The sequence below is a fragment of the Staphylococcus sp. HMSC62A08 genome (genome assembly GCF_001839105.1).
GTDB classification, from domain to species: Bacteria; Bacillota; Bacilli; order Staphylococcales; family Staphylococcaceae; genus Staphylococcus; species Staphylococcus caprae.
On the sequence record NZ_KV840039.1, the window covers coordinates 557,041 to 614,711 of the forward strand.

45 protein-coding genes and 4 pseudogenes (1 of these 49 running past the window's edge) are annotated in these 57,671 nt (G+C 32.9%); 12 read left to right on the top strand and 37 right to left on the bottom strand.

Features of this window, described 5'->3' with window-relative positions; translation table 11 throughout:
* Nucleotides 1-572, bottom strand: a pseudogene (locus HMPREF3264_RS08560) (alpha/beta hydrolase-fold protein); the annotation flags it as partial.
* Between the two features lie 275 nt (nt 573-847).
* Here HMPREF3264_RS08560 and cozEa point away from each other — a divergent pair.
* Complete coding sequence (gene cozEa, locus HMPREF3264_RS08565; protein WP_044466316.1) at nt 848-1,933, top strand: lipoteichoic acid biosynthesis protein CozEa; 1,086 nt, start codon at nt 848-850, stop codon at nt 1,931-1,933.
* 125 nt (nt 1,934-2,058) lie between these two features.
* Here the strand turns inward: cozEa and fabI are convergent, their stop codons facing one another.
* The 7 genes from fabI to HMPREF3264_RS08600 all read right to left on the bottom strand — a co-directional run bounded on the left by fabI (nt 2,059) and on the right by HMPREF3264_RS08600 (nt 8,980).
* The gene (fabI, locus tag HMPREF3264_RS08570; protein WP_002441867.1) at nt 2,059-2,829 is read right to left on the bottom strand and encodes an enoyl-ACP reductase FabI; all 771 of its coding nucleotides are present in this window, start codon (nt 2,827-2,829) and stop codon (nt 2,059-2,061) included.
* 213 nt (nt 2,830-3,042) lie between these two features.
* A complete protein-coding gene (locus HMPREF3264_RS08575; protein ID WP_070872989.1) occupies nt 3,043-4,887 on the bottom strand; it encodes a monovalent cation:proton antiporter family protein in 1,845 nt (614 codons plus the stop codon).
* Nucleotides 4,888-4,895: 8 nt separating this feature from the next.
* A complete protein-coding gene (gene mgtE / locus HMPREF3264_RS08580) occupies nt 4,896-6,281 on the bottom strand; it encodes a magnesium transporter (RefSeq protein WP_002441862.1) in 1,386 nt (461 codons plus the stop codon).
* A 25-nt stretch (nt 6,282-6,306) separates the two neighbouring features.
* A complete protein-coding gene (locus tag HMPREF3264_RS08585; protein ID WP_070872991.1) occupies nt 6,307-7,161 on the bottom strand; it encodes an RluA family pseudouridine synthase in 855 nt (284 codons plus the stop codon).
* Nucleotides 7,158-7,967: an NAD kinase gene (locus tag HMPREF3264_RS08590; RefSeq protein WP_070832000.1), complete on the bottom strand. Its 810-nt coding sequence runs from the start codon at nt 7,965-7,967 to the stop codon at nt 7,158-7,160. The genes HMPREF3264_RS08585 and HMPREF3264_RS08590 overlap by 4 nt, the downstream gene beginning before the upstream one ends.
* A gap of 13 nt (nt 7,968-7,980) precedes the next feature.
* Complete coding sequence (locus HMPREF3264_RS08595; RefSeq protein WP_002441856.1) at nt 7,981-8,616, bottom strand: GTP diphosphokinase; 636 nt, start codon at nt 8,614-8,616, stop codon at nt 7,981-7,983.
* Nucleotides 8,617-8,632: 16 nt separating this feature from the next.
* The gene (locus HMPREF3264_RS08600; RefSeq protein WP_070872993.1) at nt 8,633-8,980 is read right to left on the bottom strand and encodes a UPF0738 family protein; all 348 of its coding nucleotides are present in this window, start codon (nt 8,978-8,980) and stop codon (nt 8,633-8,635) included.
* Nucleotides 8,981-9,260: 280 nt separating this feature from the next.
* On the opposite strand from HMPREF3264_RS08600, the gene HMPREF3264_RS08605 reads away from it, so the two are divergent.
* The 3 genes and pseudogenes from HMPREF3264_RS08605 (at nt 9,261) to yjbH (ending at nt 11,118) form a co-directional block, all read left to right on the top strand.
* Nucleotides 9,261-9,842, top strand: coding sequence for a CYTH domain-containing protein (locus tag HMPREF3264_RS08605; protein ID WP_070872995.1), 582 nt, complete (start codon nt 9,261-9,263; stop codon nt 9,840-9,842).
* A 90-nt stretch (nt 9,843-9,932) separates the two neighbouring features.
* Nucleotides 9,933-10,304 (top strand): truncated hemoglobin YjbI, encoded by a 372-nt coding sequence (locus HMPREF3264_RS08610; RefSeq protein ID WP_070872998.1) that lies wholly within the window; start codon nt 9,933-9,935, stop codon nt 10,302-10,304.
* Between the two features lie 16 nt (nt 10,305-10,320).
* Nucleotides 10,321-11,118: pseudogene (yjbH, locus tag HMPREF3264_RS08615) on the top strand (protease adaptor protein YjbH).
* Nucleotides 11,119-11,457: 339 nt separating this feature from the next.
* On the opposite strand, the gene pepF reads toward yjbH, so the two are convergent.
* The 4 genes from pepF to spxA form a co-directional block, all read right to left on the bottom strand.
* Nucleotides 11,458-13,266, bottom strand: coding sequence for an oligoendopeptidase F (gene pepF / locus HMPREF3264_RS08620; protein ID WP_070873000.1), 1,809 nt, complete (start codon nt 13,264-13,266; stop codon nt 11,458-11,460).
* Nucleotides 13,267-13,316: 50 nt separating this feature from the next.
* On the bottom strand, nt 13,317-14,300 hold the full coding sequence (locus tag HMPREF3264_RS08625; protein WP_070873002.1) for a competence protein CoiA: 984 nt from the start codon (nt 14,298-14,300) through the stop codon (nt 13,317-13,319).
* Nucleotides 14,301-14,396: 96 nt separating this feature from the next.
* Entirely contained in the window at nt 14,397-15,119 is a 723-nt protein-coding gene (gene mecA, locus HMPREF3264_RS08630; protein ID WP_070873005.1) for an adaptor protein MecA, read from the bottom strand.
* Between the two features lie 253 nt (nt 15,120-15,372).
* The gene (gene spxA, locus HMPREF3264_RS08635; RefSeq protein ID WP_001829294.1) at nt 15,373-15,768 is read right to left on the bottom strand and encodes a transcriptional regulator SpxA; all 396 of its coding nucleotides are present in this window, start codon (nt 15,766-15,768) and stop codon (nt 15,373-15,375) included.
* Between the two features lie 291 nt (nt 15,769-16,059).
* Here spxA and trpS point away from each other — a divergent pair, with 291 nt between their 5' ends.
* Nucleotides 16,060-17,049: a tryptophan--tRNA ligase gene (gene trpS, locus HMPREF3264_RS08640; RefSeq protein WP_070832021.1), complete on the top strand. Its 990-nt coding sequence runs from the start codon at nt 16,060-16,062 to the stop codon at nt 17,047-17,049.
* A gap of 64 nt (nt 17,050-17,113) precedes the next feature.
* On the opposite strand, the gene HMPREF3264_RS08645 is transcribed toward trpS, so the two are convergent.
* The 10 genes and pseudogenes from HMPREF3264_RS08645 to opp3b (HMPREF3264_RS08690) form a co-directional block, all read right to left on the bottom strand.
* Nucleotides 17,114-18,739: a peptide ABC transporter substrate-binding protein gene (locus tag HMPREF3264_RS08645; protein ID WP_256323985.1), complete on the bottom strand. Its 1,626-nt coding sequence runs from the start codon at nt 18,737-18,739 to the stop codon at nt 17,114-17,116.
* Nucleotides 18,740-18,786: 47 nt separating this feature from the next.
* Entirely contained in the window at nt 18,787-19,725 is a 939-nt protein-coding gene (locus HMPREF3264_RS08650; protein WP_070832027.1) for an ABC transporter ATP-binding protein, read from the bottom strand.
* Complete coding sequence (locus HMPREF3264_RS08655; protein WP_070873007.1) at nt 19,715-20,797, bottom strand: ABC transporter ATP-binding protein; 1,083 nt, start codon at nt 20,795-20,797, stop codon at nt 19,715-19,717. The genes HMPREF3264_RS08650 and HMPREF3264_RS08655 overlap by 11 nt, the downstream gene beginning before the upstream one ends.
* 13 nt (nt 20,798-20,810) lie before the next feature.
* Nucleotides 20,811-21,833, bottom strand: coding sequence for an oligopeptide ABC transporter permease (gene opp3C, locus HMPREF3264_RS08660; protein ID WP_070873009.1), 1,023 nt, complete (start codon nt 21,831-21,833; stop codon nt 20,811-20,813).
* The gene (gene opp3b, locus HMPREF3264_RS08665; RefSeq protein WP_141756872.1) at nt 21,834-22,757 is read right to left on the bottom strand and encodes an oligopeptide ABC transporter permease; all 924 of its coding nucleotides are present in this window, start codon (nt 22,755-22,757) and stop codon (nt 21,834-21,836) included. It abuts the gene before it with no gap.
* A gap of 190 nt (nt 22,758-22,947) precedes the next feature.
* A pseudogene (locus tag HMPREF3264_RS08670) lies at nt 22,948-24,596 on the bottom strand (peptide ABC transporter substrate-binding protein).
* Between the two features lie 25 nt (nt 24,597-24,621).
* Entirely contained in the window at nt 24,622-25,566 is a 945-nt protein-coding gene (locus HMPREF3264_RS08675) for an ABC transporter ATP-binding protein (protein WP_070873012.1), read from the bottom strand.
* Entirely contained in the window at nt 25,556-26,638 is a 1,083-nt protein-coding gene (locus HMPREF3264_RS08680; protein ID WP_070873014.1) for an ABC transporter ATP-binding protein, read from the bottom strand. Before HMPREF3264_RS08680 ends, HMPREF3264_RS08675 begins: the two co-directional genes overlap by 11 nt.
* Nucleotides 26,639-26,652: 14 nt before the next feature.
* On the bottom strand, nt 26,653-27,723 hold the full coding sequence (gene opp3C / locus HMPREF3264_RS08685; RefSeq protein WP_070873017.1) for an oligopeptide ABC transporter permease: 1,071 nt from the start codon (nt 27,721-27,723) through the stop codon (nt 26,653-26,655).
* Complete coding sequence (opp3b, locus tag HMPREF3264_RS08690) at nt 27,723-28,649, bottom strand: oligopeptide ABC transporter permease (RefSeq protein ID WP_070873019.1); 927 nt, start codon at nt 28,647-28,649, stop codon at nt 27,723-27,725. Before opp3b (HMPREF3264_RS08690) ends, opp3C (HMPREF3264_RS08685) begins: the two co-directional genes overlap by 1 nt.
* A gap of 244 nt (nt 28,650-28,893) precedes the next feature.
* On the opposite strand from opp3b (HMPREF3264_RS08690), the gene HMPREF3264_RS08695 reads away from it, so the two are divergent.
* Entirely contained in the window at nt 28,894-29,265 is a 372-nt protein-coding gene (locus HMPREF3264_RS08695; protein WP_070873021.1) for a DUF3899 domain-containing protein, read from the top strand.
* A gap of 56 nt (nt 29,266-29,321) precedes the next feature.
* On the opposite strand, the gene fabF is transcribed toward HMPREF3264_RS08695, so the two are convergent.
* Together fabF and HMPREF3264_RS08705 are read right to left on the bottom strand one after the other, a co-directional pair.
* Complete coding sequence (gene fabF, locus HMPREF3264_RS08700; RefSeq protein WP_002441827.1) at nt 29,322-30,566, bottom strand: beta-ketoacyl-ACP synthase II; 1,245 nt, start codon at nt 30,564-30,566, stop codon at nt 29,322-29,324.
* Between the two features lie 11 nt (nt 30,567-30,577).
* Nucleotides 30,578-31,519, bottom strand: a complete 942-nt coding sequence (locus tag HMPREF3264_RS08705) for a beta-ketoacyl-ACP synthase III (protein WP_070873024.1) — start codon at nt 31,517-31,519, stop codon at nt 30,578-30,580.
* A 309-nt stretch (nt 31,520-31,828) separates the two neighbouring features.
* Between HMPREF3264_RS08705 and HMPREF3264_RS08710 the strand changes: the two genes are divergently transcribed.
* Nucleotides 31,829-32,023: a YjzD family protein gene (locus tag HMPREF3264_RS08710; protein WP_070873026.1), complete on the top strand. Its 195-nt coding sequence runs from the start codon at nt 31,829-31,831 to the stop codon at nt 32,021-32,023.
* Between the two features lie 127 nt (nt 32,024-32,150).
* Here the strand turns inward: HMPREF3264_RS08710 and HMPREF3264_RS08715 are convergent, their stop codons facing one another.
* From HMPREF3264_RS08715 to HMPREF3264_RS08730, 4 genes are all read right to left on the bottom strand, one after another.
* Nucleotides 32,151-32,666 carry a YbhB/YbcL family Raf kinase inhibitor-like protein gene (locus HMPREF3264_RS08715; RefSeq protein ID WP_070873028.1) on the bottom strand — a complete coding sequence of 172 codons (516 nt, stop codon included), beginning with the start codon at nt 32,664-32,666 and terminating at the stop codon, nt 32,151-32,153.
* A gap of 187 nt (nt 32,667-32,853) precedes the next feature.
* Nucleotides 32,854-35,460: an ATP-dependent chaperone ClpB gene (gene clpB / locus HMPREF3264_RS08720; protein ID WP_070873030.1), complete on the bottom strand. Its 2,607-nt coding sequence runs from the start codon at nt 35,458-35,460 to the stop codon at nt 32,854-32,856.
* 255 nt (nt 35,461-35,715) lie between these two features.
* Nucleotides 35,716-37,539 (bottom strand): acyltransferase family protein, encoded by a 1,824-nt coding sequence (locus tag HMPREF3264_RS08725; protein ID WP_002441817.1) that lies wholly within the window; start codon nt 37,537-37,539, stop codon nt 35,716-35,718.
* A gap of 471 nt (nt 37,540-38,010) precedes the next feature.
* Nucleotides 38,011-38,319 (bottom strand): metal-sulfur cluster assembly factor, encoded by a 309-nt coding sequence (locus HMPREF3264_RS08730; protein WP_002433201.1) that lies wholly within the window; start codon nt 38,317-38,319, stop codon nt 38,011-38,013.
* A gap of 111 nt (nt 38,320-38,430) precedes the next feature.
* Between HMPREF3264_RS08730 and HMPREF3264_RS08735 the strand changes: the two genes are divergently transcribed.
* Both HMPREF3264_RS08735 and HMPREF3264_RS08740 read left to right on the top strand, forming a co-directional pair.
* A complete protein-coding gene (locus HMPREF3264_RS08735) occupies nt 38,431-39,252 on the top strand; it encodes a Cof-type HAD-IIB family hydrolase (RefSeq protein WP_070873032.1) in 822 nt (273 codons plus the stop codon).
* Nucleotides 39,253-39,324: 72 nt separating this feature from the next.
* Nucleotides 39,325-40,641, top strand: a complete 1,317-nt coding sequence (locus HMPREF3264_RS08740) for a CoA-disulfide reductase (RefSeq protein ID WP_070873034.1) — start codon at nt 39,325-39,327, stop codon at nt 40,639-40,641.
* Nucleotides 40,642-40,703: 62 nt separating this feature from the next.
* Here the strand turns inward: HMPREF3264_RS08740 and HMPREF3264_RS08745 are convergent, their stop codons facing one another.
* From HMPREF3264_RS08745 to HMPREF3264_RS08780, 8 genes are all read right to left on the bottom strand, one after another.
* Nucleotides 40,704-41,105 (bottom strand): YisL family protein, encoded by a 402-nt coding sequence (locus HMPREF3264_RS08745; protein ID WP_037541255.1) that lies wholly within the window; start codon nt 41,103-41,105, stop codon nt 40,704-40,706.
* 262 nt (nt 41,106-41,367) lie between these two features.
* Nucleotides 41,368-42,276, bottom strand: coding sequence for a fumarylacetoacetate hydrolase family protein (locus HMPREF3264_RS08750; protein WP_002441813.1), 909 nt, complete (start codon nt 42,274-42,276; stop codon nt 41,368-41,370).
* 200 nt (nt 42,277-42,476) lie between these two features.
* A complete protein-coding gene (gene addA / locus HMPREF3264_RS08755; protein WP_070873037.1) occupies nt 42,477-46,133 on the bottom strand; it encodes a helicase-exonuclease AddAB subunit AddA in 3,657 nt (1,218 codons plus the stop codon).
* Nucleotides 46,133-49,588 carry a helicase-exonuclease AddAB subunit AddB gene (addB, locus tag HMPREF3264_RS08760; RefSeq protein WP_070873040.1) on the bottom strand — a complete coding sequence of 1,152 codons (3,456 nt, stop codon included), beginning with the start codon at nt 49,586-49,588 and terminating at the stop codon, nt 46,133-46,135. Before addB ends, addA begins: the two co-directional genes overlap by 1 nt.
* Nucleotides 49,589-49,724: 136 nt before the next feature.
* Nucleotides 49,725-50,300 (bottom strand): signal peptidase I, encoded by a 576-nt coding sequence (gene lepB, locus HMPREF3264_RS08765; protein WP_070873042.1) that lies wholly within the window; start codon nt 50,298-50,300, stop codon nt 49,725-49,727.
* A 21-nt stretch (nt 50,301-50,321) separates the two neighbouring features.
* On the bottom strand, nt 50,322-50,840 hold the full coding sequence (lepB, locus tag HMPREF3264_RS08770) for a signal peptidase I (protein ID WP_070873044.1): 519 nt from the start codon (nt 50,838-50,840) through the stop codon (nt 50,322-50,324).
* Between the two features lie 4 nt (nt 50,841-50,844).
* Nucleotides 50,845-51,420: a TVP38/TMEM64 family protein gene (locus HMPREF3264_RS08775; protein WP_037541249.1), complete on the bottom strand. Its 576-nt coding sequence runs from the start codon at nt 51,418-51,420 to the stop codon at nt 50,845-50,847.
* 467 nt (nt 51,421-51,887) lie between these two features.
* Nucleotides 51,888-53,219, bottom strand: coding sequence for a glucose-6-phosphate isomerase (locus tag HMPREF3264_RS08780; protein WP_070873046.1), 1,332 nt, complete (start codon nt 53,217-53,219; stop codon nt 51,888-51,890).
* 347 nt (nt 53,220-53,566) lie between these two features.
* On the opposite strand from HMPREF3264_RS08780, the gene HMPREF3264_RS08785 reads away from it, so the two are divergent.
* From HMPREF3264_RS08785 to HMPREF3264_RS08795, 3 genes and pseudogenes are all read left to right on the top strand, one after another.
* A complete protein-coding gene (locus HMPREF3264_RS08785; RefSeq protein ID WP_070873048.1) occupies nt 53,567-54,772 on the top strand; it encodes an argininosuccinate synthase in 1,206 nt (401 codons plus the stop codon).
* Nucleotides 54,762-56,144: an argininosuccinate lyase gene (gene argH, locus HMPREF3264_RS08790; RefSeq protein ID WP_070873049.1), complete on the top strand. Its 1,383-nt coding sequence runs from the start codon at nt 54,762-54,764 to the stop codon at nt 56,142-56,144. The genes HMPREF3264_RS08785 and argH overlap by 11 nt, the downstream gene beginning before the upstream one ends.
* A 178-nt stretch (nt 56,145-56,322) precedes the next feature.
* A pseudogene (locus HMPREF3264_RS08795) lies at nt 56,323-57,413 on the top strand (glycerophosphodiester phosphodiesterase).
* A 67-nt stretch (nt 57,414-57,480) separates the two neighbouring features.
* Here the strand turns inward: HMPREF3264_RS08795 and HMPREF3264_RS08800 are convergent.
* On the bottom strand, nt 57,481-57,671 hold the end of the coding sequence (locus tag HMPREF3264_RS08800) for a Glu/Leu/Phe/Val family dehydrogenase (RefSeq protein WP_002441801.1). 1,054 nt of this gene lie beyond the right edge of the window; only the last 191 of its 1,245 coding nucleotides appear in the window; its start codon lies beyond the right edge, outside the window; it ends in the stop codon at nt 57,481-57,483.

Below are 57,671 nucleotides of genomic sequence, written 5' to 3' on the forward strand. Positions count from 1 at the left end.
GTAGGTAAAGTAAAATCTTCTTCCTCTAAACCAATTGCATGCCATAAAGTAAGTTGCTTTCTATCATCACAACTTTCTAATTTCTGTTTAATATTTTGGTTATACATCGGGCTTAACATTGCAACCTGACTGAAAATCGTCGGATACGTTAAAGCTGTCATCAAAGCAATACTACCAGCCAAACTGTCCCCGATAAGTAATCTAGCGTTACCTACTTTATAAGTTGGAAAAGTAGAGTCAATATACGGCAGAATTTCTTTACCTACAGCTTGTACTGTTAGATGAGAACGGCTTCCAGAAGGATGGAATTCTTCTCTACGTTTATCAACATCTTCATAATGAAATCCTACAATTATTGCTCTTTGTATGTTATTATCCTTTCTCAATTGTTCATAAGCGCGTTGTATTCTACCAAATCTTAAGAAATCTAATCCATCAAAACATAAAATAACTTGATACTTAAATAGTTCTGTATACTCCTCTGGCAAATAAATGGAGAGCGTTACATCTCTATCTAAAATATCACTATGTATTACCTTTTTATTTATCTTTCCAGCATTAAATTCTGTCATATATGAGCCCCCTCGTCGTAGTAATATTATTGTACCAATACTTAAACTACTTTTAAATTCTTGAAAATCAATTTAACGATTGAATATCATGTTTAATTCACATTCTTAAAAATCAAAGTTGTTCACTAAATCATGTTCATTGTTCAAATCATATTTTCTGATTCTCATCATTCTTAACGATGACTAGGAAAGCATTTTTCTCTTTTTAAAGATAGGTTTTTAAGATATACTTATTAGGAATAAATAAATGAAACGTAATAGGAGGAAAGAGGTTTATGTTCAATAAAGTTTGGTTCAGAACTGGCATATTTTTCATCATGCTGTTCATACTCATCAAACTATTTATGGAAGTACACAATGTATTTACACCAATTGCTACAATTATCGGCTCTGTATTCCTTCCATTCTTAATTAGTGGTTTCCTATTTTACATATGTTTACCATTCCAAAATTTGCTTGAAAAGTGGGGATTTCCACGATGGGCAAGTATTCTAACAATATTTATCGGTTTAATAGCAATCATTGCTATTGTAGTTTCATTTATCGCACCGATTATTATTTCCAATATAAATAACTTAATCAAACAAACACCAGCGTTGCAAAAAGAGGCTGAACATCTCATCAACTTCTCTTTAAAACAAATGGATAAACTACCTGATGACGTGACACACCGTATTAATAAAGCTGTTAGATCTATGGGTGATGGCGTAACGTCAATCCTATCTAATTCAGTCACATATATTACATCATTTATTTCAACAGTTTTCTTATTAATTATGGTGCCTTTCTTCTTAATCTATATGTTAAAAGATCATGAAAAATTCATTCCTGCTATTGGTAAATTTTTCAAAGGTGAACGTAAAGTATTCGTAGTAGATTTATTAAAAGACTTAAACTTCACTTTAAAATCTTATATCCAAGGTCAAGTAACGGTTAGTGTCATACTAGGTATCATTTTATATATTGGTTATACTATTATTGGATTGCCTTATACGCCGTTACTAGTATTATTCGCCGGTGTAGCTAACTTAATTCCTTTCCTAGGACCATGGCTATCATTTGCGCCTGCCGCTATTCTAGGTATTATCGATGGACCAACAACATTCATTTGGGTATGTATTGTAACTTTAGTTGCTCAACAACTTGAAGGTAATGTAATTACGCCTAATGTTATGGGTAAATCTTTAAGTATCCACCCTCTAACAATCATTGTTGTAATTTTGGCAGCAGGAGATTTAGGTGGCTTTACTTTAATTCTTATCGCGGTACCATTATATGCAGTACTTAAGACATTAGTTAGCAATATATTTAAATATCGCCAACGTATCATTGATAAAGCGAATAGCAATGTTAAAGATTAACAATAACTTGTTATATAAACATCACTTACCTCTTCGTAAGTGGTGTTTTTTTGAATACAGAAAAAACGGTTGAGCTTGCAACTCAACCGCTTCATACACTTCAATATTTTAAATGAAGTTATTTATTATTTAATTGCGTGGAAACCACTATCAACGTGGATGTTTTCACCAGTTACACCGCTTGATAAATCACTTAATAAGTAAGCTGCAGTTTTACCAACCTCTTCTTGATCCACATTACGTTTTAATGGTGCACGTTCTTCAATTTCTTTAAGAATTGTATTAAATCCGCCTACACCTTTTGCACTTAAAGTACGAATAGGACCAGCTGAAATAGCATTCACACGGATATTATCTTCTCCTAAATCTAAAGCTAAATATTTCACATTAGCTTCTAAGCTTGCTTTAGCAACACCCATCACATTATAGTTTTGAACCGCAAATTCTCCACCAAGATAAGTTGTTGCGACAATGCTACCGCCTTCAGGCATCAATTTCTTAGCTTCATGTGCAACAATTGTTAATGAGTAAGAACTAATGTCTTGTGCAAGTAAGAAACCGTCACGAGATGTTTCAGAGAAACGACCTCTTAAATCTTCCATATTAGCGAAAGCAATTGAATGATATACACCATCAATGTTACCTACTTCTTCACCAATTTTAGCAAAACCATTGATAACGTCTTCATCACTTTGCACATCAATTTGATATAAATGATGTTCAGATTGATTTAATTGTTCTAATAACTTTTCTAATTCTTTGCGACTACGATCTTTACGATATGTAAATACTAATTTCGCACCTAATTTGTCTAATACTTTAGCAACGCCAAAACCGATACTACGTTTATTCGCAATACCCATAATGACATATGTTTTATTCTCCAAATTTAACATTGCAGTATAACTCCTTAATAATAAAATAATTAATGTTTATTTATGGTTAAAAACCAACTTCATTTATAACCTATTTACCATATACAGTTTAACACTTTTAGTACCTGATAATAAAGTGATTTAGCATGCCACGAAAGACTTATACTCAACCCTACTTAAAAGAACTGGCGCATTTTATCATGCACCAGTTCATTAACTATGGGTTATTCTAATTTAATAATAAAATTCTAATTCTTGTTTAAGTTCATCAACATATTCTTTTGATCCTGTAACAATTAAACGGTCTTTATAACGCAATTGTGTATCACCATGAGGCACTATGGATTCGTTATTACGTAAAATTCGAACAAATATAATGTCTCCTCCGAATGGGAAATTACGTAATTGAATATTTTCATATTGATGATTTAACATTTGAATTTCATATAGAGATGTTTCCACATTACTTAAAAGATTTAACATATTCGGTGTTTCAATTAAACCTTTTAATAATATTTTATTACTAAGGTAGTTACTGAATACTTCAATACCTTGTGCTTTAATTTCAGCATCTTCGTTTGAATTTTCTAATCTACAAATCACACGATTCACTTCATGCCTCTTAGCCATTAAAGCAACTTTTCTATTAATTTCATCATCATTCGTGGCACATACCACAATATCTCGTTCAAAAAGTCCTAAACGTTCTAATAAGTCTTCTTCATAATCAGAAATCTCTACCATTGTAATTTCATCTGATAATTTTCTACTGTCACTTAAATCCTTTCGATAATAAAGTGATATATCATACAATTGAGAGGTCAAATTCTGTGCAATTGGAATTGTTAACTGGTTCTTACCAATTAAACTCACTTCTATGCGACGATTAACTTCATTCGGAATTGGAAACATTTTTTTGAAAATAATCGGTACAAAAACGCATGTAATGACAGCACTTAAAATTAAAATGCCTGACGTTTCCGCTGAAATTGTTTTGAGTTGCTCTGCAATTTTTGCTGCTGCAATAACTAATGAAAGTGTAGAAGTTAATAAAAATGCCGAAGCAATCGTCGTTTTTGTATCAAACCAACGCTTGATAAAGAATACTGGTATAAGTTTTGAAACGATAAAAGCTAAAATAAGTACAGGAATAATTAAAAGTATCGATGGTTCTTTAATTAAGGACGGAATATTTAAGTCCACACCTACCATAATAAAGAATATCGGTATAAAGAATCCGTAACCGAAAGAATCTAATTTTTCCACCATTTCTTCATCTGGATTAAGTAAAGACACGACTACACCTGCTAAGAATGCACCTAGTATATATTCAGCGCCTACGCCTTCAGCAAGGGCTACTAGTAAGATAATCAATGCAAAAACTGCACGAATCCCTATTTGTGTCGTCCCATCCATTAACTTTTGTAAAAACGACATTCTTTTGAATAGTCCGCCTAGTATGTAGAAAATGACAGTGAAAACAATTAATATACCAGTTAACCAAATCGTACTACCACCATGACCGTTGATAGCACCATAGATCGTTAATAAAATCATTGTAACTAAGTCAGCCAAAACTGCGACTAATAGTATGAATTGACCTATCGTTGTACGCATAATATTCATTTCTTTAAGTGTCGGAACCACAACGCCTAAAGATATGGTAGATATTATGATTACCATTAATAGTACGTCATCTACTAAACCTAACCACTTGAATATGTAGGCTAAAATAATTGAAATAAGCATGATAAAACCAAATACAGTTAATGCTAGGTTTAAATGACTCGGTATATTTGTTTCTTGTTTATTTTCACCTTGTCTTGAACGGGAATCCTTTTTAAAAGCCTTGAAATCAATTTCTAAACCGCTTAAAAACATTAAAAATATAAAACCTAATGTAGATAAAATATTAAGTACCGAATCTCTCTCTACTATGTTGAGAAGAGAATGGCCAATAATAATTCCCATCAAAATCTCTGCCACAACGACAGGCAAGAAATTAATATTAAGTCGGTTAACGATAATTGGAGTTAAAAATGCAGCAACAACTACAATAACTAATGATAAAAACTCCATGAGACCTCCTAAGTTAAATATGACATAAATGAAGTTGCTAAACCGAAATAAATTAACATACTGACAATATCATTAATTGTTGTAATAAATGGACCACTTGCAACTGCTGGGTCAATTTTAAATTTATTCATAAGAAGCGGAATCATTGAACCTACTAATGTACCCACTGTCATAGCACAAGTTAGACTTCCACCTACAATAAGTGCTAATAACGGTTGTCTGTATATAACTACAATAATTAAGAAAAGTACAATAGCACAAATGAGTCCAGATAAAAATCCACTACCGGCCTCTCTTAATGCAATTCTAAATTTACTTTGTTCATTTATTTCTCCAGTTGAAATATTACGTACTGAAACGGCTAACGATTGTGTACCTGAATTTCCAGACATCCCACTAATAATAGGTATAAACGCAGCTAATAAAGCAACCTTCGATAAAGTATCTTCGAAACTACCTAGAATTGTTGCCGTTATCATCCCTAAGAACGTTAAGACGATAAGCCACGGAAGACGTTTAGTCGCAGTTTTCACAACAGAATCACTTGTAGAGTCTATATCAGAGACACCGGCTAAACGTGAGTAGTCTTCACTAGCCTCTTCATCCATGACATCTAAGATATCGTCTATAGTAATGATACCTAATAAATGATTTTGGTAATCTACAACTGGTACTGCGATAAAGTCATAATCTCTCATAACTTGTGCAACGTTTTCTTGGTCATCAGCGACATTTACACTAATGACACGTTCACTCATAACATCTTCTATATATGAATCATTCTCCGCAACAATTAAGTCTCTTAAAGAAAGTACGCCCACAAGTTGGCCTGCTTCATTCACAGCGAAGATAACGTAAATTGTTTCAGCATCTGGAGCTTGTTCTTTAACATGCATCAGTGCTTCTTTAACAGGTGTCGTAGTTTTAAGAGAAATATACTCTGTAGTCATGATACCGCCAGCGGTATCTTCTTCATAATGTAATAAAGCTTTTATCTCATTTGCTTCATCTTTGTCCATTAGTGTAAGTAAGCTAGCGACTTTAGACTTAGATAACTCATTTAAAATATCTACTGAGTTATCATAAGACATTTCTTCTAAAACATGACTTGCATACGTAGCATTAATCTTATCAAAAAGGTCTTCGTAATCTTCATCGTCAATATCTAATTGATCGAAGAAATTTGCTACTTCTTTCGGGGATAAAAACTCAAATATTTTTTGTCTTTTATTATCGTCTGTGTCCTCAAAGTACTCACTTTGTTCGTAATTGTGCATAGATAAAAATTCATCTCTAAACTGATCTATATCATTTTCATCTAATAATTTATCTAATAATTCTTCATTATATACGTCTTCACGCACATTCTCTTTTGTCTCTGCGTCGTTAGACATTCATTACACCTCCAAAGCATATTTATTATAGCATGTTAAATAAATTAATTAATTGTTTGTAATCAATATTTATTGATATTTCATTTTTGTAAATTGGATGAAGAAATTTAACTGCACAACATTGTAAACTTTGTCCTTTTATCTGTCTATGGTGTCCTCCATATAAGTCATCGCCAACTATCGGGTGCTCTATATGCTGAAAGTGCACACGGATTTGATGCGTACGTCCGGTATGTAATTTGACTTTACACAAACTCGCATTGTCTTTTTGAGCTGGTGTGTAGTAACTTGTTTTAGCATATTTACCATCTTTTGAAATTTTACGAGTAATAATACTCTTATTATCCCTTGCTATAGGTGCTTCAATGACACCTTTTGATTTTGTCCGACCATATGCAAGACAGACATATTCCTTTTCAAACTTAACTTTTGAAAATAAATGATGGACATGTCCATACTTAGCAAATACAACTATTCCCATCGTATTACGATCTAACCTAGTAACTATGTGCGGGTTTGACTGTTCGCCTTTATTGATTAGATATGCTAACACCTGTTCTACTAAACTCTCATGAGGATGTTCTCTAGAAGGCGCACAGTTTTGATATTGAGGTTTGTTAACTATAACTAGAAAATCGTCCTCGAAAATAATTTCCAATGCTTTTTGATAAGGGATTAAATTTGAACTAGGTCGCTCTATTGGCATATGGACTTCTAAATGATCACCAAAAGACATTTCTTTCCTGACGGTTACAGGTTGCTTATTTACAATTAAAGCGCCATTACGTTTAATGGCGCTAATAGTCTTTTTAGAGTAATCATGTCTCTGCAAGAAAGATTTAACTGTTTCAAATCCCTTTATTACATAAGTGAAAATCATCTTTCATCATCACTTGAGATAAATGAATCGTGCACTCTTTTCCAAAAAGGAAATGGTCGAAATCTCGCAAACCTTACTTTTTCATTTGCTACTCTAAATTGAATGGCATTTACATTTTTATGTTTAATACTTACGTGGTCAATTGTTGTTCTAATTGTGTCATGATTGACAGGCATAATTAGACAAGTATGATGCTTTGGTAATACCAAAGGCGATCCCACAGTTCTAAACACACGATTATTAATTGAAGCTATTTCAGCTATTTGCATCGCTTCTAATGATGGATGAATGAGGGCACCTCCTAAAGCTTTATTGTAAGCTGTTGAACCAGAAGGTGTTGAAATACAAAGCCCATCTCCTCTAAATCGTTCAAAATGTTTGCCACGAATATTAACGTCCACAACTAAAGTTGAACCATTTTCAGTTTTCATGGTGGCTTCATTTAAAGCAAGATATCGCGTTTCATAACCGTTATCGTTATATCTTACGATTAGCTCTAATAAAGGATATTCAATAACTTGGAATTCAGAATTATTGATTTCAATAATTAACTTTTCGACTTCATGAGGTAACCAGTCTGCGTAGAAACCTAAATGACCGGTGTGTATACCTACAAACGCAACTTTTGAAAGCATATGACTATATTGATGGAATGCTTGAAGTAACGTGCCGTCCCCACCAACAGATATGACGATTTCTGGATTTTCACTATCCTCTACCATTTGAAAATCCTTCATATGATTAATCATTTTATGTTTTAATGCATTCGATTTTGAATCACCTTTAGTTAGGATTGTATAACGCATCATTTACACCTCATTAGTCATTTTCATGTTTCTTGGCACGTTTCTGAGTATAATATTTTTGTGCCTCTTGAATTTCATCCTTAATCTCAGACATTTCCTCATCAAGTAAATATGCAGCTTCAGCAGCTCTTTCAAGACGATGTTGAATTTCATCAGGATAATCGCCATCATATTTGTAACGAAGCGTATGTTCTATTGTTGCCCAAAAGTTCATTGCTAAAGTTCTAATTTGAATCTCTGCTAAGATATGTTTTTGTCCATTAAGCGTTTCAATTGGATACTCAATGATGACATGATAAGAACGATAACCACTCTCTTTTGTATTACGAATATAATCTCGTTCTTCAATAACCTTAAAGTCTCTTCGCTGTCTTAGTATGTCCACTACCACATCAATATCATCTACGAATTGACACATCATTCTCAACCCAGCAATGTCATACATTTCTTCATGTAAGCGGTCAAACGGAATACCTCTTTTATTAGCTTTATCAATGATGCTTGATATTGGTTTTACTCTTCCTGTGACAAACTCGATAGGTGACGTGTTTTCACCCACTTCATATTGTTTACGTAAACCTTTGAGTTTTACTTTTAGCTCATCTACCGCTTGTTTATAAGGTGTTAAAAATTGATCCCATTGGTTCATTTTGTTTCACTCCGCTTCACTCTAGTTCGAAAGTTTTTTCAACAGCTGAAACAAACTCCTTACCATAGTTATTATTTCCTTCAATATTATCTAATATATAATCTAATTCTTCTTGGAAGTGCTCTAATTCTAAATGATTATTGATGATAACCTTCTTATCTCTATTTTCATGTAACATCGACCATGTCTCTTGTACAAAAATTAAATAAGAATACGATTCGCCGTCATCAAGTATGTATGCGAAACCATAATTATCACTATCAACAAGCATTTGTCCAACTTCTTCTAATCCGTCTGTAGGATCCTCAGAGAAGCAATAAATGCCATCTTCTTCTACTCTAATCTCATTTATATAAATACGCATGCCTGTCTTCCTCCTTATTCCATACTAGTTTAACATAATATATACTTACAAAACACGCCACAACTTACATAGAAATCATAGTACAACTCACTAAAATTCATATTTTCACAACTTATTTTCAACTTTAGAAATCTTAGCAAATATTAAATTCATTTTCAGGTAAAAAAGATCTCAGAAAAAAATTTCAGATTGCTACTTACAATGATTAAATTACTTTAATTTAACAAGAACTTTCTTCATAATGAGAAATACTCAGAAGCGTTTAAACGAGGTGTTAATTATGGCAACAAATAATGAAATTGAGTTCAAGCAAATTTTAAATGAAAACGTATATCATCAAATTCGTAACACTTATTTTGAAAATGATAAACCCTTTACTCAAACGAACTATTATATTGATACGAATGATTTCAAATTGAAGAAACATCAATCAGCATTGCGTATAAGAGTTAAAGACAATCAATATGAAATGACCTTAAAGGTACCTGCAAAAGTTGGTTTAACCGAGTATAACCACGAGATTAATATTTCTCCTAAAATAGATACAACAATCTCATTGTCTCAACTACCTGAAGACATCAGGGATATTATTGAAAATCAATTTGGCGTTTCCGATAAAGAACTTATCATTTTAGGAGCGCTTACCACTCATAGATTAGAAACGCAATTTCAAAATGAACTTTTAGTTTTAGACCAAAGTGAATATCTAGGTAAAACCGATTATGAACTTGAATTTGAAGTTCATTCATACGATGAAGGTTATGAAAAGTTTAATCATTTACTTCAAGAGTTTAATTTAAGTCATGAGAAACCGTTAAATAAAGTTCAACGATTTTTTGAAGAAAAGCAAAATTCAAGCTAAGAATAACGAGATTTCCCATAAGGGCAAATTACTTTCAAATGTAAAAATTCATGTTATATTAGATATATATTAATGGAACACGGTGATATTATGTCTAAAACACCATATGAGATAGTAGGTCCAGAAGCATTGTATCAAATGATTGACCACTTTTATTATCTAGTCGAAAGAGACGAACGAATTAATTATCTATTTCCAGGGGATTTTAGGGAAACAAGTCGAAAACAAAAGCAGTTTTTAACTCAGTTTCTTGGTGGACCAGACTTATATACTCAAGAACATGGTCATCCCATGTTAAAAAGAAGACATATGGAATTTACAATTACTGAATACGAACGTGATGCATGGTTAGAAAACATGTATACAGCGATTCAACATGCAAACTTCCCTGCAGGTGTCGGTGATTATTTATTCGAAAGACTACGTTTAACTGCTAATCACATGGTAAATTCCGAAAAATAATTGTAGGTGAATATACATGGCTGAAGAATTAAGAATAATGGATAATAAGAGTCGTGAAGAGACAAATCTGTCACCTGTAAGTAAAATAGAAATCTATTCATTTTTTGATCCTTTTAGTAAAGAGTGTTTTAAATTATCAGCTATCTTATCTAAATTAAGAATTGAATATAATCAATATATCCGAGTAAGACATATCTTAAATCCATCTCTAAAGGTTTTAACAAAGTGTCAAGCTCAAAGTACTTCGGATTTCGATAATATCGCTCTTGCATATAAAGCTGCAGAACTACAAGGTCGTATAAGAGCTGAGAGATTTATTCATTTAATGCAGAATGAAATAATACCTAAGCGTGATATTATTACAGAAGACATGATTTGTGATTGCATAAAAAATGCAGGCATAGATTATGAAGTTTTCAAGGAAGATTTACAAAAAAGTAAACTCACAGACAGTTTAAAAGTTGATCTTCATATTGCTCGCGAAATGGATATCGAACAAGCGCCTTCTCTCGTTTTCTTCAGTGAAGATGTGCACGAAGAAGGTTTAAAAGTCGAAGGCTTATATCCATACCATATTTATACTTATATCATTAATGAGTTAATGGGCAAACCTATCGAAAAGAATCTTCCGCCTAAATTAGAACAATATATTCAAAAGAAACAATTAGTTACAATGGAAGAATTATTAACCATATACGAATGGCCAGAAAAATTATTAAATAAAGAATAAAAAAAACTATAAAAGAAACAAAAGGTTGAGAAATTACAGTATCCTGAAGGCGATTTTTGGAAATCCAAAATGCCTCAGTGTTAATCGAATCATAGATATAAAAAAGGACGACTAGAAAATTAGTCGTCCTTTTTCATATCTATATATGAGTATTCTTATACTCTTTTATGCATATAAAATGTATATTTTACACATGCAAAAGTTAGCAATTTAAATTTAAACATAAAAAAACGCCGTGTCTGATTACACGACGCTAAACAAAGGGGATGGGAGAAATTTTTCACTTCAAACAAAGGGGTATGTTTGTTATGTGATTAATTTCATGTTCATAATATAACACGGTACATACCCCTTTTCAACCTTTGATTAATTATAAATTTAAATTGTCACAATCTGTTCAAATTGTAAGCGAATTCAATCATGTTAAGCTTTCATAAGTTTTTCAAAAGCGTCTAATTTTTGTTCAAATACCTCACATGCTTCTTCAATTGGTTTAGGAGTAGTCATATCTACACCCGCATTTTTCAAGATATCAATAGGATAATTTGAACTACCTTTTTTCAAGAATTCATTAATATATCTTTCAACTGCCGGCTTACCTTCTGTTAAAATTTGATGACTTAAACTTTGTGCTGCACTATAACCAGTAGCGTATTGATATACATAATAATTCATATAAAAGTGTGGAATACGTGACCATTCTTTACTAATATCTTCATCCGTTTCAACAGCATCACCGAAATATTGCTTATTAAGCTTCGCGTATTCTTCATTCATACGAGTCGGTGTAAGTGGTTCCCCAGCTTCTTCAATTTGGTGAATTTTATGTTCAAATTCAGCAAACATAGTTTGGCGGAACAACGTTGCTCTGAAACGTTCTAATTCTTGATTTAATAAAAGTAAACGACGCTCATCGTCTAAATGCTTATCCATATAATCGCTTAGTAATGCTTCATTACATGTAGATGCTACTTCAGCAACGAAAATTGTATAATCGCTTAAATTTGATGGTTGATTTTGACGACTAAAATAACTATGTGCTGAATGACCAAACTCATGTACTAATGTGTATAAATCAGAAACAGTATTAGACCAATTTAATAAAATAAAAGGATTTGTTAAATGCGCACCAGATGAGTAACCCCCAGAACGTTTACCTTTGTTTTCATATACATCGACCCATCGATTCTCTAAACCTTCTTTAACTACATTTAAATATTCTTCACCCATTGGTTCTAAAGCTTTTAGCATCCATGATTTAGCTTCTTCATAAGGCATTTCAAATTTTACATCCTTAACTAGAGGCGTATATAAGTCATACATTTTTAAGTCTTCAATACCTAATAACTCTTTTCTTAATTTTGTATATCTGTGTAACAACGGAAGATATTTGTGCACTGTTTTAACTAAGTTATCGTATACTTCTTCTGGTATATGATTATTACTTAATGCGCGTTCACGAGCAGAGTTATAGTTATGTGTTCTAGCATTAAACACATTTTTCTTAACCTCACCTGCTAATGTTGCACCTAATGTATTATTATGTGAGCCGTAAGCTTTGTATACATTTCTAAAAGCTGATTCTCTTAAATGACGATCGTCTGACTCAAGATATTTGATAAATGTACCTTGAGTGAGTGAATGTGCATTCCCATCTTTATCAATTGCGTCTTCAAATTCTAAATCTGCATTACTAAACATGCCATAAACATTTGAAGGCGTTGATAAAGCATCTTGTGCTTCTGTTAATAATTTTTCTGTATTCGCATCTAAAATATGTGGACGCTTTTCATTGATGAGTTTCAAATCAAACTCGTAACGTTTTAATTTATCGTAAGATGAAACAAAAGATTCAATTGTAGATTCATCAATTTGAAGTATTTCAGGCACTAAAAAGCTCCACGCAGAACTATATTTAATTACCAATTGATGTGCACGTGCTTCTAATCCAGTATATTTATCATTAGCAGTATCTTGGTCTTGTTTAAGGTGTGCATAGACATAAACTTTTTCCAGTTTAGTTCCTAATTCATCTTCAAACGCTAATGCGTTGTATAGCGTTTCAGGACTATCCCCTAAGTGACCTTTAAACTGCTCTTCTTTACCTATTTCATTTTCAACTTCTTTAAAGGCTTCTTCGAAAGAATTATCATCTTTGAAAATTGTAGTTAAATCCCATGTATATTCAGGATATTTACGTTCCTGTTCTTCTCTTGTTAATTGTTGACTCATAAAGTAAACCTCCTTGATTATATCAATAGCTTAATTTTCTCATTTTAGCACTACTTTTGCACGTTTAAGCATTTAATAAAATACATTTTCTCAAATTCGTTTACTAGATTCTTCAATACTGTGAATTTGTTGTACCTATAACATGCAAAACGCCTGAATTTAACTTTACGCATCAATAATTGACACGCTTCATAACTCTTAAAATCTCGTCTCAGTAATAAATATTGAAGCTGCCATTCAATAGGATGTGTTTCGATGTATATTTGATTTTCAAAAATAAATCCTAATCTATCGCAAACCTTTTCATCATTCATTCGTAATTGATACATTGCACTTAAAGTTGGCTCTAATACTGAATTTTTCCATCTACATTGCTTAATGTAGTTTAAAATTTTGGCTCTGGTTAATTGGTAGACTTTATAATGTCTATGATTACTTTTATTAAAAAGCGTTGTTAAATTTGATGTATAACTTTTAGCTACAAATTTTTTCCCACCAATATTTTGAAGATGTCTATAGATTACCAATTCTGCTTTGTCGATACTCCATGTGAAAAGTGTCCGACTCATAGGGTTAATAAATGTAGCTTGAAATTGATTAAGTTTCATGATGTTCTTTTTGATTACCATATCACTAATCAACCAATAAACGCTTAATCCAATGCTTTCTAATCCTCTAGTTCTTTTCATAATTTCATTTACACTTATTCTAGAAAATTGGACTTCTATAGCATATTTATTATCAATAACTAAATCAGGATATTGATATACCCCACCATAATAAGGCTCAATTTGTACATGATGATTTAATTTCTCAAATTTCTGAGCTAATAATATTTTCGTTTGATAATGTTCATACGTTTCGTTTTTATAGCACGGTCTAGAACCTTTTACTTTATGTGCAAAATGGGGAATGACTTTCTCTCCACGTCGAAACACGACTTCGGATTGACAATGTGGACACACATACATTTGTTTTTTTGATGCATTTTTAGCTAAAATTCTTTGATTATTTTCACCAATTGCTACTAACATCTCTTCACCTCATATATTACAACGAGGTTGTAGGTATTTTTACTTTTAAAAATTAAAAAAGGCGCCTTTATCAGGCACCTTGTAAAAGAAATCAAATTATTCTTCTGCGTCAGTAAAATATCTACGAACTTGAGAAGTAACATTATGACTCATGATGATTTTAGCGTAGTCATTTAAATAAACTTCTGTCTTATCAGTTGGATAAGCAAATTCTAATAATTGACTATAGCTATCATTAATGGCTTCTTGAGAAACAGAGTCATCAAAATGGATTGAATAATAATACTGATTATTAATCATATATAATAAATCTTCGTATTCACTCGTATTTTGGTTATTGTGATATGCATAATTAATGACATGTTCTAAATCGTCAAATTTAACAATTACTGTTCTAACATTTGAACGTTTTTGAGTACGTTCATGATTAGCTTTTTGTTCTGCTTTCTTCTGTTGACTGCGTTGCTCAAATAACTCTTCTAAATTATCTTCACCGTCTAAGGTTTGAGCTAGTAATTCATTAACTTGATCATCAAACTGTTCATTTGTATCTTCATCAGACATGTTCATTGCATCTTCATTTTTAGATTTAGAGATGGTAACTTCCACACCTTTTTCAAAAGCATGTACTTGAATCCATAAAGGACCTTCTACCACAAAATCTTCTTCTTCATTAATTTCGTCCATCATTGACCAGAAGAATTCTTCGCCACGTTTACGGTTAGTCCATAAATCTTCACGGTTAAAACCACGTGCTTCAATGTCGCTGTATGTTATAAACAATTTAACTGTTGTATCATCAACGCGTTCTATTCTCATATCATCTCACTCCTTACAGTCGATGAATAGTAATCATATTGTATTAGAACGGAACGTAAATTACAATCTATTTGTTTGATTAAATTTAACTATTTTCATTTGGATATTCATATTAACATATTCCCTATTTTGACGCCAAAAAACCAACCGTCAATAATAAGTTACAACATGCAAAAAACAACACTATCAACAATGAATAGTGTTGTTTTGAATCTTTTAGTAAAGTGATTAAATCACATAGTTATATTGGTTATTAGTCAACCAAACGTTGAGCTTCTTGTAATTGGAACGTACGAACTTTTCTTGGTAAGAAACGTCTAATTTCATCCTCGTTGTATCCAACTTGTAAACGTTTGTCATCTAAAATAATAGGACGACGTAATAAACCTGGGTTATCTTGAATGATAGAATATAAATCTTGTAAAGGTAAAGAATCAATGTCTACATTCAATTTTTGATATGTTTTAGAACGAGTTGAAATAATTTCATCAGTTCCGTCTTCAGTCATTTTTAAAATTTGTTTAATTTCATCAATTGTTAAATGTTCAGAAAAAATGTTACGCTCCGTATATGGAATGTCATGTTCTTGTAACCATGCTTTCGCTTTACGGCAAGATGTGCAACTTGGTGAAGTAAATAATGTTACCATACATCTCACTCTCCTATTGAATGAATTAAATTCATTATTTTTAATATAATTATCGATTTAAGAAATTGAATTTTTAAGCTTTCTTAATCTTACACTTAATAGTATAACCACCTAAGATTAAAATTAAATGAGAAAATCCTAATTTTTCTGAGAAATCTTGAAATTCATCAAATAATTAATTTGTATTTTGTGTATACCCAAATATACTAATATTCTAACACAACTTACAATTTAACGAAATACTGTTATAATGTTATCTAAACAATATTAATTAGAAAGTAGGCATCTAATATGGAAACTTTATTTTCAGGAATTCAACCGAGTGGTATTCCTACTATTGGCAATTATATAGGTGCACTAAAACAATTCGTAGATGTACAAGATGACTATGATTGTTTTTTCTGTATCGTTGATCAACACGCCATTACAGTACCACAAGATCGTTTGAAATTACGTAAACAAATTCGACAATTAGCAGCAATTTATTTAGCAACAGGAATTGATTCAGATAAATCAACACTCTTTATTCAATCTGAAGTTCCTGCGCACGTGCAAGCTGGTTGGATGCTTACAACAATTGCTTCAATAGGTGAACTTGAACGTATGACACAGTTTAAAGATAAAGCTCAAAAACGTGTCGATGGCGTACCAGCAGGTTTATTAACTTATCCTCCTTTAATGGCAGCCGATATCGTTATTTATAATACAAATATCGTTCCAGTAGGAGACGACCAAAAACAACATATGGAACTTACACGTAACTTAGTAGATCGTTTTAACAGTCGTTATAATGATGTTTTAGTAAAACCAGAAATCCGTATGCCTAAGGTTGGCGGGCGCGTAATGAGTTTACAAGACCCTACTAAAAAAATGAGTAAAAGTGATGATAATCAGAAAAACTTTATTTCACTTTTAGATGAGCCAAATGTGGCTGCTAAAAAAATCAAAAGTGCTGTAACAGACTCTGACGGGGTTATTAAATTCGACCGAGATAATAAACCTGGCGTTTCTAATTTATTATCAATTTATTCTGGTTTAACTGATGAACCTATTAAAGATATTGAAGCAAGATACGAAGGCGAAGGCTATGGTAAGTTTAAAGGCGACTTAGCTGAAATCGTTAAAGAATTCCTTATTAATTTCCAAGAAAAATATGAAAGCTTTTATAATTCAGATGAATTAGACGACATCTTAGATAAAGGTAGAGACAAAGCGCATAAAGCTTCATTTAAAACATTGAAAAAAATGGAAAAAGCAATGGGATTAGGACGTAAAAGATAATATAAAAGTAAAATAATAGCGGTTCTGGACTAATTATCCAGGACCGCTATTATTTTAAATCATCTTACTTTTTCTTGCCTGTATCTCTATCAATAGATTTATCAATATAGACATTTTTAAGTGTAGTGTCAGGACCAACTACATGATAAATTAAACCTTTTACTTGAGGGTTAGTTAGATGCGCCTCGCCCTTTTGATAAATTGGGGCAATTGGTGCATCATGAAGTAATAATTCCTCCATACCTTTCATAGACGCGTTTCTTTTCTTTATATTTTTTAGTAATTTATCATTCACATCATTAAATGAAGTATCATAAGAGGAATCATTCCACCCAGTGTTATTTTGAGGATTATCTTTAGTCATTGTTCCTAAATATGAAGTTGGATCTGAATAATCTGCTCCCCAACCACTTAATGATGCTTCATAATTCATCTTTGTTTCTAACGCTATTCTTTGTTTAAAAGGTAATTGCTTTATTTTTAATGTGATGCCAGGAAGATTTTTTTCTACTTGAGATTTTATATACTCTGCAGATATCTTTGCATCAGGAGTATCTTCAGTATTCATCGTAAAAGTAAATGTTTTTAATTTCAATTCTCTTTTTGCTTTTTCCCAGTTTTCTTTAGCTAGTTTAGGATTATATTCTAGAGGAGAATTAATAGTTGAAGCATAATCTTTATCTCCTTCAACTTTAGCCACTCCTTTTGCAGTTAATGTATTCGAAGGTAAAGAACCGTCATTTTTAACCGCATCAACATAACCTTGTTTATTTATAGATTGTGCAATAGCTAAACGTAAATTCTTATTATTAAATTCCTTAACCTTTTTTTGATTAAATTTGATATAGAAGTTTCCAGAAGTTATCCTCTTTTTTAAAGCTTTTGAATCTTTATATTTACTGACTTGATCAGCAGTTATCAAAGTGTCATCTACAGAACCAGTTTCATACAAAGAAGCCCCAACTTGCTTGTCTTTAAGTACTTTATAGTTAACTTTTTCCAACTTAACATTTTTCTTATCCCAATATTCATTGTTTTTTGATAGTAAAATTTTATCTTCATGTTTCCATTTATCTACTTTAAATGGACCATTGAAAACTGTATTTTCCACCTTAGTTCCATATTTTTCTCCATATCTTTTTGAAACTTTTTCATTTTGTGGATAAAAGGTACTTAAAGTCAGAAGTTCATTTATGTAAGGAATAGGTCGATTTAATTGTATTTCTAATTTATGTTTATTAATAGCTTTTATTCCTAAAGAATCAACCGGCTTTTTACCTGCATTGATTTCGTCAGCATTTTTAATATCCGTCATAATATATGCATACTCGGAACCTGTTTTAGGATTGACAACTTTTCTCCAAGCATAAACAAAATCATTTGCGGTTACCTCATCGCCATTGCTCCATTTAGCATCTTCTTTTAAATCAAAGGTTAATGTCTTACCATCTTTTGATTTTTTAGGCATGTTTTTTGCAAGTGCTAAAGTAGCTTTATCATTTTTATCTAATGAGAACAACCCTTCAAAGGTTTGCTCTGCAATATCATTAGATACCATATCCGTAATCATTGCTGTATCAAGAGTTGTCATATCTTGTGGTATAACTTTTCTAAAGACTTGTCCTTCATCAGAATACATACCCTTATTTTGAGAACATGAACTTAAAATCAAAATTGATATAATTAACATAATCGTTGTTCTAAAATATTTACTCACTTCTATCAGCCTCTCCTAATCTACTTCACTTTTAACTTAGATGCCTTTATTTCTTTTGCTCGCTTTTCAGTAGTAAGTACGAAATGCTGCGAGTTTATCTCATATAAAGATCTATCAATATCCTGATTAATATCTTTATAAGTTTTATTGATACGTGTTTTTTCATAATTAGGATCTAATTTAGGTATTGAATTAAATAATGATTTAGTATACTCGTGCAATGGATTCATGAATATTTCCTCACAAGAACCAATTTCAACAATTTCACCTTTATGCATTACTGCAACCCTATCGGAGATATACTTAACCATAGATAAATCATGTGCGATAAATAAAATCGTTAAACCTTCTTGTTCTTGTAAATGTAAAAGTAAATTTATTATTTGTGCTTGGATAGAAACATCTAATGCAGATATGGGTTCATCAGCAATTATAAATTCTGGTTCAACCGCTAAAGCTCTAGCAATGCCTATCCTTTGTCTCTGACCCCCTGAAAATTCGTGCGGATATCTATTAGCATGCTCTTTATTTAATCCTACTTTAGCCAATAATTCATATACTTTTTGTTCTCTTTCACTTTTATTTTTAGCTAATTTGTGAATATCTATGCCCTCAGCCACTATATCCATAATTTTCATCCTTGGATTAAGTGAAGCATAAGGATCTTGAAATATCATTTGAATACGTTTATTTAATTTCAAAATATCTTTTTTTCTTTTTAAATTATGTATTTCTTGATTATCAAATATGATTTCACCTTTATCATTATTGATTAGATTTATTATGATTTTTCCTAATGTAGATTTCCCGCATCCTGATTCCCCTACTATTCCAAATGTTTCTCCTTTAAGGATTTTAAATGATACATTATTTAAAGCTTTCTTTTCATTAATTCTTTTTAAATTATAAGTTTTACTTATATTTTTAACTTCACAAAGAACTCTATTTTTACTCTCCACTAGCTGACACCTCACTTAATAACAGTGGCATTTTATAATTTAGTGGCATCTTTCTTCTTTTATTTTTAACAATATTAGGAGGGTCTACCACAGATACTCTTTCATCTAACAACCAAGATTTAACAATATGTGTTGGAGATATAGCATATAAAGGCGGTTCCTTTTTAAAATCTATCTCCAAAGCATAATCACTACGTCTTGAAAAAGCGTCTCCTTTAGGAGGATTAAGTAAATCAGGAGGTGTGCCAGCTATAGAAATTAAAGTTTCATTATCTTTTGTATCTAAATCCGGCATTGATGACAATAATCCCCAAGTATATGGGTGTCTTGAATCATAAAATATTTCCTCAACACTGCCAGTTTCTATAATTTCACCTGCATACATTACAGCTACTCTATCTGCTATGTTTGCTACAACACCTAAATCATGCGTTATAAATATAATAGACGTATTAACTTTCTTTTGTATTTCCTTCATCAAATCTAGAATCTGAATTTGAGTAGTAACATCAAGGGCTGTAGTTGGTTCGTCAGCAATCAATAATTTTGGTTCACATGCTAAAGCAATAGCGATAACAATTCTTTGTCGTTGACCACCAGAAAATTGATGTGGATATGAATTAAATTTTTCTTCGCTTTTATCTATTCCTACTAAATCTAATAACTCCATTGCCCTATTCTTCGCCTCATTTTTATTTAGGTTTTTATGGTATATTAGAGGCTCCATTATTTGTTTTCCTATTTTCATAGTAGGATTAAGTGAAGTCATAGGATCTTGAAAAATCATTGAGATTTCTTTCCCTCGTATTTTACTCAATTCCTTATTATTTTTAACAGCTAAATTATCTCCTAAAAATAAAATTTCTCCATTTTTTATTTTCCCTATATTAGTATCAAATAATTTTGTAATTGCCTTAGTAACTACTGACTTTCCAGAACCTGACTCTCCTACAATGGCCAAGGTTTCTCCCTCTAAAACATGAAAATCTACATTTCTAACTGCTTGTATTTCTCCATCGTCAATAAAAAAAGAGACTTGTAAATTTTTAATATCTAGTATTTTGTTAACCATCAACTCATACCTCCTACTTACGCATTTTTGGATCAAATGCATCACGCAATCCATCACTAAATAAATAAAAGAATAAAATTAATAAACTCAGTATTGTTGCAGGTATAAATAGTTCATGTGGGTGAATTAGTAACATTGCTCTACCATCATTCACTAATGAACCAAGGGAAGTTTTGGGTGCTGGCACACCTATTCCAATAAAACTCAAAAAAGCTTCAAAAAATATTGCATTTGGAATGGTAAACATAGAGGTAACTATTATTGCTCCAAGAGTATTCGGTAATATATGTTTAAAAATAATCCTTAAATTTGAAGCACCCAATGTTTTTGATGCTAATACGTACTCTTGATTTCTTAACTTTATAAATTCTCCACGAACTACCCTACTCATACCTAACCAACCAGTAACGGTCATTGCTAAAATAATAGTCCAAATAGAAGGTTCAAATATTAATACAAACAATATCACTATTATCAAAGTAGGGATCGAAGCTAAAATCTCAATGATTCTTTGCATAACTACATCTATCTTGCCACCAAAATAACCTGATATAGCACCATACATAACACCAACACATATATCTAAAATTGCTGCTACTATACCAATAAATAAAGATACTTGAGTACCTTTCCAAGTGCGAGCCCATGAATCTCTTCCTAATTGATCAGTACCGAACCAAAAATTTTTATTAACATTTTCTTTTTTATATGTATTGTCCCCATTAAAATCAACACCATCGAATGGAAGAAATTTAACTTTATCTAAAACCGGCATCTTAGCTGGAAGATTTCTATATTGAATATTTTGATCTGCATAATCATACTTACTTATTGAAGGACCTATCAAAGCTAAAATAATAATTATTATAAGTCCTACTAATCCTACTATAGCTAGTTTATTTCTTTTCATTTGTGTCCAAGCATCTTGCCAAAAATTTTTAGATTTTCTAGTTATTATATTATCTTCTACTGTTTTTTTATCTTTGAAGGTAAAATCTTTATCACTAAATTCATTTATTAAATTACTGTTACTCATCTATTTACCTCCTTTAACTCTAATCCTTGGATCAATTATTCCGTATAAAATATCAACTACAAATATAGATACTATGAAGAATGAACTAAATAATATAGTAATTGCCATAATTAAAGAGAAATCATTTGTAGCTATAGATCTTACAAATTGGTCGCCTAATCCTGGTACACCAAAAATATTTTCAATTGTTAATGTTCCAGTCATTATGCTGGCAGTCATAGGAACTATGACAGTAATAACCGGTATTAACGCATTTCTCAAAGCATGTACAAATATAATTTTATATTGTGGCACTCCTTTAGCGTAAGCTAAAAGAATATAATCAGAATTAAGTATTTCAATCATTTCAGATCTGATATACCTTGAAACAGTAGCCATAACGATAGCTGATAGAGACAAAGATGGTAAAACTATTGTAGGTAGTCCTTCCCACCCAGCAACTGGAAACCATCTTAATTGAACTGAAAAAACGTTTTGCAAAAGTACTGCTAAAACAAATGATGGAACTGAGACAGCTATTACTGAAACAGTAGTCGCCATATAATCTATCCATGTATTTTGTTTTACTGCTGCTATTACTCCAAGAAATAAACCTAGTACAATACCAATCATTACTGCAATCAATCCCATTTCTAATGATGGAATTAACCTAGGGCTTATTAAATCCCAAACTGGCTGATTGTGATATTGAAAAGAATTCCCAAAGTCTCCACTTATAACATTTTTTAAATAGTTTAGATATTGAACACCGACAGGGTCGTTTAATCCATATTTTTCCGATAATATTTGCTTTTGTTCAGGAGATAATTTTGCATCATTGAAAGGTGAACCAGGCATCAATTTCATTAAGAAAAAAGTTATGCTGATAATTATGAATAAAGAAACAAACATATATCCCAAGCGTTTTAAAAAATATGATTTCAATATTATCACTCCTTTTTCAGAATATTATGTATATTATAAATAGCAACATATGTTATGCGCAATATGTTTTTGATATATATTTTAATATTTGAAAATCTTATGTATTTTTAACAAAACTTAGGTCAGCTCTATAAACCACAAAAGCGGCACTGGATTCAACTATCCAGTACCGCTTCTACTTTAGATTATTTTATTTTTTCTTGCCTGTTTTTCTATCAATAGATTTATCGATATACACATCTTTCAATGTAGTATCTGGTCCAACCTTATGATAAACAAGTCCTTTTACTTGTGGATTAGTTAAATGTGCTTCGCCTTTTTGATAAATAGGGGCGACTGGTGCATCATTTAACAAAATATTTTCTGCTTTTTGTAATGCAGCATTGCGCTCATCTGTTTTTCTTAAAAGTTTGCCATTTGCATCTTTCAATAACTGATCGTATTCCTTGTTGCTCCAATCCGTATTATTTTGAGCATTACCTTTAGTCATAGTTTGTAAAAATGCAGTTGGATCTGGATAATCAGGTACCCAACCAGAATAACTTGTTTCAAAATTACCAGATAGTTCTGATGTCGTTTTCTGTTTAAATGGCATTTGTTTAATCTTTAATGTAACGCCTGGTAAGTTCTTTTCAACTTGGGATTTAATATACTCTGCTGAAATTTTCTGAGCTGGTGTATCTTCCGTATTCATTGTAAACTCAAATTTCTTCTTACCTAATTGTTTTTGAGCTTTATGCCAATTCGTACGTGCTTTTTTATCATTATAAGTTAATGGAGATTTTATTGTACTTGCAAAATCTTTTCCCTCTGGTGTTTTAGCAGTTCCAATAGCCGTAAAGTTATTCGATGGTAATGACCCATTATTAAGAACTGAATCAACATATCCTTTTTTATTAATAGATTGAGCAATTGCTAATCTTAAATATTTATTTTTAAACTCAGGTATCTGTTTTTCATTCATTTTAATGAAGAACGTACCTGCTGTTAACCTATAGTTAAGCGCTTTATTCCCTTTATATTTATCAACTTGTTCAGATGAAATTGTGGTATCATCAACAGACCCTGTATCGTAAAGTGAAGCACCTGCTTGACCATCTTTTAACACTTTAAAGTTCACTCTATCTAACTTGACATGTTTCTTATCCCAATACTTATCATTTTTCACCATTTGAATTTTATCTTCTACTTGCCAATTGGTTACTTTAAAAGGTCCATTATATACTGCTTTATCTGCAGTTGTGCCATACTGTTCACCATATTTTTGGGCAATTTTTTCATCCTGAGGATTAAAGGTATTTAGTGCTAAAAGTTCATTAATATATGGCACTGGTCGTTCTAAATCAATTTGTAATTTATATTTTCCTAATGCTTTAATTCCTAAGTCTTTTACAGGCTTTTCACCTGAATTAATAGCATCAGCATTCTTAATATCTGACATGATGTAAGCAAATTCTGATGCTGTCTTTGGATCGACTACTTTACGCCACGCAAAGACGAAATCTTGTGCTGTGACTGAATCGCCGTTAGACCATTTTGCATTTTTTCTCAAATTAATCGTCAATGTTTTACCACCATTGCTCTTTTTTGGAAAGGATTTAGCAATCGCTGGTTCTGCTTTGTCTTTTTATTAATAGAGTATAAACCTTCAAAAGCTTGAGCAACGATATCTCCAGATACAGCTTCAGTGATTAAGGCTGTATCCAATGTTGTCATATCTTGAGGAATAACCTTTCTGAAAACTTGTCCTTCGTCTGAGTATAAACTTTTTTTATTACTACAAGCGGATAAAACAATGATTAAACTCAATATAATCGTTAAGAATTTAAATTTATTCATCTCTCATTTCCCCCTTCCCTTTAAGTTATATGTTTTGAGTAGCGTAAGCTTCACTTAATTTTTCCGCTTCTTCCTTCGTTGTAAAAACGTAATGATTTGGTCTAATTTCATTCAAATGTCGATAATCGTTAAGAGAAGCATCTTCTTCATAAGACACACGTTGACGTGTTCTTTCACTCTCAGGGTCAGGTTGTGGAATAGCACTTAATAGAGATTTCGTATAGTCATGTAAAGGGTGATTATAAATTTCATCTGCAGGACCAAGCTCTACTATTTTTCCAAAATGCATCACTGCAATTCTATCGGAAATATATTTAACCATAGATAAATCATGCGCGATAAATAAAAATGTTATCCCACGCTCTCGTTGCAGACGAAGCAATAAATTGACTACTTGAGCTTGAATTGATACGTCTAAAGCGGAAATCGGTTCATCAGCGATAATAAACTCTGGTTCCACAGCCAATGCGCGTGCAATACCAATACGTTGTCTTTGACCTCCTGAAAATTCATGAGGATAACGATTTGCATGTTCTTTACCTAAACCAACCGTTTCTAACAAGTCATATACACGTTTCTTTCGATCCCGCTTACTACTAGCAAGTTTATGGATATCAATACCTTCTCCTACAATATCCATCACTTTAAGACGTGGATTGAGCGATGCATACGGATCTTGGAATATCATCTGTATTTTCTTATTAAACTTCAATAAATCTTTACGCTTTCGAATTTTTTGAATATCAATACCTTCATACTCTATTGCTCCACTTGTAATGTCGTTTAATTTAATGATTGCTTTACCAGTAGTTGATTTTCCGCAACCAGACTCTCCAACTAAACCTAAAGTTTCCCCTTTATAGATATTGAAACTTATATTATCAATCGCTCTGACTTCATTTTTCTTACCTTGATTAAAATATTGTTTTAAATTTTTTATTTCTAATAGAACCTTTTCGCTATTTTCCATTAAACGACACCCTCTCTACTTTTTGTGGTTGCTCGTAGTTATTAGGCATATGTCTTAATCGTCGTTGAACCATTTCAGGTGGTGTCACTTGAGGCGCACGTTCGTCTAATAACCAAGATTTGACAAAGTGTGTTGGTGAAATCCTGAACCATGGTGGCTCTTCTTTAAAATCAATATCCAAAGCGTATCGACTACGACGTGCAAAGGCATCACCTTTAGGAGGATGAAGTAAATCAGGTGGTGTCCCTGGAATTGCAATTAAGTCAGTATCATTACTTGTAGTTAAATCAGGCATTGAAGAAAGCAATCCCCACGTATAAGGATGTTTAGGATCATAAAAAATTTCATTTACATCTCCTGTCTCAATCATCTGTCCCCCATACATCACTGCCACTTTATCTGCAATATTTGCTACAACGCCTAAATCGTGTGTAATAAAAATAATGGATGTCTCGATTTTATCTTGAAGCTTTTTCATCAAATCGAGTATTTGAGCTTGCATCGTCACATCTAAAGCCGTTGTTGGCTCATCTGCAATAAGTACTTTGGGTTCACATGCTAATGCTGTTGCGATAACAATTCTTTGACGCTGACCGCCAGAGAATTGATGTGGGTATGCTTTAAATCGCTTTTCCGCATGTGGTAAACCTACCAAGTTTAAAATTTCTAGCGCACGTTGCTTCGCTTGTGATTTACTATAATTTCTATGCTTAATTAAGGGTTCCATGACTTGTTTACCAATTTGCATCGTTGGATTTAATGATGTCATAGGGTCTTGGAAAATCATTGAAATATCTCTACCTCTTAATTGAATTAATTCTTTTTCAGATTTTTGTGCCAAATCTTCACCTAAAAATAAAATTTCTCCTTTTTTAATTCTTCCGGCATCCCCTTGGAAAAGTTTCGTAATAGCTTTTGTTGTTACTGATTTTCCTGAACCAGACTCACCTACAATAGCTAACGTTTCCCCTTTGTTTAAATAAAAATCTACACCTCTAACAGCTTGCACTTCCCCTACAGTAATATCAAAGGACACATGCAAGTCATTGACTTCTAAAATTCTCTCTGTCATAACTTTTGCCTCCTTTACTTACGCATCTTAGGGTCAAATGCATCACGTAACCCGTCGCTAAATAGATAGAAAAATAAAATTAACAAACTTAGAATGATTGCTGGTATAAATAATTCGTGTGGATGAATAAGTAACATTGCACGTCCATCATTTACAAGTGAACCTAACGACGTTTGTGGCGCCGGTACTCCTATACCTATAAAGCTTAGAAATGCTTCAAAGAATATCGCGCTAGGCACAGTAAACATAGAAGTAACAACGATCGCACCTAAAGTATTTGGCAAAATATGTTTAAATATTAATTTCCATTTGGAAGCACCTAGTGTTCGAGAAGTCATTACAAACTCTTGGTTTTTTAATTTTAAAAATTCACCACGTACAACTCTGCTCATTCCTAGCCAACCAGTAATGGACATCGCTAATATGATTGTCCAAATTGAAGGTTCAAAGATTAATACAAATAAGATAACGACAATTAGATTTGGAATAGAGGCAATAATTTCAAGAATTCTTTGCATTACATCGTCCACTCTACCCCCAAAAAATCCTGAAATTGCACCATACACAACTCCAATAAAAATATCTAAAAGTGCAGCAACGATACCGATATATAATGAAATCTGTGCCCCTTTCCAAGTTCGTGTCCATAAATCACGTCCAAGTTGGTCGGTACCAAACCAATAATTTTCTTTAGCACCTGCTTCTTTATAAGCATCTTTTCCATCTGCACCTTCCCCATTAAATGGTAAAAATGGAACTTTATCTAATACAGGAACCTTTGCCGGTAAATTACGGTATTCTACGTGTTGTTCAGCGTAGTCATGTTTATTCATCAATGGTCCGACAAACGCCAAAATGATAATAATTAGTAAACCAATCATTCCAACTACAGCTAATTTATTTCTTCTAAGTTGACTCCATGCATCTTGCCAAAAGTTTTTACTTTCACGCTGCATTTCAGGTTCTTGATTTAAATCTAACTCTCGGATAACAAAATCTGAATTAGATATTCCCTCTGAAGTATGTGTCATTGCCGCGTTAGATACATCATCGTTTAATTTAATAGGTCTTTTCATATCACTCATTATTTCTTACCTCCTTGTACACGAATTCTTGGATCAATGATGCCGTAAAGAATATCTACAATGAAGATAGACACAATAAATAAAGTGCTGAAAAGTATTGTTGTAGCCATAATGACTGAGAAATCATTTGTTGTAATCGATCTGACGAACTGGTCCCCTAATCCTGGTACGCCAAATATATTCTCAATCGTCAATGTACCTGTTAAAATACTGGCTAACATTGGAACGATAATTGTAATGATAGGTATGAGCGCATTTCTTAAGGCGTGCCCAAATAAGACCCTTAACGTAGAATTACCTTTAGCTCGCGCCAAAAGAATATAATCTGAACTTAGTACTTCAATCATTTCTGCCCTTATGTATCTTGCTACAGTTGCTAATACAGTTGCAGATAACGCAAGTGAAGGTAGAACTGCAGTTGAAAAGCCTTCCCACCCCGCAACTGGAAACCATCTTAATTTAACTGCAAATACATACTGTAGTAGTACAGCTAAAACAAATGAAGGAACTGAAACTGCAATAACGGAGATAACAGTAGTTGTATAATCCACCCATGTATTCTGCTTTGTGGCAGCAGCAACTCCTAATATAAGCCCAACAATTACCCCGATAATCATTGCTGTAATACCCATTTCCATAGATGGTATCAGTCTTGGCTTCACTAAGTCCCAAACTGGCATATTATGATATTGGAATGAATTCCCAAAATCTCCTGTGACCACATTTTTGATGTAATGAAAATATTGAACAGCAACTGGATCGTTCAAACCATATTTTTCATTAAGTATCTCTTTTTGTTGTGGATTCAGCTTTGCATCATTAAATGGTGAACCTGGCATCAATTTCATTAAGAAAAATGTAATCGTAATAATGATAAATAATGATACAAACATATAACCTAATCTCTTAAGAATATACCTCGTCATTTAATCTCCCCCTATAATATTAAATTTTCAAAATTAACATTCCCTTCGCAATTTTCAGAAATATTTATACATATTATATATACAGTTTTCATACAATTGCAATATAGTTTTACTTTAAAGTAATATAGTAAATAATAAATTGACAATGTAATTTGTATTGTAGCAATAAACTCCATTACAATATTTTCGTAATCATAGTAATGAGGTAAAATATGTATAATATTGTTAACGGAGGTGTACACCTATGCGTTTTAAATCTATACTAATTGGCACTGGACTGACGCCCTTCTTATCATTTATCATTTGGCTATTGACTGCACATGAATTACTGAATTTCATTAATATAATATTTTATGTATCTTTAACTATTTTTATCATTGTTTTTGCTTTACTCATCGTTCAAGAAGGTATTTTCGATGCAACCAGTTATGGTTTTCGTCGTTTAAAATATCAACTTTCTTCATCTAAGAAAAAACAAACCATAGAAGATGATGAATTTTTTAACCCTAAACATATTAAAAAGGACCACTACATGATTTCATCATGGGTGATCCCTATATTACTCATTAATCTCTTATATTTCGTTTTAGCTATTGTTATTTCATTTTCAATATAAAAAATCTTCAAGTGCGTCATCTATAAACCCACTTGAAGATTTTTATTTATATTCAATTAGTCTTCAAATTTCTTAAATACTAACACTGCGTTGTGTCCGCCAAAGCCTAAGCTATTACTCATCGCATAAGTAATTTCTAAATCTTCAGCTTTATTAGGAACGAAATCTAAATTACATTCTTCATCTGGTGTCACAGCATGAATTGTAGGTGCTACTTTAGAGTCTCTGATAGATAAGGCTGAGAAGATAGCCTCAATTCCACCTGTTGCACCTAGTAAGTGACCAGTCATTGATTTAGTTGAACTTACTTTTAATGTTTTAGCAGCGTCTCCAAATGTATTTTGGATTGCTTTAACTTCATATAAGTCACCTACTGGCGTACTTGTGCCGTGTGCATTTAAGTATTGAACATCTTTCGCTTCGATTCCTGCATCATCTAAAGCAGCTTGCATTGCTCTTGAACCGCCTTCACCTTCTGGCGCTGGTGCAGTAATATGATAAGCATCTCCAGTTGAACCATAACCTACTATTTCCGCATAAATTTCTGCACCACGTGCTTTAGCTGATTCTAATGATTCAAGGACAACGATTCCTGCACCTTCACCCATAACAAAGCCATCACGACCTTCTTGGAATGGACGACATGCGGTTTCTTTATCATCATTTGTAGATAAAGCACGACTTGCACTAAATCCAGCAATTGCCATGTCTGTAATTGGCGCTTCTGTACCACCAGTTATCATCGCATCAGCGTCACCACGCTGGATGACTTTAAATGCTTCACCGATTGAGTTCGTACCTGTCGCACATGCTGTAACAGTTGAACCGTTAGGCCCTTTAGCACCTAAATCAATAGATACTTGGCCAGTAGCCATATCAGGAATTAACATTGGTACGAAAAATGGACTCACACGACGAGGTCCTCTTTCGACAAGTGTAGTATGTGCCGTTTCAAATGTTTCCATACCACCAATACCTGAGCCAATCCATACACCAATACGATCAGCTGTATCATCATTGATATCTAATTTCGCATCTTGTACCGCTTCTCTTGCTGCAACAACTGCATATTGTGTGAAACGGTCCATACGACGCGCTTCTTTCTTATCTATATGATCTTCAATGTTAAAGTCTTTTAATTCACCTGCTAAATGCACGTTATAATTATCAGTATTAATACGTGTAATTCTATCAATACCATTAACTCCATTTAAAGCATTTTCCCATGTTGTTTTAGCATCGTTACCGATAGGAGATAAGGCTCCGATACCCGTTATAACAACTCTGTTTTTTTCATTCATACGTTATCCTCCTATTTTCCCCATTTGATAACGATTGCGCCCCAAGTTAAGCCACCGCCGAAGCCAACTAAGACTAAATTATCGTCATCTTTAATTTTTCCGTTTTGCAATTCTTGGTTAATACTTAATGGTATAGAAGCTGCTGAAGTATTACCATATTTATTAACAGAAACACTCATCTTTTCTTTTTCTATACCCAATCTTTCTCTTGCAGATTCCATAATTCGAATATTTGCTTGGTGAGGTATAAATAAATCGATATCATCTGAAGTTAAACCAGCTTTGTCAACAACACGTGTTGAGGCATCGCCCATTATTCTTACAGCAAATTTAAATACTTCTCTACCATTCATTTTTAATTTACCAGTTTCTTTATCTAAATATAAGTATTTTCCACCGCTACCATCAGAACCCATTTCATAACTGATGATACCTCGACCTTCAGAAACCTCTCCCATCACGACTGCACCGGCACCATCACCGAATAACACAGCTGTTGAGCGGTCTGTAAGGTCTGTAATTTTAGATAATTTGTCAGCACCAACAACCAAAATATTTTTATAATCACCAGATTGGATATATTGTTTAGCTGTAATCATTGAATACATAAATCCAGAACATGCAGCGAGTTGATCCATTGTGGCTATCTTTCCAGTTCCTAATCTCTCTTGTAAAATATTAGCCACACTTGGGAATGGCATATCGCCTGTAGCTGTAGCTACGATAATCATATCGATATCTTCAGGTTGAATTCCTGCATCTTCAATTGCTTTAATACTTGCGTTATATGCTAAGTCAGATGTGTCTTGATCTTCATCTGCCCAATGTCTTTCTTTAATACCAGTCATTTTAGAAATCCATTCATCGGATGTTTCTAAAAATTGCTCAAAATAGGCATTGTCTACAATGTTTTCCGGAGCGTATGCGCCGAAACCTTTAATACCCACGTTCATGGTCGTACACCTTCTTAAATAAATTTTTAATACCAGGTATTAATTTAACACATACTTGTTTTTAAACTCAAGTAGATTCACTTTTCCTCGTTGGTTAAAGGGCTATATTTATACACTTAATAAAGTATCCGCTTCAATATTATTTCAATTTTAATTTTTAAAATGCCTATGCAACACTCAATCATTTTAAAAACATCAGTCACAACAAAATTGGTACAATGTATGTGTTAAGCATTGATTTACACTATACAAATTTAAATATTTCACTTAAAATAGAGATATCGATTATAAAAGTGGAGGTCAAATCAAATGAAATACCTCATGACATTTATATGGGCAGTATTATTGCTAGAAATGGTAAACTTTGTATTAAACAGTTTAAACAGTGGTCCAGCATTAAATGCAATTAACCCTATTATCATGGCTGTTGTATTTACAATTTTTGTAGCAATTTTTGGTGCCATCATGAAACCAAGTAAAGGTTCAGATCAATACGAATCATAACATCATGAATAAAAGACGAGATACGTTGACATCAGTGTCAAACGTACCTCGTCTTTTTTACTCTATTTTATTTTTAACAAATACAGCTTATTAAATCATTCATAAAGTCATTAATGTTGGTGCTTCATTAAACTTTTCTTCCTACTAAATTAATTCTTGCTTTATCTAATAATTTAGAATCTACTTGATGCAATAATTCATTTAAATAGAAAGCATTTTTTAAGTTAAGCTTGTCACTTAAAGCATAAACTACAAGTTCATAGTAATGATCTTTATCTGGAGGCGTAGGTCCTACATAATGATTTTCAATCTCTGAAAAATCTTCATCCAATAAACCTGTTGCAAAGCTGTTCTTACCTTGTACAAAGTCACCTTTAATTCTAGAAAAGTCTTCAACAATATCGATTGTATCGCTATTGACGCTCACGTTAGCCACGACCCAGTGAATCCATGGGAAACCACATACTGGAACGGCATCATAATCAATTAAAGTCCAAGCAATATATTGCGTACCTGGTGGCAAGTCTACTACATTAAATGGAAATGATTTAATAGGATTATTGTTAATTAAGTCAACCGGTTGTGCACCTGCAGCATAGTCATAAGGTATAATGTTGTTGTTAAAATTAGTGTTGATTTTCATGTTGTCTTCTCCTTTAATTTAATGAGTGATATATAAATACATGCGTGTATTATTACAAAATAAAAGTGTAAATATATACTACTACAAAACCCCTGGCGTTTAAATTAATATCCTTTAATAAAAAATAAATCCAAGAAAGTGACTTGCACACACTTTCTTGGATCTTTGTTTGATTCATTCTATTTCATTAAATATTTTCTGCTTTTTCAACGTCAAATTGTAATTCATTGTCAGAATTTAAATCTACTTTAATTGTTGTACCTTCAGGTAGACTTTCTTTAATCATCATGCGGGCAAGTGGTGTTTCGATTTGTCTTTGAACAAAACGTTTTAATGGTCTGGCACCGAATTGTGGTTCATAAGCCTCTTCACCTAGCCATTTTTTAGCTTTATCAGATACTTCAATTGAGATTCGTTGCTCTAATAATCTAATGTTTAATTGAGTTAAGATTTTATCGACAATCATACTCATATCACTAACTGATAATGGTTTAAATAATACAATATCATCCATACGGTTTAAGATTTCAGGTTTGAAATAAGCATGTAAGCTATCCATTACCGCTTTCTCAGTACTTTCGCTAATTTCTCCAGCGTCTTTAACGTTTTCAAGTAACACTTGTGATCCAATATTACTTGTCATGATGATGATTGTATTTTTGAAATCAACACTGAGTCCTTTAGAGTCAGTAAGTCGACCTTCATCTAATATTTGAAGTAGCACATTAAAGACATCGCTGTGCGCTTTTTCTACTTCATCTAATAAAATAACTGAATAAGGATTTCGTCTAACTGCTTCAGTTAATTGTCCGCCTTCATCATGACCAACATAGCCTGGAGGAGCACCAATTAAACGAGAGACTGCATGTTTCTCCATGTATTCACTCATATCAATTCGAATCATGTGTTTTTCAGAATCAAATAGTGAAGCAGCAAGTGATTTAGCTAATTCAGTTTTACCTACACCTGTTGGTCCTAAGAATAAGAAGCTACCAATAGGTCTATTTGGATCTTTGATACCTGCACGTGCTCTAACTACTGCATCAGAAACCAAGTCTACTGCTTTGTCTTGGCCAACGACACGTTTATGAAGAATATCGCCAAGGTGCAATAATTTCTCTCTTTCAGTTTCTACAAGTTTAGAGACTGGAATACCTGTCCATTGACTTACAATATCGCCAATTTCTTCATCAGATACAACCTCACGAATCATTCTGTCGCTGTCTTCACCTGTTTCATCTTGGAAGACATCTTCTAACTCTCTTAATTCTTTCTCTAATTGTGGAATTTTACCGTATTGTAATTCAGCAGCTTTCTCAAGGTTGTTATTTGTTTGTGCATCTTCGAGGGCTTTTCTACTTTCATCTAATTCAGCTCGTTTTTGTTGTAATTTACCTATTTTTTCTTGTTCTACACGAGATTGTAATGATGCTTGTTTTTCTTTTTCATTAGAAAGCTCTTCCTGTAGTTCTTGTAGTCGTTGTTTACTTGCATTATCAGATTCATTTTTCAATGCGCTTTCTTCAATTTCCAATTGCATTACACGACGATTAACTTGGTCTAATTCAGTTGGATTAGAGCCCATTTCAGTACGAATTGTCGCACAAGCTTGGTCTACTAAATCAATCGCTTTATCAGGTAAGAATCGATCAGTAATATAACGATCTGATAATTCAGCCGCAGCGACTAGCGCACGGTCTTGGATACGAACACCATGATACACTTCATAACGTTCTTTTAAACCACGTAAGATTGAAATTGTATCTTCAACATCTGGTTCGCTGACACCTACTTTTTGGAAACGACGCTCTAAGGCAGAATCTTTTTCAATATATTCTCTATATTCGTTTAATGTTGTTGCACCAATACAATGCAATTCACCACGTGCTAACATTGGTTTCAACATGTTTCCTGCATCCATTGCGCCCTCAGTTTTACCAGCGCCGACTAACATGTGAATTTCATCTATAAATAGAATAATACGACCTTCTGATTCTTTCACTTCTTTAAGTACTGCTTTGAGACGTTCTTCAAATTCACCTCTATATTTCGCACCAGCGACTAAGGCACTTAAATCGAGTTCGAAAATCGTTTTATCTAGTAATGATTCAGGCACGTCTTTTTTAACGATACGTTGTGCTAAACCTTCTACGATGGCAGTTTTACCTACACCTGGTTCTCCGATTAATACAGGATTGTTTTTAGTTTTTCGACTTAAAATTCGAATTGTATTACGAATTTCTTCGTCTCTACCAATCACAGGATCCATTTTACCTTGTCGAACTTCTTCTACTAAGTCACGCCCATATTTTTCTAAAGCTTCGTAGTTTACTTCTGGATTTTGAGTTGTCACATGATTTCCCCCTCTTACTTTTGTGATAATTTCTTTGATAACTTCTGCTTTATTACCAATAAATTGTTGCGTTGTTTGGTCAATGTCCATAGCAGCGCGTAATATATGTTCCATAGAAATGAATTCGTCTTCATATTCTTTCATATATGTTTCTGCTTTATTTAATAATTCATTGGCTTTCGGACTAATATATTGTCCGTATTGTACATTATCTCCTTGTACTGATGGATAATTTTTTAATTTATTTTCATAAGCTTTCGTTAATTGTTCGACATCAATATTTGCTCTTTCTAATACACTTTTGAATAAGCTTTCACTTTCTTCTAATGTTGCTTTTAGAAGTGCTTCATTTTCAATATTTTGTAATTCATATTCTTTACTGATTTCGACTGCTTTTTGTAAAGCGCCTTGAACAGCGTATGTCATTTGATTAATATCCAATTTTTTCACCTCTATTTATTTAGAGTAAATAGGTCTAAGGCAAATGTTTTTTGACTTTGACTTTCTTTGACCTTAATTATATTATAGACCCTCTTTCATCAATATTCAACAATTTACACTTATTTTTTGACCTTTTTTCTCTATTAATTTTTGAAAATAAATTCTACAATATCTAATCTCTTTATACCTTTAATTACATAAAAAGAAACTAGCCCAACGTTAGCTGATTAACGTCAAACTAGTTTCTCATTAAACCTATTTCTTTTTCATATTTTTCAATATTTCATCTGTTAGAGCTTCGACACCGCTATTTTCAAGATGTATACCATCTGGAGCAAAGTACTCTGTATGCCCTTCTGAACGTTTGTACCAATCAACAAGTTTTACATTCTTATGACTTTTAGCAGCATTTGCCATTAACTGATTCACATGGCCTTCATATGATCTTGGCACTCTCGTATTAACAAGGTAGACTTGAGCTTTTCCAAATTTATCAATTAGATCATCTAATTGCTCTTTTGAGAAATCCCCATTAGTACCTAATTCTAAAACAACTTGGTCAGAAGATTTACTATAATTCTTATAATTGCTATCTACTAATGGAAGTGCTTGATACAAGTTTCGCCCCACTTTACCATCAATATTTGCCTTCGGAACTCTAGATTTAAACTGTTCACCAATATCGACCATGACCGAGTCCCCGATTAGTAATGGTTTAATATCAGAATACACTTCATCCTCATTCTTACCTTCTTTTGTTTTTCCATCATTCGTAAGCGTAATGTCATCAATAGGCAACATATGGATGAGATATTTGTCATTTTCATTTGTATTAAATGATTGTGCTTTATCAGAAATTTTATCTTTACCTAATTTATCAAATGCACCTGCAAGTATCAGAATAAGTGGTAATGCTAATATAATTGTTACCACAGTTCTTATAAATTGAGGTTTAAATCTCTTCTTAATAGCAAACGCTTTGAGCCCTTGCTTTCTGAAAGGTGTCTCTACGTATCGATAAGATAATTCGGCAAACATAACAGTTAATATGATATCTAAGAAATAGACATAAACTGGAATTTGCCCGTCTATATAATGACTATGAATAAAACTAATTATAGGAAAATGCCACAAGTACAGACTATATGACCGTTTACCAATATAGACAAACAATGGATTACCTAAGGCTTTAGATACCAATGTAGCAGGATGAACGACACTCGCTATGATAAGTAAAGACATAGCCGAGATGAGATAAAACCCGCCATTGTAAATCCAGTCACTCTCATCTTTAACTGTAAAGAATAAAACAACTAAAAATAACAAACCGACTATTCCGGCAGTATCAATAGTTGCTTTTAGTGCCCTAGGTGGATTTGCCTTAAGTTTAAATGGTGGCCACATAAATGCAAGAAGTACACCTAACAGTAATGTTTGTAGTCTTGTATCAGTGCCAAAATATACACGTGAATGATTCATATGTGGTTGAGAAATTACAACCATTAATAAAAGTGAAATTAAAGAAATAATCCAAAATACAAGCGCTACATTTTTATACTTCTTCATTGTCATCAATAATAAAATTAATATTGCTGGGAAGAACAGATAAAATTGTTCTTCAATAGCTAAAGACCATAGATGTTTTAATGGCATAAATGAAAATTGTTCAAAGTAATTAACATCTTTAGCTATATACCACCAGTTAGATACATAAAAAATTGCGGCAATAATGTCATGCTTGACTCTAACGATATTATCAGGTTCAAGAACTAGTGTTGCAAAACCAACCACAATCAATAAGGCTAACACCGCAGGTAAAAGTCTTTTTATACGTCTAATCCAGAAACTTTTAAGGTTAATAATTCCTGTTTCTTCATATTCTTTTAATAATAGACTTGTTATCAAAAAACCTGAGATAACAAAGAAGGTATCTACTCCTAAGAAACCGCCAGTGAGCCATTTCTTATTTAAGTGATAGATAATAATTCCAAGAACCGCAATTGCGCGCAAACCATCAAGTCCAGGCATATAACGCATTTTTTTACCGCGTTGATGACCTTTCTTTAATTCTTTTTCCATTTTTTATAGTCATTCCCTATTAATAATAAATTTCTAAAAATAAATAAATTGAGATTCTAACAATGATTCATTGAAGTGACAAACTTCTCAATCACACTCTTCGAATAAAACATTTTATTCAATTTTTCCCGTAAATTGACTAATTACCTTATGTTCCATTCTTGGTGTCTCATTATCAACTTATGTCGAATTCTTCACAATATTATTAATTATACTATTAATAAAGTATAAAGTTATTTATTTTAATGTGAGAATTAATTTTCCCCGAAAAGTAGTAAGTGTTAAACATTGTAATATATTTGTAACATTAATTCAATTTAAATAGCAGTTTGATTTTATTAAAAATTTCTTAACTCCATTTCAGGTTAAATAATCACTTCATAAATATTTTTTATCATTTTCCACACAAAAAAGAATAGCTACTATCATTTTCACAAAGAAAATGTGTAACTATTCCTTAAAAACACAAATTTATCCAACACCTAGAGCGATCTTCGCATAACGAGACATCATATCTTTATTCCATGGTGGGTTCCAAACAATATTAACTTCTGTATCAGAAATCTCAGGAATTTCTGCTAAAACACCTTTAATTTGTTCTATAATTTGTGGTCCTAAAGGACATCCCATAGAAGTCAATGTCATTTCAACTGTGCATAGACCTTCGTCGTCTACATCAACTTTATATACTAAACCTAAATTGACAATATCAATGCCCAATTCAGGGTCAATAACCATTTCAAGAGCTCCTAGGATGCTATCTTTTAAAGCTTCCTCCATGAGTATCACCTCTCTAAATTATCTTTATACTAATATATCAAATATCCGACAAAACGCCAATAAAATGCTATGATACTGATACATGATAATACGAAACACAAGGAGTCATTTATGCAACCATATTTAATTTGTCTAGACTTAGATGGAACATTATTAAACGACAACAAAGAAATCTCATCTTATACAAAACAAGTTTTAACTGAATTACAACAACGCGGCCATTACATTATGATTGCTACTGGTCGACCTTATAGAGCAAGTCAAATCTACTATCATGAATTAAACATGAACACACCCGTTGTTAATTTTAACGGCGCTTATGTACATTATCCAAAAGCTCAAGATTTTGAAACAATTCATGAAGTTTTAGATGTTGAAATATCTAAGAATATCATTACTGCTCTTCAACAATCACATGTAACTAACATCATTGCTGAAGTAAAAGATTATGTCTTTATTAATAATCATGATCCCCGTCTATTTGAAGGCTTTTCAATGGGGAATCCTAAAATACAAACAGGTAATTTATTAGAGCAATTGAATGAATCTCCAACTTCTTTACTCGTTGAAGCAGATGAAGATAATATTCCAGAAATTAAAGATATGCTCACTCATTTTTATGCTGAAAATATTGAACATCGTCGTTGGGGCGCACCATTTCCAGTAATAGAAATCGTTAAACGTGGTATTAATAAAGCACGAGGCATTGAATATGCAAAACAATATCTCAATATCGCAGACGATCGAATTATTGCATTTGGCGACGAAGATAATGATATAGAAATGATTAAATATGCTACATACGGTATTGCCATGGACAATGGATTGCAAGACTTAAAAGATGTAGCAAATCATACAACATACAGTAATAATAACGATGGCATTGGTCGCTACTTAAATGATTTCTTTGATTTAAATCTACGTTATTACTAATATATACAAATCGTAAATGGGAAGACGTTCATAGAAGTTTCCTTCCTATAAACAAATAAAGGAGTTTACATCGTGAATAAAATTGTTATCGTCGGTGCGGTTGCAGGTGGCGCTACTTGCGCAAGTCAAATTCGCCGTTTAGATAAAGAAAGCGAGATAGTTATTTTTGAAAAGGACAGAGACATGAGCTTTGCAAATTGTGCTTTACCTTATTATATCGGCGAAATCGTTAACGAACGAGATAACGTATTGGCTTATACACCTGAAACTTTTTATCAGAAAAAGCAAATTAAAGTCAAAACATATCATGAAGTTATAGAAATTAATGATGATAAACAAACTGTGACTGTATGCAATCGACAATCTGGAGAAATATTTGAAGAAGCATATGACACACTTATATTAAGCCCTGGTGCTGGCGCTAATTCTTTAGGGTTTGAAAGTGATATTGCATTCACTCTAAGAAACTTCGAAGATACTGAAGCGATTGATCAATTTATAAGTGAAACGGATGCAAAGCATGCACTCGTCGTAGGTGCAGGTTACATTTCTTTAGAAGTATTAGAAAATTTACATGAACGTGGCTTGAACGTGACTTTAATCCATCGCTCAAATCATATTAATAAATTAATGGATCAAGATATGAACCAACCTATTATTGATGAATTAGAAAAAAGAAATATCTCTTATAGATTCAATGAAGAAATTAGTAAAATTGATCAACATCAAGTCACTTTCACCTCTGGTAAAGTTGAAAATTACGACCTCATCATTGAAGGTGTTGGAACACATCCAAACTCTAAGTTTATTCAATCTTCAAATGTTCAATTAGATGAACATGGTTTTGTACCAGTGAACGACAAATTTCAAACTAATATTCCTAATATTTATGCCTTAGGAGATGTCATTACATCGTTTTATCGTCACGTTGATTTGCAAGCACAAGTTCCGCTTGCATGGGGCGCACACCGTGGTGCAAGTATTATTGCCGAACAATTAGCTGGAGATGCTTCTATTTCATTTAAAGGCTATCTAGGTTCAAATATTGTTAAATTCTTTGATTATACACTTGCGAGTGTTGGCGTAAAACCTAATGAACTTGACTATTTCAATTATGAAATGGTCGAAGTGAAACAAGGCGCGCATGCAGGTTATTACCCAGGAAATACTCCCCTTCATTTAAGAGTCTACTTTGAAAAGGATTCTCGTAAACTTTTACGTGCTGCGGCAGTCGGTCAAGAAGGCGTAGACAAAAGAATAGATATTATGTCAATGGCAATGATGAATCAAATGACTGTTGATGAATTAACAGAATTTGAAGTCGCTTATGCCCCTCCTTACAGTCATCCAAAAGATTTAATCAATATGATAGGTTACAAAGCAAGATAAAATTAAAAAGCTGCGTATGTACCGTTGTGGTAACGTACGCAGCTTATTATTTATATTCAATTCTATCCTAAACCAAGCATTTTAGTTATAGGACCCCATGGTAAAATAATACCAATGACCATAGTTATAACAATTAATGCGATTGTAATCCAAAAGAATTTATGCCCTTCTTCTTTTTTCTTTCTTTTCGCAATAGATACTTCCATAAAAGCGATCACCGCTAAACCACATAACATTTTGAATGTTAATAACATGTGGTTACCGCCGCCACCGTGTGCAGCAGCAACAAACTCTTTTATTAATTCCCAGAAACCGGAAATCAATGTGAGTAGCATGAATAAACGCAATGCCATATGTAATGGTTTAAAGTAAGGTGTTGCACCTTGAACTTTTGAAAAGTTTAAATAAGTCGCGATAAACAAAATAATTGCTAAAACCCAACTTAAAATATGGACATGTAACATATGTGTCCCCCCATATATATTTTTCTCAACTATCATAACATATTTAGGAAATGTTAATGATAGCATCACTCTTATTTTTATTTCACAACTTCATTAAAATAATCATCATTTTAAATTTATGATATTATTCCAAGAAAAAGCGCACCCTAAAAAGTTCAATTTTACTCCAACTTTTAGGATGCACTTTAAATAATAAAGTAGTTTCTAAAAAATTCATGTCTAAAACTCATTAGAGTACAGAGACATAAATGAAAAGCATTTATTATTTATCTTCAGAAATATAAGTTGTTAACGTACCAATATTATCAATCGTAACTTTAACTTCATCGCCAGGTTGTAAGAATTGTGGTGGTTCCATACCTGCACCCACGCCTGCAGGTGTACCAGTAGCAATAATATCGCCTGGATGTAATGCAACATATTTAGAAATTTCTTCGATTAATTCATCAATTTTAAGAATCATTTCTCCCGTACTACCATCTTGACGAATTTCGTTGTTGACTTTAGTAACGATGTTTACATTCTCAGGAGTAGGAAGTTCATCTTTTGTTACGATATATGGCCCCATTGGACAAGCACCAGTTAAACTTTTAGATAAGAAAGCTTGGTCGTGAGCATTTTGTGCTGTACGGTCAGTAATATCATTAATAATTGTATAACCGTAAATATAATCTAAGGCTAAAGCTTTAGGAATCTTCTCACCTGATTTACCGATGACGATACCTAATTCGCCTTCATAATCTAATTGGTCAGTAATGTCTTTGTGATTAGGAATTGTTGATTCATCACCTGTTAAAGATGATGCAGCTTTAGTGAATACATATAAACGTTCAACTTCATGATTTAACTCGCTTGCATGATCTTGGTAATTACGTCCAAACGCGATGACGTTATTAGGTGGAGTGACAGGTGGTAAAAACTCTACATCGTTAAATGAAATTTTAAATTCTTCTTCTCTTCCACTATCTTCAGCAGCCACTACTGCTTTACGCACTTGTTCTTGGAAATCTAGTGTTTGGTTTTGTTGTAAGCCTTGTAATAATGTTTTAGGATGGAAATCTTCTTCACCAAATTCTGCAAAGACCATTGGTAAATCCCAAACAGCATCTTCACGTTTTACTTTGACACCGTATGAAGTTCTGTCATTGTGTTTGAATGATAGAAATTTCATTCATAATCAACTCCTCATCTATATCTTATTACATATTATAACTATATCTGAGTTCAAATAACAAATATATAAGTAAGAAAATTAAGAAATTTCTTACAGAACATATTTCTCTTAGTTGTTAAAAAAGCCATGTTCTCGAATGCGATACGCTTACGAGAAACATGGCAAATTTTTAACTTTTTATTCTTTTATTTGTTCGATTATTTATCAATTTCTAACATACCAAATTTGAAGAAATAGAGATATCCTTTAACTGGTTGTTTAAGTATTGTCTCTAACGTATTACGATAATACTTCATTTGAATTTGATATTTTTCTTTAAGTTGTTGACCAATTTCATCATCGGTCATACCTTTTCTTCTATTGAATGCATCTGTTTTATAATCAACGAAATAGTATGCGCCATCCTTTTGGAAGATTAAATCAATCATACCTTGAATAATTGAAACGTCTTCTTCCGACTCAGGCAATTGATCTACTTTCGCTTGATTCACAACAAATGGTAATTCAGTATACACTTTATCCGCTTGTGCGATTTGCATATACAGATTACTTTCAATAAAACTCATAATTTCATCAAATTTAATATCTGCTTTAGCATCTTCTTCAATAATATTACGTTCGATTAATCCGTCTACATATTGATCTAGCTCTTCACTAGTCATACGCCCTTCTTTAAAAGGTAAATGCTGCATGACTGTATGCATTAAAGTACCGATTTCATTGGCTTTACGCTTTTTATTTTGACTTAAAAATTGAGGACGTTCATATGTAGCGACCCCAATACGATATTGTCTGACTCTGTCATAGTTCGTGTCACTTTCTTCTGTTTCAAGCTGACGCTTCAATTCAGACACAGACTGTTTTGAAGGTTTCAAAGTATCCTCTTGATATGGATATTGATATGTCAGTTGTTGATGAATTTTAGCTTTAACGTCATCATCGCCACTATTGATGTCATCCATATCACTCACTGTTCGGCGTTCATTTTCAGGGGTAACTTCTTCAGTAGATACATCTTCGTAGTGATCTACAACGATGGATACCCTTGGCTTCATTTCAGAATTGAGTGTTTCAATATCCTGTTCAAACTTCTGATCATGAGGTAATGACGCACTTTGATGCTTTGCAAGAATACTATAGATTAATTTAAATGAATTCTTAGCAGTTAAACGCTCATTTACAGCAATATGATTCCCAGATATTGCTAATTGTTCAAGATCGGTTAATTCTTTTTCTTTTTTAACCCTACCTATCAAGATGAGTTGTTCTTTCGCACGTGTTAATGCGACGTAAATTAATCGCATTTCCTCAGAAATATGTTCCTTACTATTAATTGCTCTGTAAGCTACTGAGGATAGAGATGGATAGATCATTTCCTTTTCAGTATCGAAATAATCCATACCTAAACCATATTGTTGATTTAAAATGACTGGCTTAGTCAGATCGCTTTCATTATATTTCTTAGAAAGTCCAGAATAGATGACGAATGGGAATTCCAAACCTTTACTACTATGAATAGTCATCATTCTAACGACATTATCGTTCGGCCCAACAATATTTTCCTCACCGAAGTCTCTTCCACGGTCAATCAATTCATCAATAAATCGAATAAATTGGAACAATCCTCTAAAGCTAGAATTTTCGAATTCTATAGCCTTATTAATGAGTCCATAAAGATTAGCTCTTCTACCCTTGCCACCGAGAAGACCACTAAAATATTGAATAACAAAGTGGTCGTTATAAAATTTATCAATTAATTGGTAAACAGGTTCACTTTGACTATAAATCTGATATTTTTTTATATCTTTGATAAATCGTTTTAACTTATCAACAAGTTGAGCATTTGCGTTGTCGTCTTTAATATAGTGTTCTATTGATTGATAGAAATAGATATCGTTAGGACTTATCACTCGAATTTCAGCTAATTCATCTTCTGTAAATTGATAAATCACTGAACGCATTAAACCAACAAGATAAATATCTTGCAAAGGATTATCTACAGTTCGTAAAAAAGATAATACGAGTCGAACTTCAGTTTGTTCAAAGTATCCTTTTTTACTTTTAACATGAAAAGGAATGTCACTATTTTTAAACGCTTGTTGAAGATTTCGAGCATTATCAGTATTTCTCTCTAATATGACTATATCTTTGTAGGTCGCATTTCTATACGTCCCATTTTTCATATCGTAAACTTGTCTATTTTCGATGATATCTTTTACTTGTTCAACAATGTAGTCCGCCTCTTGTTCGCTACCTGTTAAATCACTAGACTCCTTATCCGCTTCAATTAATGCACGAAGTTGTACGGGATTCTCAGCTTGATCATATGGCGCACCGTAATAAAGTTGAGCCGCATCATCATAGGTGATTTCTCCTACATTTTCATCCATCATATGTTTAAATAAATAATTTGTTGTAGAGAGTACCTCTTGTCTAGAGCGGAAGTTTTGTGACAAGTCAATAACCATGCCTGAATCTTGACCATCACTTGTAAAGCGATTGTATTTTTCAATAAAGAGACTGGGATCAGCCTGTCTAAATTTATAAATCGACTGTTTTACATCACCTACCATGAACAGATTCCCGTTATGTTCGTCACCCGTTTTAATACATGACAAAATCTTTTCTTGTACACGGTTTGTATCTTGATACTCATCGACAAGTATTTCTTTAAAGTGTTCTCGATACGTTTCGGCAATATGAGAAGGTGTCCCATCCTCATTAGTGAGAATTTGTAAGGCAAAGTGTTCATAATCTGCGAAATCCAATAAATTGCGACTACGCTTTTGCTTGCTAAACGCCTCAATCACATCTTTAACGATTTGAGCTAAATATGCTACTCTCGGTGCCAATTTTTGCATATCTAACTTCAAATCTTCTGCGCTTCTTGAAAAGTAGTTATTTTTCACTTCAGTGACTAGTTCTTTGTAATGATCATAGTGTTTCTTAGCATCGTTTAATGCCTCTTCCATACCTTCATTTGTTTCTTTAATTTTCTTGGATATAGAAGGAAAACGACTTACAAATTGATGAGACACAAGCGCGTCAGTGTGAATAACTTCTCCTTCTATCACTTTAGAAACAAATCGACGCTCATCTTCAACGACTTCTAAATGTTTCTCCACATCCTCTAACATAGAGAATAAATCGAAACTCTTTTGTATTTCTTCATGAGCTGCTTTTAAGAAAATCATAGCCAAATCATTTAATAATTTTAATAATTGAGCTTGTTGTTCTTCATCTCTATAAGGATGAGATAATTGATTCAACCATTCGAAAGGATTAGGATTCGCAATACTAAAGAAGTACATACGTTTAATAATGTCTCTAAATTGATCATCATTTCTATCAGATGATAATTGTTCGGTTAAATCTATAAAATCTGGATCTAAAATATCATAATGGCGGTCTAAAACATCATCAATCGTTTGATCGAGTAACAACACATTTTCAGCTTCATTACTTGTTCTGAAATTCGGATCAATATCTAATACGTCATAATGTTGTTGAATTAATTTCAAACAAAAACTATGTAACGTTGAGATTTGAGCTTGATGAATTTTAATGCGTTGATTTTTTAAATGTTCATTATTCGGCTCTTCTATTGAAGCTTCTTGAATACGCTGGTCAACCCGATGTTTCATCTCACGTGCACTTAAATTTGTAAATGTTACGACTAATAAGCGGTCAACATCAATTTTATCTCTTAAGATACGCTGAATAATACGTTCTACTAAGACAGCTGTTTTACCTGATCCTGCTGCAGCAGCAACAAGCACGTCTTGACCTTTCGCATAAATACTACGCCATTGTGCGTCAGTCCAAATCACATCATTCGGTTTAGTAGGAATCATCACTTGTCACCACCTTCGTCGATCATTTTTTGAATTAATTCCAGAGGTTTAATGGTTTCATCTACTGTGCGATAGCGTTTACTATCTATCATGCCATCGACATGACATACAGATTGATAACTACAAAATTGACATGGCAATGTGTTTTTGTATTTTAAAGGTGCCACTTCAGTGTGACCATCCATAATATGTGTCGCAGTGTCGATGAAATTATTCTTGTTATGTTGAATAAATTGGCGAATAACGTCTTCATCAGCTACACGACTGGTATTCTTACTGATTGCACCTTTAGTTGTTAAACCAAGAGGGACAATATCTGAAGTAAAACTTGGTTCCATACGACTATCTATCGCATCAATGACTTCTTCATCACTATTTAGAAGACCACTCATCTTAAAGCTTTTAATTAATTCTTTATCTAATTTTTCTTCATCAATTTTGGACCAATTTTCAAATTTAATACGCGGTTCATGAACATGGAAATAAAGTAGACCACCAGGTTTAACAATATCTGTGAGACCTAATCTTTCTTGATTTTGCAAAACGATATCCATGTAGGTCATCATCTGCATTTGCAAACCGTAATATACTTTCGTTAAATCTAATGTAGCGCTGCTCGTTGATGATTTATAGTCAATGATATTAACATAACTATGATCACCTTTAGTATACGTATCAATACGGTCAATCTGCCCCCGAATATTAATAGGAATAGCTTGTTTAGTGTGTAAAGGTTGTGCTACCAATTCCTCTTTATTTTTAGGAGATTTGCGGAAACCTGTTTCGAATCTTTGAGGTACAAATTTTGAAAATCCAGTTTGATACTTCAATGCACTTAATGTTGTCTCTACAATTGAACCTATTCTTCTAGATAAATACTTATAATACGCCGAAGAATTTAATAAATTAAATTGAACTTTAGGTAAAATCATTTCCAGCGCTTCTTCTGTTAATGCTCTGATTTTCTTGCGATCTAAGTTTTTAAAGTCTCCTTCAACGCGATCAGAGATATGTTTCAGCACTGAATGGAAAATATCTCCTAAATCAAAGTTTTGTAATTCATACTTAGTACGTTCATTTAAACGTAAACCATGTGAAGCATAATGTTTAAACGGACATTGTTGATAACCTTCAAAACGAGACACACTTGCATTGATTGTTTTTCCATATAATTCTTGCGTTAACGATTCGTTAAGTTGTATTGTTTCGTTGTCGTACGTAAGTGATGTGATTAAATAGTCTAGACCTTGATTGAGTCGCTCATCATCTCGTATGACTTGATACGCATCGAGCCATCTTATATCTACATCCTCCGCACGTAAGGCATCAAATAATTCAATTTTAGTTTGATGAACATGTTGCATTAGACTGATTGGTTGTTCTTCATGTTCTTGATGAATGTTAGTGATCTCTAAATGATGATACATGTCTTTAATTTGTGATAGAAACGGGCTGATTTCCTTTTCATCACCAGAATTGCCCATTAAACTATATGAAAATGTCACCTTCTGGCGTGCACGTGTCATAGCAATATAACAAACAAATGCTTCATCCATTTGTAAAATATCTGAAGTAGGACTTAATTCTATATCAGCATTTTGTTCGAAATATTTCTTCTCTTCATCAGTAATCAAACTAGAAGAAGATACTGGCTGTGGCAAGGAACCATCATTCATACCTACCATATAAACATGTTGCTTATTATCCACTTTAGCCAAATCCATTGTACCGATACTAACTTGATCCAATGTTTGAGGTATCATAACGAACTCAAGTTGTTCTAAACCTATATCGAACACCTCAAGAAATTGTTTCAAAGTCATATCTTGTGCATCAAATACAGTAACTAAATCATCTAATATTTGTATGAAACCATTCCATATTTGGTCAATTTCTTCAGCCTGTTGATGCGCTCCTGCTACATCTAATTCATCTCTTTCTGTCATTAGTTGATTTGGTAATTCAAAATATTCCATACTTTCGTAAAAAGCAGTCGCAAAATCTCTTACAGTAGTTGCTTCGCTCATCGCTTTTTCAAAATAAAGCACTTTATCAATCACATTATTCTTCAGACGAATGACTTCTTCATATGTTTCTCGTTCTTCAGGCGTTAAAGCATGTGATTTACGTCCCATCTTGTTAAACTGCTCAACATTAAAAATGTCTTCATCTAACCAACGTTTACCATAAACACCACGTTCTAGGACAAAATTTTCAAGTAAATCTATCAAATAACTACTATTCTTAAGTTGCGATGTCAGTATGTCAGTCTTGAATAGACGTAGCATGGCATTAATATTCCACTTGGATTGAATCACTTCTATTAAAGAGCGAATCATTTCCATGATTGGATGATGTGACATTGATTTTTTCGTATCTATATTAAAAGGAATATCGTACAAAGGAAAAATAGAGTCGAATAAATAGGCATATGACTCATCACGATACAAAATTGCAATATCTTGAAACCTTAATTGATGATCGCGTACGTCTCTTAAGATTCTTCGTGCTAATTCATTCACTTCTTCTCGCATACTGGAAGATTCAAGTATTTCTACAGCATTTGAATGCCCTTGTGGCGTCATTTGTAAAGCATCAAAGTCACTTTCTAAATGTTTGAGCTCCTCATTTTCAAAACGGTAACGATGACTAAATTGTGTTTTATTCAGCTCAATATTTAAGTGACTGGCAATGTCCTCTAAGTGAGCCAAAACCTCAGAGGGCTTTCTAAATAAACTAAACTGGTCTTGATTACCATCCGTGGTTAATAGTACTGTCACTTTCTTCGCGTGTTGAACAAGGGCTTCAATCATTCTATATTCAAGTGTTGAAAAGTTATGGAAACCATCAATAAATATTTCGGCACGTTTTAACCATTCTGATTGCGACATTTGATCTATAAATTGCTCTAAACTATCCTCTGTGGTTATAAATTCTCCACTCATACGTGCTTCTAAATGTCTGTATATGAGAGAAATGTCTTCTAATTTATGTTGCGTTCGTGTTTGTAATTGATGTTCAGAAATAAATTGTTCTAAATGCTCAGGTGTGACGCTATATTTTTTAAAGTCTTGAATTTGCTCAGCAAGCTTTTCACTGAATCCATAATATCTGGATTGCGAACGGTACAATTTAAGTTCTGACTCATGTTGCTGGACAATGTGATAAATCATCATTTCCATTGCGGCTTTAGATAACCTTTGCTCTGTAAACCCGCCCACTTCTTGAAAAACACGATGACTTAATCTTTCAAAGTGAAGGACTTCTGTTCTTAAACTACCATTCAGTTCAGGATCATTGACAAAGGCTTGTTCAAGTTGAAATGTACTTTGTGTTGGAGCAATTAAAATGATAGGGTCACCTAATGGATCTTGTTTCATTTCGTTCTTTATATAATCAAGCATAGATGCTGATTTGCCCGTACCAGCTCTACCGATATATGTATTTAATTCCATGACATTCCCTCACTCCTTTACCTTTAATATTATCACATCAAAGTCTTGTTCTAATATAAATAGAAATGGAGATCTCTATAAAATTTATTTATAGAAATCCCCATCGTTGATGTTCTTCTGTTAAGTTTTTATATACTTAATTTTTAGTGTGATCTGGATTGAAATTAGATTTAAATTCGCTAAATGGCCAGAATCTAAATGAAACTTTACCTACGATTTGATCTTTATCTATCAAACCAAATGAACGACTATCTTTACTTACTTCACGATTATCACCTAATACTAAATATTTACCTTTAGGTATCACATTTGATTTAGGATTCGCATTTGGTAAGTCTTTAACTTTAAAAGTACCAGTAATATACTCAATTTGTTTACGCTTTTCATTATAGTTTAAATATGGTTCTTCTTGCTTTTTACCATTGATATATAATGTATCCTTTTTATATTGAACACTAAAGCCTGAAAAAAAAAACACACGTTTGACATAGTCATCTTTTTTATTAGCGTGGAAGACAATGACATTTCCTTTTTCAACACCACCGATTTTATAACCAATGATGTTAACCATGACACGTTCACCATCTTTTAACGTTGGATCCATGGAATCACCTTTAATTGTGTATGGCTTAGCTACAAATGTTTTGATTGCAAATATAAGTGCAAGCGCTACGGCAATGGCGACAATCCACTCCATAATTTCTTTTTTCAATTTTTACACCTCTTCTAATTCCTAAAATTGATAGGCAAATTCTTTAAATGGGGAATATTTTAAACTTACATCGCCAATGATATCCTTTTTGTCAATCAAACCATAGCGTCTTGAGTCTGATTTGTCACTATCTTTATCATTTAATACGACATATGAACCAGGCGGAACTGTATCTCCATCTGAATTTTTAATATCACGTAATGCAATGTTATTGATTTGTCTATGTTTGGCATACTTATCATTTACACGTCTATCATCTCTGTATAAATGATGATTTCTAATTTCAATTGATTCTCCAGGCTTACCAATGATTCTGCTAAAATGAACTCGCCCATCTTGTCGATACATAATAATATCACCATGGTCAAGTAAATCGAAGGTAACTTTAATTTTATTTACAATCACTCTATCATCTTTATTTAAAGTTGGGGACATACTTTGATCTGGTATGACTGCGCCTATAATAATAAAGCTTTGAATGAATAGTACAATAATAATTGCAAAAATTAAGGAAATCAAATATTTAATCGCACGTCGCACATTTTCACTCCTTAGTAGAACCCATGAAATGTTTTTCTACTTTTTTACTAATAAACCAAAGTGCAACGAGTAATAATAGCATAATAAGCGCGCGTATCGGATTAGTAAAAATGGTAGTTACTTCCCTTCCCATTACTCCTAAAATAGTGATTGAAATTAGTTTTGAAATAGTTAATACAATAAAGTAATACTTAACTTTGATATGAGATAAACTCGCTACTAGATTAATCAACGTATTTGGTGTAAATGGAAAGCATAATAATATAAATAAAGGTATTAAACCTTGTCTATCTACAAAACTTATAAGTCTCTGAACGGACTTTCTTCTTTTAACACTTTTCATTCTCTCAGTATTCACAAGTTTCTTACACACTAGAAATACTGTAAATGTACCAGTTACGATGCCTAACCAACTGATGATAATTCCCGGAATTGAACCATATGCGTGCATTAATAGTACAACATATAGCGTCAAAGGTAACACAGGCACAATTGCTCTAAGGTAGAGCATGATGAACCCAGGAATATATCCGAATTGCCGAAATACGTCAAACCATTCTTCTAATTGATGAAACGACAAAACATCAAATCCTTTCTAGGGTTAATATTACTTTATTATTATAGTGGTAATTTACGCTTTTTGAAACAACAAAATTTTGTTAACAATATAAATCAGTCCTTAGTTGTAAGGCTCTATGAATGAAATTGAGCAATATGGGGAGTGGGACAGAACTATAATTTAGCAAAATTATTTTCGTTGTCCCACTCCCAACTTGCATTGTTTGTAGAATTTCTTTTTAAGAAATTCTCTATGTTGGGGCCCCGCCGGGTGTTGGGGCCTCGCCGGCAAGGATGGCTAGGATTGAAAGAAGCTTGATATAAGCGCACTTTCAATTCAGACATCTACTGCCAATATGTTAAGGAAAGCTGAGACAATTAATTATGTCCCAGCCTCGTAAAAATGCCAACACCTCAAGTATATAACTCAAGACATTGGCATTTATTTTTAATGATATATGGTAAAACGAGACCTAATCATATTACATATTATAAACGGTCTTCTAATTCTTTTTTCTTATCTTCAAATCCTGGTTTACCTAATAATGCAAACATGTTTTGTTTATACGCTTCAACACCAGGTTGGTTGAATGGGTTAACACCTAATTGATAGCCGCTCATCGCACAAGCAAGTTCAAAGAAGTAAACAACATAACCGAAAGTTTCTTCATCTAATTGAGGGATGTTAACTACAATATTAGGAACGCCACCGTCAGTGTGTGCTAATAATGTACCTTCGAAGGCTTTCGTATTCACTTCATCAATTGTTTTACCTGCTAAGTAATTTAATCCATCTAGATCGTCGCTATCCTTTTCAATTGTAATATCATGTCTCGGATGATTGACTTTCACAACTGTTTCGAATAAGAAACGACGTCCCTCTTGAACATATTGTCCTAATGAGTGTAAATCTGTTGTGTAATTGGCACTTGAAGGATAGATACCTTTGAAATCTTTACCTTCAGATTCACCGTATAATTGTTTCCACCATTCATTGAAATATTGCATAGAAGGCTCATAGTTAATTAACATTTCAGTTGTATAGCCTTTGCTATATAAGATATTACGAATAGTTGCATATTGGTACGCAATGTTTTGATCTAAATCTTCTGATGATAATTCTTCACGAGCTTTAGCTGCACCAATCATAATGGACTCAATATTGATACCTGCTGTTGCAATTGGTAATAGACCTACTGCAGTTAATACAGAATATCTTCCACCTACATCATCAGGCACAACAAATGTTTCATAGCCTTCATTATCTGCTAATTGTTTCAATGCGCCTTTTGATTTGTCAGTAGTAGCGAAAATACGTTTCTTAGCTTCATCTTTACCATATTTATCTTCAACTAACTGTTTAAACAATCTGAAAGCGACTGCAGGTTCTGTAGTTGTACCAGATTTAGAAATTACATTAACTGAGAAATCTTTATCTGCTAAATAGTTAACTAATTCTTGCGTATAGCTTGAAGATAAATGATTTCCTACAAAAACAATTTCAGGATATTCAGTACTTGTTCTAAATGAAGAAGTTAACATTTCGATTGCTGCACGTGCCCCTAAATATGAACCCCCAATTCCAATCACTACAAGCACATCAGAATTTGATTTAATACGTTTAGATGCTTCAACAATTCTTGAAAATTCTTCTTTATCATAATCAACTGGTAAATCTAACCAACCTAAGAAGTCGTTACCTGCACCAGTGCCTTTATGGATAGTATGATGAATCGTTTTAACGATATTTTTTTGTTGTTCTAATTCATGTTTGTCGAAAAATTCTAAAGTTTTACCATAATCTAATTGAATATGAGTCATCTTATTGCCTCCTATGTTATGTACTAAATTAATTTTACTAAGTTTGTATGTGCTATTCAATTCACAAGTTTAACTCTTCTATTGAAAAGTGAGTTTTCTGTGACTTTTATCACAAAATATAATTAAATAAACTTTTCTTTCTTCAGCTTACTATTAATATATTATTCATTTTACAGAATTTTTAAATATATCAAAAACACTATTATATCGAACTTTAAACATTATACATAAAACTAACTGGATTTTTACTTTTGAATATTTATGTAATAAAATGGTTTTATTTTCATTAACAATCTGCTATGATGTAGCCATATTAAAATTCTGAAAATTATTTGAGGTGTAAACTTATGAAAGAAAAAATCGTTTTAGCCTATTCAGGCGGTTTAGATACAAGCGTTGCGGTACAAAGGCTTATTGATAAGGGTTACGATGTCGTTGCATGTTGCCTAGACGTGGGAGAAGGAAAAGACTTAGACGTGGTATACCAAAAAGCGTTAGATATGGGTGCAATTGAATGTCACATTATCGATGCAACTCAAGAATTTAGCGATGATTATGTGAGCTATGCAATTAAAGGGAATTTAATGTATGAAAATGCATATCCATTAGTTTCTGCACTTTCTCGTCCATTAATCGCCAAAAAGTTAGTAGAAATAGCTGAAAAAACAAATTCTGTAGGAATTGCACATGGTTGTACAGGTAAAGGGAATGACCAAGTACGCTTTGAAGTGGCAATCAAAGCATTAAATCCTAACTTAAAAGCTTTTGCCCCAGTTCGTGAATGGGCTTGGAGTAGAGAAGAAGAAATTGATTATGCGATTCAACACAACATCCCTGTATCAATTAATCACGATTCACCTTACTCTATCGACCAAAATTTATGGGGAAGAGCAAATGAATGTGGGATTTTAGAGGATCCTTATGCTGCGCCGCCTGAAGACGCATTTGACTTAACAACACCTCTTGAAGAGACACCAGATGAGGCTGACGAAATTATCATTTCATTTAAACAAGGTCTTCCAGTTCAAATCGATGGAAAAGCCTATCCACTCGATGACCTTATCTTGTACTTAAATAATCTTGCTGGGAAACATGGTATAGGAAGAATTGACCATGTTGAGAATAGAATGGTAGGTATTAAATCAAGAGAAATTTATGAAACACCAGGTGCGGAAGTATTACTTAAAGCGCATAAAGCATTGGAAACCATTACGTTAACGAAAGATGTTGCACATTTTAAACCTGTTATTGAAAAGCAATTTTCAGAGCAAATATATAACGGGCTATGGTTCTCACCTCTTACAGATAGTCTAAAACTCTTTATTGATAGTACACAGCAGTATGTTGAAGGTGATGTGAGAGTTAAATTATTTAAAGGCAATGCTATCGTTAATGGTAGACAGTCTCCATATACTTTATATGATGAAAAGCTTGCGACATACACTAAAGAAGATGCATTTAATCAAGAAGCAGCTGTTGGCTTTATCGACATCTATGGATTACCAACACAGGTCAATGCGATGTTACATGGAGGTTATAGTAATGAGCAATAAAGCTTGGGGAGGTAGATTTGAAGCGCAACCTGAAGATTGGGTTGATGACTTTAATGCTTCAATAGATTTTGATAAAAATCTAATCAATCAAGATGTACAAGGCAGTATTGCACATGCAACGATGCTCGCGAATCAAAGTATTATTTCACAAGACGAAGCAGAGGCAATTATTAAAGGGTTAAAAGAAATTCAAAAAGATTTCAATGAAGGTCATATTGAATTCAAAGCTTCTTTAGAAGATATACATCTGAATATTGAACATGAATTAATCCAACGTATCGGTGAAGCTGGAGGTAAATTGCACACCGGACGTAGTAGAAATGATCAAGTGGCAACAGATATGCATTTATACACGAAAGGACAGGTCCAACATATTATTGAGCTCATTGAATCCTTCCAGCATACGATTGTCAATCTGGCTGACCAACATGTTGAGACAATTATGCCTGGGTATACACATCTTCAACGCGCACAACCTATTTCATTTGCACATCACATATTGACTTACTTCTGGATGTTAGAACGTGATAAAGGTCGTTTTGAAGATAGTCTGAAACGTATCGATATTTCCCCACTAGGTGCTGCAGCTTTAAGTGGGACAACACATCCGATTGATAGACATGAAACTCAAGATTTATTAGGATTTGCGCATATTTATGAAAATAGTCTAGACGCAGTAAGCGATCGTGATTACATCGTAGAAACATTGCATAATATTTCGCTTACCATGGTTCACCTTTCTCGTTTTGCCGAAGAAATCATTTTCTGGTCAACCGATGAAGCAAAATTCATTACCCTATCAGATTCATTTTCAACTGGATCATCAATTATGCCTCAAAAGAAAAACCCAGACATGGCTGAACTCATCAGAGGTAAAGTGGGTCGAACGACTGGTCACTTAATGAGCATGTTGGTTACACTCAAAGGGCTACCTCTCGCATATAACAAAGATATGCAAGAAGATAAAGAAGGTCTATTTGATGCAATTCACACAATTAAAGGTTCTTTACGTATATTTGAAGGTATGGTTGCTTCAATGACAGTTAACACAGATCGACTTAGTGAAACTGTGAAGAAAGACTTTTCTAATGCAACAGAACTTGCAGATTACTTAGTAAGCAAGCATGTGCCTTTCAGAACCGCTCATGAAATCGTTGGAAAGATTGTTCTAGATTGTATCCATCAAGGGATTTACCTTCTAGATGTACCTTTATCTGAATATCAATCTCATCATTCGAGTATTGAAGAAGATATTTACGACTACTTAACTCCGGAAAATTGCTTAAAACGTCGTAAAAGTTATGGATCAACAGGACAAGAATCTGTAAAACATCAATTAGAGGTAGCGAAATCTTTACTAGCTAACTCATAATAAGTGAGTATAAGAACGCAAATGTAAATATTAAACACCTAAATGATACAGTTTATTGAGATTACTTTAATAAATTTTGAAGTTACTAAATTTTAAATTAATATATTGTAAAATCGCCTTTCATCCTTTCAAATTATTGTAATTTTAAGATATCACTTTAATTTGAAAGGATGTTTTTATGTTCAAATCTAAAAAAGTTATTTTCACAAGTTTGACTGCTTTATCGATTGGTCTAGCTAGTGTAAGTGCACCTACTTTTGCCAATGAAACTGGATTAAAAGGAAACCAAAACACTTCTATGAATTCAAAAAGCACATCTACTCAAACTCATCAATCAGCAACACATCAAACATCGAACACTACAACACAATCCAGCAAAAATCAAAATTCTCAACATCCTCAGTTTAAACGACAACCAGAAGCTGATTCTGTAAGTGGTAAAACAAATGATAAGCACAAAAAATGGGCTAAAAATTTAACTGGAGAAAATTCACTACCATCGCGCATAGAGGTGCAAGTGGATATGCCCCTGAACATACATTTCAATCCTATGATAAAAGCCATAACGAATTAGGCGCGTCATACATAGAAATTGATTTACAGCGAACAAAGGACGGTCATTTGGTCGCAATGCATGATGAGACTGTAGACCGTACCACTAATGGTCATGGTCGAGTAGATCATTATACTTTGAAACAATTGAAAAAATTGGATGCTGGAAGTTGGTTTAACAAAGCACATCCTGAATATGCGAATAAAAAATATAAAAATGCAAAAGTACCTACATTAGATGAAATTTTAAATAGATATGGTAAAAATGCGAACTACTATATTGAAACAAAATCCCCTAATGTTTATCCAGGTATGGAGAAACAATTACTTAATACTTTAAATCAACATGGTATGCTTTCTAATCATTCATTAAAAAATGGTCACGTGATGTTGCAGTCATTTTCTGGAGATAGCTTACAAAAGTTACATCAAATGAACTCACATGTCCCACTCATCAGATTGATGAATAAATTTGAATTATTAAATGCCTCAGAACAAGATTTAAAAGCAATTAAATCTTATGCGATTGGCGTAGGTCCAGAATATACAGATTTAAATATTAAAAACACTCGACACCTTAAAGATTTAGGATTCTTAGTGCATCCTTATACAGTTAACGACGTAAATGATATGAGACGATTAAATCAGTATGGCGTCGATGGTGTCTTCACAAATTATGCGGATCAATATAAAGCAGTTTCAAAAACACAACAATAATGAATATAAAAAAGACTTTGTGATGAGCTTGAATTGCTTCACAAAGTCTTTTTATAATTGATTCTTATTATGCCCAACCGCGGTAACGTGCAGCTTCTGCCGTACGCTTGATACCAACAATATAAGCAGCAAGTCTCATATCAATTTTTCTATTTTGAGATAATTCATAAATTGTATCGAATGCAGTAACTAATTTATCACGTAATTTTTCATTTACTTCTTCTTCTGTCCAATAATAACCTTGGTTATTTTGAACCC

What these genes read in the sequence shown, in the direction of transcription:
- cozEa (WP_044466316.1), top strand. Translation starts at nt 848, where the DNA reads ATGTTCAATAAAGTTTGGTTCAGAACTGGCATATTTTTCATCATGCTG.
- fabI (WP_002441867.1), bottom strand. Translation starts at nt 2,829, where the DNA reads ATGTTAAATTTGGAGAATAAAACATATGTCATTATGGGTATTGCGAAT.
- HMPREF3264_RS08575 (WP_070872989.1), bottom strand. Translation starts at nt 4,887, where the DNA reads ATGGAGTTTTTATCATTAGTTATTGTAGTTGTTGCTGCATTTTTAACT.
- mgtE (WP_002441862.1), bottom strand. Translation starts at nt 6,281, where the DNA reads ATGTCTAACGACGCAGAGACAAAAGAGAATGTGCGTGAAGACGTATAT.
- HMPREF3264_RS08585 (WP_070872991.1), bottom strand. Translation starts at nt 7,161, where the DNA reads ATGATTTTCACTTATGTAATAAAGGGATTTGAAACAGTTAAATCTTTC.
- HMPREF3264_RS08590 (WP_070832000.1), bottom strand. Translation starts at nt 7,967, where the DNA reads ATGCGTTATACAATCCTAACTAAAGGTGATTCAAAATCGAATGCATTA.
- HMPREF3264_RS08595 (WP_002441856.1), bottom strand. Translation starts at nt 8,616, where the DNA reads ATGAACCAATGGGATCAATTTTTAACACCTTATAAACAAGCGGTAGAT.
- HMPREF3264_RS08600 (WP_070872993.1), bottom strand. Translation starts at nt 8,980, where the DNA reads ATGCGTATTTATATAAATGAGATTAGAGTAGAAGAAGATGGCATTTAT.
- HMPREF3264_RS08605 (WP_070872995.1), top strand. Translation starts at nt 9,261, where the DNA reads ATGGCAACAAATAATGAAATTGAGTTCAAGCAAATTTTAAATGAAAAC.
- HMPREF3264_RS08610 (WP_070872998.1), top strand. Translation starts at nt 9,933, where the DNA reads ATGTCTAAAACACCATATGAGATAGTAGGTCCAGAAGCATTGTATCAA.
- pepF (WP_070873000.1), bottom strand. Translation starts at nt 13,266, where the DNA reads ATGAGTCAACAATTAACAAGAGAAGAACAGGAACGTAAATATCCTGAA.
- HMPREF3264_RS08625 (WP_070873002.1), bottom strand. Translation starts at nt 14,300, where the DNA reads ATGTTAGTAGCAATTGGTGAAAATAATCAAAGAATTTTAGCTAAAAAT.
- mecA (WP_070873005.1), bottom strand. Translation starts at nt 15,119, where the DNA reads ATGAGAATAGAACGCGTTGATGATACAACAGTTAAATTGTTTATAACA.
- spxA (WP_001829294.1), bottom strand. Translation starts at nt 15,768, where the DNA reads ATGGTAACATTATTTACTTCACCAAGTTGCACATCTTGCCGTAAAGCG.
- trpS (WP_070832021.1), top strand. Translation starts at nt 16,060, where the DNA reads ATGGAAACTTTATTTTCAGGAATTCAACCGAGTGGTATTCCTACTATT.
- HMPREF3264_RS08645 (WP_256323985.1), bottom strand. Translation starts at nt 18,739, where the DNA reads ATGTTAATTATATCAATTTTGATTTTAAGTTCATGTTCTCAAAATAAG.
- HMPREF3264_RS08655 (WP_070873007.1), bottom strand. Translation starts at nt 20,797, where the DNA reads ATGGTTAACAAAATACTAGATATTAAAAATTTACAAGTCTCTTTTTTT.
- opp3C (WP_070873009.1), bottom strand. Translation starts at nt 21,833, where the DNA reads ATGAGTAACAGTAATTTAATAAATGAATTTAGTGATAAAGATTTTACC.
- HMPREF3264_RS08675 (WP_070873012.1), bottom strand. Translation starts at nt 25,566, where the DNA reads ATGGAAAATAGCGAAAAGGTTCTATTAGAAATAAAAAATTTAAAACAA.
- HMPREF3264_RS08680 (WP_070873014.1), bottom strand. Translation starts at nt 26,638, where the DNA reads ATGACAGAGAGAATTTTAGAAGTCAATGACTTGCATGTGTCCTTTGAT.
- opp3C (WP_070873017.1), bottom strand. Translation starts at nt 27,723, where the DNA reads ATGAGTGATATGAAAAGACCTATTAAATTAAACGATGATGTATCTAAC.
- opp3b (WP_070873019.1), bottom strand. Translation starts at nt 28,649, where the DNA reads ATGACGAGGTATATTCTTAAGAGATTAGGTTATATGTTTGTATCATTA.
- HMPREF3264_RS08695 (WP_070873021.1), top strand. Translation starts at nt 28,894, where the DNA reads ATGCGTTTTAAATCTATACTAATTGGCACTGGACTGACGCCCTTCTTA.
- fabF (WP_002441827.1), bottom strand. Translation starts at nt 30,566, where the DNA reads ATGAATGAAAAAAACAGAGTTGTTATAACGGGTATCGGAGCCTTATCT.
- HMPREF3264_RS08705 (WP_070873024.1), bottom strand. Translation starts at nt 31,519, where the DNA reads ATGAACGTGGGTATTAAAGGTTTCGGCGCATACGCTCCGGAAAACATT.
- HMPREF3264_RS08710 (WP_070873026.1), top strand. Translation starts at nt 31,829, where the DNA reads ATGAAATACCTCATGACATTTATATGGGCAGTATTATTGCTAGAAATG.
- HMPREF3264_RS08715 (WP_070873028.1), bottom strand. Translation starts at nt 32,666, where the DNA reads ATGAAAATCAACACTAATTTTAACAACAACATTATACCTTATGACTAT.
- HMPREF3264_RS08725 (WP_002441817.1), bottom strand. Translation starts at nt 37,539, where the DNA reads ATGGAAAAAGAATTAAAGAAAGGTCATCAACGCGGTAAAAAAATGCGT.
- HMPREF3264_RS08730 (WP_002433201.1), bottom strand. Translation starts at nt 38,319, where the DNA reads ATGGAGGAAGCTTTAAAAGATAGCATCCTAGGAGCTCTTGAAATGGTT.
- HMPREF3264_RS08735 (WP_070873032.1), top strand. Translation starts at nt 38,431, where the DNA reads ATGCAACCATATTTAATTTGTCTAGACTTAGATGGAACATTATTAAAC.
- HMPREF3264_RS08745 (WP_037541255.1), bottom strand. Translation starts at nt 41,105, where the DNA reads ATGTTACATGTCCATATTTTAAGTTGGGTTTTAGCAATTATTTTGTTT.
- HMPREF3264_RS08750 (WP_002441813.1), bottom strand. Translation starts at nt 42,276, where the DNA reads ATGAAATTTCTATCATTCAAACACAATGACAGAACTTCATACGGTGTC.
- addA (WP_070873037.1), bottom strand. Translation starts at nt 46,133, where the DNA reads ATGATTCCTACTAAACCGAATGATGTGATTTGGACTGACGCACAATGG.
- addB (WP_070873040.1), bottom strand. Translation starts at nt 49,588, where the DNA reads ATGGAATTAAATACATATATCGGTAGAGCTGGTACGGGCAAATCAGCA.
- HMPREF3264_RS08780 (WP_070873046.1), bottom strand. Translation starts at nt 53,219, where the DNA reads ATGACTCATATTCAATTAGATTATGGTAAAACTTTAGAATTTTTCGAC.
- HMPREF3264_RS08785 (WP_070873048.1), top strand. Translation starts at nt 53,567, where the DNA reads ATGAAAGAAAAAATCGTTTTAGCCTATTCAGGCGGTTTAGATACAAGC.
- argH (WP_070873049.1), top strand. Translation starts at nt 54,762, where the DNA reads ATGAGCAATAAAGCTTGGGGAGGTAGATTTGAAGCGCAACCTGAAGAT.